We start from the raw sequence: 55,609 nt of genomic DNA on the forward strand, positions 1-55,609 counted from the left end.
AGACTTACGCAAGTGTCGACCGCTGCCTCTTCCCGTTCGCCTTTTTTTGGCACCATGCAGAAAATCCCTGGTGGATTGATGCTTGTGCCGCTGATCCTGGGTTCCCTGATCGGCACCTTTGCCCCTGATGCGCTGGCCATCGGCGGCTTCACCACCGCCCTCTTCAAGAACAGCGCCCTGCCGCTGATCGCCCTGCTGATCTTCGCGACCGGCACGCAGGTCAACGCCCGCACCGGCGGCCCCATCCTGGCCACGGCCGGCACCATCCTGCTGATGAAGACGCTGGTGCCCGCCACGCTCATCATCATCCTGGGCAGCTACGTCGGCCTGGACGGCGTGCTGGGCGTGTCGATCCTGGCCTTGCTGGCCGCGTTCGACAACAGCAACGGCGGCCTGTGGCTGGCCTACACCGGCCAGTACGGCGATGCGCGCGACCGTGGCGCCTACGTTGCCAGCGCCGTCAATGACGGCCCCTTCTTCAGCCTGCTGTTCCTGGGCGCCTCGGGCCTGGCCGACATTCCCATGATTGCCCTGGTGGCGGCGCTGGTGCCGTTCCTGCTGGGTGTCGTGGTCGGCAACCTGGACCCGAAGTGGCGCGACGTGCTCAAGCCCGTGCCCAACATCGTCATCCCGTTCTTCGCCTTTGCGCTGGGCACCGGCATCAACCTGGGCGCGGTCGTCAGCGGCGGCATCAGCGGCCTGATCCTGGGCCTGATCATCAGCCCGATTACCGGCGGCCTGGTCTACCTGGGCTATCGCTTGATCCTGCGTCGTGGCGGCAAGAGCGGCCTGGGCTTTGCCGCCGGCACCACCGCCGGCAACGCCATCGCCACGCCCGCCGTGGTGGCCGCCGCCGATCCCAACTTCCAGCAATACGTGTCCACTGCCACCGCGCAAGTGGCGGCCTGCGTGCTGATCAGTTCCATCCTGGCTCCGATCCTGGCGTCGTACTTCCTGAAGCGCGCCGGTGAACTGAAGTCCGAGGACGCGGACGCAAGCCGCGCCACGCCGACGTTGGGCGAGGCGCGCGGAGAGGCGCTTTGACCCCCACCATCGCCATCGTTGCCGATGACCTGACCGGCTCGGGCGACACCGCCGTGCAGTTCGTGCGCGCCGGCTGGAGCACGCACCTGTCCATCGGCGGCGCCGAGGAAGCGCTGTCCGGCCCGGCCACGGCCGGCGTCGAAGTGCTGGCGGTCACGACCAACAGCCGCGCCCTGCCCGCCGCCGAGGCCGCCCGCGTCATCGACCAGAACGTGCGCCAGCTGCGCGCGGCCGGCGTGTCGCGCCTGTACAAGAAGGTGGACTCCACTTTGCGCGGCGCCTTCAAGGCCGAGATCGACGCGGCCCGCCTGGCCTGGGGCCCGGACACGGTGGCGGTGATCTGCCCCGCCTTTCCCGCCACCGGCCGCACCGTTGAACAAGGCGTGCTGAGGGTGAACGGCAAGCCCGTCACCGAAACGTCGGCCGCGACGGACCCGGTCACGCCCGTCACCGAAAGCCATATCCCCACGTTGCTGGGCTGCGCCCACGTCGCGGTGCAAGACGGCGACACGCCGGAAGCGCTGGCCGCGCGCATCCGCGAAGCGGGCCACACCGTGGTGGTGGATGCCGCCACGGACGCCGACCTGGAGCGCCTGGCGCGCGCCATCGGCTTGCTGGGCGAACACGCCCTGCCCGTGGGCGCGGGCGGCCTGGCCGTGCCGCTGGCTCGCGTGTGGGCCGGTGCGGACCAGACGGCGCCCGTCGTCGTCGTGGTCACGTCGCAGCACAGCGCCGCACGCGCGCAAGCCGCTGCACTGAAGGCGTCGGGCGCCGACACCTGGACGCCCTCGCTGCAACAACTGGCCGACGACGCCGCCTGGCAGGCCTGGACGCAGCCGCTGTTGCAGGCCCACGCCAAGGCGCCGGCCGACGCCGGCACCGTACTGCTGCTGGCGCCCGAAGGGCAGCTGGACGGCCTGGATTCCGAGAAAGTCGCCGAACGGCTGGGCAGCCTGGCGGCGCAATTGATCACGGCATCCCGCGCGGCGGGCGTGGTCGCCACGGGTGGCGACGGCGCGCGCAGCGTGCTGGTGGCGCTGGCCGCGCGCGGCATCGCGCTGGTGGATGAAGTCATGGGCGGCGTGCCTCTTGGCACGCTGACCGGGGGCATGGCCGCGGGCCTGCCCGTGGTGACCAAGGCCGGCGGCTTTGGCACCGAAGACGTACTGGTTCGCGCCGTGCGCGCGATCCGCGACAGGAGATTCAAGCGATGACACAACCTCAATCGAGCAAGCTGCCGCTGTTGGCCGTCACCCTGGGCGACGTGGCCGGCATCGGGCCGGAAATCACGGCCAAGATGCTGATGGGCCATGACGAACTGCGCCAAAAGGCCCGCCTGCTGGTGGTGGGCGATGTGGACGTGATGGTCAACGCGGTGCGCGGCCTGGGCGGCGACCCCGCCATCGTGCGCAAGCTGGACCGCGCGGCCGACTGTACCAATGCCCCCGGCACCATCGAAGTGCTGCAAGCCGGCCCGTCGCTGGCCCACGTCAAGCTGGGTGAAATCAGCGCCGACGCGGGCGACGGTTCGGTGCGTTTCGTGACCACGGCCTGCGCCCTGGCGCGCGCCGGCGAGGTCGACGGCATCGTCACCGCGCCGCTGAACAAGGCCGCGATGCACGCCGCCGGCCACAAGTGGCCCGGCCACACCGAACTGCTGGCGCACGAGTTCGGCGTCAAGACGTTCTCGCTGGTGCTGTCGGCCGGCGACCTCTACATTTTCCACGCCACCACGCACGTATCGCTGCGCCAGGCCATCGACGATCTGACGCCCACGCGCATGCGCGCCGTGCTGCGTCTGGCGGGCTCGTTCGCCAAGGCGCTGGGCCGTGGCGACCAGCCGGTGGCCGTGTCGGGCCTGAACCCGCACGCCGGTGAAAACGGCATCTTCGGCAGCGAAGACGCCGACATCCTGGCCCCGGCCGTGGCCGAAGCCAACGCGGCCGGCATCCTGGCCGCCGGCCCGATCCCCGCCGACGCCCTGTTCCCGCAAGCCGTTCGCGGCAAGTGGCAATTCGTGATTGCCTGCTATCACGACCAAGGGCACGCGCCGTTCAAGGCCGTGTATGGCGATGACGGCGTCAACATCACCGTCGGCCTGCCCGTCGTGCGCGTGTCCGTGGACCACGGCACCGCGTTCGACATCGCCGGCAAGGGCATCGCGCGCGAAGACAGCCTGATCCTGGCCGCCGAGCGCGCCGCGCACCTGGCCCCGGGCTGGACGCATGTATGGGAAACTGCGCGGGCACAAACCGGAGGTTGATTTCCATGGCGCCCGCCACGCACGACGCACTGCCCGTTCTTGATCGCTCTGGCGATACCCCGCTGCACGCCCAGGTGGCGGCCTTGCTGCGGGGCTTTATCCGGACGAACAAGCTGGCGGCGGGCGCCGTGCTGCCCAGCGAAGCCGCGCTGTGCGTACGCTTTGGCGTGGCGCGCAGCGTGGTCCGCCAGGCGCTGGCCGCGCTGGCCACCGAAGGCTTGATCCAACGCGAAAGCGGGCGCCCGGCAACGGTTGCCGCGCCGCAGGAACATCGCCGGCTGGTGCAGCGGTCCACCGGGCTGTACGAACAATTCGCGCAGTCCGGCGTGGCCTTGCAGACGCGCGTGCTGGCGTTCGCGCGCGCCGAACCGCCCGCCGACGTGGCGGCGTTTTTTGGCACCACGCAATTACTGATGCTGGAACGCTTGCGTCATGTGGCCGACGCGCCGCTGGCGTATGTGCGTACGTGGCTGCCGGCCGACGCCGTGCCCGGGCTGCGCGCCGACGATCTGGCCGACGCTTCCTTGCATGGCGTGTTGACGCGGCGCTTCGGCCTGCGACCCGGCGCGGGCCGCAACCAGATCCGCGCCGTGGCCGCCGACGCCAAGCTCGCCAAACTGCTGCACACCCAGACCGGCACGCCGCTGCTGATGTTGCAGGGCCAGGGCATGGATCAGCATGATCGTCCCCTGGAGTGGTTCACCACCTGGCATCGCGCCGAGCAGCTGGTGTTCGACGTGGACGTCAGCATGGGCCACGAAAGCGTGCATCCGCGTTTGCAGGATGCGCCGGCGGAACGGACTGAACCGGCCGAAATGGCCCACTCGGCCAGCGTAGCGAACCTGGCCGACCCGGCCGAGGCGGCCGACGTCGCCTTCAGGCCCGTGCCCCGGCCCCCGCAAGACGCCACATCGCCGCACGATCCCCTGGCGCGTGCGCAGGCGCTGGTTGCCGAGCTTTCGGCCGAGCTGGCCCGGCTGCGCGGCCAGGCCTAACCTCGCCCTACAGCAACCCGCAAATCAGCGCCATGTGCGCGTCGCGCCGCGCCGCCAGATCGAAGGGCTCGTCCGCGCTTGCCAGGATCGCCATGACGATGGCGTGCACCACCGGCGATAGCAACAGCTCGGGGTGCCGCGCCGCCACGCCCCCTTCACACAAGCCGCGCTCACGCGCCAAGGCCAGCAAGCTGGCGATATCGGCCAGATGGGCGTCGGCCGTCTCTTGCCGCCAACGCCGCGCCAGATGCGGTACTCGCGCGCTTTCGGCCAGGAGCAGCCGCATGGTGACGATCATGGCCGGGTTGGCCAGGCTGGCGTAAAGATGGTCCACCAGGCGTTCCGCCAATTGCCGGACCGACGCCGAGGCCTCGACGATGGCGCGCGCGTCCAGGCGGGCCGGGGTCAGGTGACGTTCCAGCAGCGCGCGAAAGACCTGTTCCTTGCTGGAAAAATGGGCGTACAGGCCGCCCTTGGACAAACCGGCCCGCAGCGCGATGTCTTCCATGCGCGCCCCCTCGTAACCCGCCGCCGAGAATTCCTGTAGCGCGGCATCCAGAATCTGCCCCGTCCGCACCGTGGGAGGCAGACGCTGGCGTTGCGTACGCATTCGTGGCTCCTTGCGAAATGACGCGCGGCGTAGACGTCGCACGCCGTCCTGCGGCCTTATTAAAAACCGACCAGTCAGTCGCTAGCTTGATGTCGATCAAGGATTCGCCGCTACGCGCCGGGCAAAATAGACTCCGTGAAGACGCCACGGTTACCGCCGTTGGACGTAAGGCTTCCATTGACGCGATGGAGAACGACACATGACTCGCCGTCCGGTTTCGGCATGGAACGCTGCCCGCCTGGCGCCGGCCGCCCTGGCCGTGCTGCTGGCGCAGGGTTGCGTGTCCATGGCCCCGCCCTACCAACGCCCCGCCCTGCCAGTGGCCGCCACCTGGGCCACCCCGCCATCCAATGAACCGAATGCAGAGTTGAACGCCGCCCGCGTGGGCTGGCGCAGCTATTTTTCGGACCCGGTTCTGCAAGGCCTGATCGACGAAGCGCTGACCAACAACCGCGACCTGCGCCAGGCCCTGCTGCGCGTGGAAGAAGCGCGCGCGCTGTACGGCATCCAGCGGTCGGACCAGTTTCCGACCTTGGGCGTGCAGGCCACGGGCACCCGTTCGCGCACGCCGGCGGACCTGAACCTGACGGGTCGGCCCGTGGTGGCCAACCAGTACCAGGCCGGTGTCGGCATGGCCACCTGGGAGCTGGATTTCTGGGGTCGCGTGCGCAGCCTGAAAGACGCCGCGCTGGAAAACTACCTGGCGTCCGATGCCGCCGCGCGGGCCGTCACCTTGTCCCTGATTGCGCAGGTGGCGGACAGCTACCTGTCGCTACGTGAACTGGACGAACGGCTGGCGCTCACCCGCCAGACCATCGCCTCGCGCGAAGAATCCCTGCGCATCTTCCGCCGCCGCTACGAAGTCGGCGCCATCGCCAAGCTGGACCTGACCCAGGTGGAAACGCTGTGGCAGCAGGCCCGCGCGCTGGGCGCCGAACTGGAACAGGCGCGCGCCACGCAGGCGCACGCGCTGGAACTGCTGGTGGGCAAGCCGCTGAACCTGCCGCTGCCTCGCACCGGCCTGAACGATGTGGCCGTGATGCGCGACCTGCCCGCCGGGCTGCCGTCCGACCTCTTGACGCAGCGCCCCGACATTGTGGCGGCCGAACATCAGCTGCGGGCGGCCAACGCCAATATTGGCGCGGCGCGCGCCGCCTTCTTTCCCCGCATTACGTTGACCGGCGCCTTCGGCAGCGCCAGCGCCGAACTCAACGGCCTGTTCGGCGGCGGCAGTGGCGCCTGGACCTTTACGCCCAGCCTGGACCTGCCGATCTTTGACGCCGGCCGGCGCAGCGCCAACCTGGACCTGGCCGAGATACGCCGCGACCAGGCCGTCGCGAACTACGAACAAACCATCCAGAGCGCGTTCAGGGACGTGTCCGACGCGTTGGCCGCGCGCCGCTGGCTGGCCGAACAGGTGCAGGTGTTGCGCGCCACCGTGGCCGCGCAAAGCGAACGCGCCAGGCTCGCCAAGCTGCGCTACGACCATGGCGCGTCGCCCTACCTGGAAGTGCTGGACGCGCAGCGCGACCTGCTGGCCGCGCAGCAGGCGCTGGCGCAGACGCGCCGCGCCCTGCTATCGGCTCGCGTCGGCCTGTACGCCGCGCTGGGAGGCGGCACGCAGGCGGGCGTGTCGGCAGCCGGCCCTGACGGCGCGGCAACTCAAGCGCCCGCCCCGCAATAACAACAGGACAAAAACCATGAAGCTGCCCACCCGAAAACTGATACCCGTCGTGCTCGTGTTGGCCGTGGCCGTTGCCGCGTACACCGGCTGGCGCATGCTGGCCGACAACGGCCCGGGAGAAGGCTTCATCAGCGGCAACGGGCGTATCGAAGCCACGGAGATCGACGTCGCCACCAAGCTGGCCGGCCGCGTACAAGAGGTGCTGGTGGCCGAAGGAGACTTCGTCACCGCGGGCCAGGCGTTGGCGCGCATGCAGATCGATACGCTCAATGCCCAGCGCGAGGAAGCCCGTGCCCAGCATCAGCAAGCCATCAACAACGCCGCCAGCGCCAGCGCGCAGATCGCCCAGCGCGAAAGCGACAAGCTGGCCGCCGAAGCCGTGGTGGTGCAACGCGAAAGCGAGCTGGACGCGGCCCGCCGACGCTTGGCCCGATCGGAAACCTTGTCCAAGGAAGGCGCCTCGTCCATCCAGGAACTGGACGACGACCGGGCCCGCGTCCGCAGCGCCCAGGCGGCGGTGAATGCCGCGCGCGCGCAAGTGAACGCCGCGCAGGCTGCCATCCAGGCAGCGCGCGCGGCGCAGGTGGGCGCGCAGTCGGCAGTGAACGCGGCGCTGGCCACCATCGCGCGTATCGACGCCGACATCACCGACAGCGAACTGCGCGCGCCGCGCGCCGGCCGCGTCCAGTACCTGGTGGCCCAACCCGGCGAAGTACTGGGCGCTGGCGGCAAGGTGCTGAACATGGTGGACCTGGCCGACGTCTACATGACGTTCTTCCTGCCGGAGCGGGCGGCCGGCCGCGTGGCCTTGGGCCAGGACGTGCGCATCATTCTGGACGCCGCGCCGCAATACGTCATACCGGCCAAGGTATCGTTCGTGGCCAGCACCGCGCAGTTCACGCCTAAAACCGTGGAGACGGCCTCCGAGCGGCAAAAGCTGATGTTCCGCGTCAAGGCGCAGATCGATCCCAAACTGCTGCAACAGCATTTGCAGCAGGTCAAGACCGGCGTGCCCGGTGTTGCCTGGCTGAAGCTGGACGCTGATGCCGCGTGGCCCGCCAACCTGGAAGTCAAGGTGCCCTGATGGACACGCCCACGACGGCCCCCGCCGCCGAGCCCACCCGCGCGGTGGTCACGCTGGCGGACGTGAGCCTGCGCTACGGCAAGACCCTTGCACTGGACGCCATCACGCTGGACATTCCCGCCGGCCGCATGGTGGGCCTGATCGGCCCGGACGGCGTGGGCAAGTCCAGCCTGCTGGCGCTTATCGCCGGCTCGCGCGCCGTTCAGACCGGCACGGTGAACGTGCTGGGTGGCGACATGGCCAGCAAGCGTCATCGCGACGCCGTCTGCCCCCGCATCGCCTACATGCCACAGGGCCTGGGCAAGAACCTGTACCCGACGCTGTCGGTGGAAGAGAACCTGCAATTTTTTGCGCGCTTGTTCGGCCATGGCGAAGCCGAGCGCCGCCGCCGTATCGATAGCCTGACGCGCAGCACCGGCCTGGCCGCGTTCCTGTCGCGGCCGGCCGGCAAGCTGTCGGGCGGCATGAAGCAAAAGCTGGGCCTGTGCTGCGCGCTGATCCACGACCCCGACCTGCTGATCCTGGACGAACCGACGACCGGCGTCGACCCGCTGGCGCGCGCGCAGTTCTGGGACCTGATCAACGACATCCGCCGCGAACGCCGCGGCATGAGCGTCATCGTGGCAACCGCCTACATGGACGAGGCGCAGCGTTTTGACTGGCTTATCGCCATGGACGAAGGCCGCGTGCTGGCGACCGGCACGCCCGCCCAGCTGCAACAACGCACCGGCGCCGACTCGCTGGAGGCCGCCTTCATTGCCCTGTTGCCCGAAGCCAAGCGGCGCGGCCACAAGCCCGTGCAGATCACGCCACTGGCGCTGGACGACAACGCCCCCATCGCCATCGAGGCGCGCGACCTGACCATGCGCTTCGGCGATTTCGTGGCTGTGGACCATGTGAACTTTCGCATCCGCCAAGGCGAGATCTTTGGGTTCCTGGGATCGAACGGCTGCGGCAAATCCACCACCATGAAGATGCTGACGGGCCTGTTGCCGGCCAGCGAAGGCCAGGCCTGGCTGTTCGGCACCGAGGTCGACCCGCGCAACATCGATACGCGGCGCCGGGTCGGCTATATGTCGCAAGTGTTCTCGTTATACGGGGAACTGACCGTGCGCCAGAACCTGGTGCTGCACGCCCGGCTGTTCCATGTGCCCGAAGCCGATATCCCCGCCCGCATGAACGAAATGGTGGCGCGCTTCGACCTGACCGACGTGCTGGATGCGTTGCCCGAGAAGCTGCCGATGGGCGTGCGCCAGCGCCTGTCTCTGGCGGTGGCCATGGTGCACAAACCCGAGCTGCTGATTCTGGACGAGCCGACCTCGGGCGTGGACCCCGTGGCCCGCGACAATTTCTGGCGCCTTCTGATTTCGCTGGCGCGCGAGGACCGGGTCACGATCTTTATTTCCACCCACTTCATGAACGAGGCCCAGCGCTGCGATCGGATGTCGCTGATGCACGCAGGCAAGGTGCTGGTCAGTGCCTCGCCCGCCGACATCATCCGGATGCGCGGCGCCAAGACGCTGGAAGAGGCCTTCATCGCCTATCTGATCGACGCCGGTGCGGGCACGCGGCCCGCCCCGCCAGCCACCCCGCCAGCCACCGACACACCGGCGCCCGCCTGCCCGGCGCAAGACACGAGTGCATCGCCGGAAAGCACCACCACGCATCCCCAAACGCGCGCTGCCACGCAGCGTGGCTTCAACCTGCAACGGATGATCAGCTACCTGTGGCGCGAGACGCTGGAACTTCGCCGCGACCCGGTGCGCGCCACACTGGCCCTGGCCGGCTCGCTGCTGCTGATGTTCGTCATCGGCTTTGGCATCAGCCTGGACGTGGAAGACCTGCGCTATGGCGTCATGGACCGCGACCAGACCAGCCTGAGCCAGAACTACGCCTTGAACCTGTCGGGCTCGCGCTACTTCATCGAGCAGCCGCCCATTGCCAGCTACCAGGACATGGATGCCCGCATGCGCAGCGGCGAGCTGTCCCTGGCCATCGAGATCCCGCAGGGCTTCGCCCGCGATGTCGAACGCGGGCGCAACGCGCAGATCGGCGTCTGGATCGATGGCGCCATGCCGCAACGCGCCGAGACCATACGGGGATACGTGCAGGGCATGCACCAGGGCTGGCTGCAACAACAGGCGCGCGAACGGCTGGGCAGCGCGGCCGCGCCGCAGATCAGCATCGAAACGCGCTTTCGCTACAACCCGGACGTGCGCAGCCTTCCGGCCATGTTGCCGGCCGTGATCCCGCTGTTGCTGCTGATGATGCCGGCCATGCTGACGGCGCTGGCCGTCGTGCGCGAGAAAGAACTGGGGTCGATCATCAACCTGTACGTCACGCCGGTCACACGGCTGGAGTTCCTGCTGGGCAAGCAGCTGCCTTACGTGGCGCTGGCGATGCTTAACTTTCTGCTCATGACGCTGCTGGCGGTAACCGTTTTCGGCGTGCCCATCACCGGCAGTTTCACGACCTTGCTGGCCGCCGCGCTGATCTACAACGTGGTGGCGACTGCCATCGGCTTGCTGGCCTCGACCTTCACGCGCAGCCAGATCGCGGCGCTGTTCTTCACCATGATCGGCACGCTGGTGCCGGCGGTGCAGTTTGCCGGGCTGCTCAATCCGGTGTCGTCGCTGGAAGGCGTGGGCCGTTTGATCGGGCAGGTCTATCCGGCCACCCACATGCTGACCATCAGCCGTGGCGTGTTCAGCAAAGGACTGGACTTTGCCAGCTTGCAGGGCTCGTTCTGGCCGCTGCTGCTGGCGATACCCGTAATCCTGGGCGCGTCGGTGCTGCTACTGAAAAAGCAGGAGGCCTGACCATGCCGCGACATGTCGCCAATATCTACCGGCTGGGCGTGAAAGAGCTGTGGAGCCTGGCGCGCGATCCCATGATGCTGGTGCTGATCTTCATCTCGTTCACCCTGATGATCTACACGGCGGCAACCGCGGTGCCGGAATCGCTGCACAACGCGGCCATCGCCGTGGTCGATGAAGACGTCTCGCCGCTGTCCTCGCGCATCACGTCGGCGTTCTATCCCCCGCATTTCACGCCGCCGCGGATGGTCACGGCGGCCCAGGCCGACGCCGGCATGGACGACGGGCGCTACACGTTTTCGGTGAACATCCCGCCAAATTTCCAGCGCGACGTACTGGCCGGCAAGCCCGCGCAGATCCAGCTGAACGTGGATGCCACGCGGATGAGCCAGGCCTTCACCGGCAGCAACTACATCCAGCAGATCGTCAGCGACGAAATCAACGAATTTGTCAGGCGCTACCGCAAGCCCACCGAACTGCCGGTAGAGCTGGCGGTGCGGATGCGCTTTAACCCCAACCTGACGCAAGCCTGGTTCGGCAGCCTGATGGAGATCATCAACAACGTCACGATGCTGTCCATCATCCTGACCGGCGCGGCCCTCATCCGCGAGCGCGAACATGGCACGATCGAACACCTGCTGGTCATGCCGGTGACGCCGACGGAAATCATGGTGGCCAAAGTCTGGTCCATGGGGCTGGTGGTGCTGGTGGCCGCCGGCCTGTCGCTGACGTTTGTGGTGCGGGGGCTGCTGCACGTACCGATCGAAGGGTCCGTGGCGCTGTTCCTGACGGGCGTGGCGCTGCACCTGTTTGCCACCACATCCATGGGCATCTTCATGGCGACGCTGGCGCGTAGCATGCCGCAGTTCGGGATGCTGCTGGTGCTGGTGCTGCTGCCGTTGCAGATGCTGTCGGGCGGCACAACGCCGCGCGAAAGCATGCCGCAGTTGGTTCAGGACATCATGCTGGCCGCACCCACCACGCATTTCGTGGAGCTGGGCCAGGCCATCCTGTATCGCGGCGCGGGGCTAAGCGTGGTCTGGCAGCCCTTTCTGGCGTTGGCGCTGATCGGCAGTGTGTTGTTTGCCTTTTCGTTGAAGCGCTTTCGCAAGACGCTCAGCCAGATGGCGTGACGCCTTGCGCCCCGGGATCTTGCGGGCGGCCCGGTGGATGCGCCACTGGGCCGCTTGGGGTCAACGTGCTTGCAGCAGAGGGATCACGCGTGCTCGGGCTTGCGTGACACCATGCCGGCCAGCGCCTTGCGGTCCACCTTGCCCACGGCGTTCTCCGGCAGCCGCTCGACCCAGAACACGTCGCGCGGCACGTAGATCCGCCCCAGCCGAGACTGCACTTCCGCTTGCAGCGCGGCGGCTTCCTGCGCGCCCGCCGTGGCATCCGCCTGGGGTTGCGCGAAGATCACCGGCACTTCGCCCAGGTCATCGTCCGGCGCGCCCACGACGCAGCACGCGGCAACAAAGGGCAGCCCCGTCACCACGCCTTCAATCAGGGCGGGCGAAATGTTTTCGCCGCCACGAATGATGACGTCTTTGATGCGGCCCGTGATGCTGAGGTAGCCCGCGTCGTCGAAGCGCCCCAGGTCGCCCGTGCGCAACAGCGCCGGCGGGCCATCGTTGCCGTTGTCCACGCCCAGGTAGCCCAGCATCAGGCTGTCGCCCGCGATGCAGATTTCGCCTTCGCCGCCGGGCGCGGCTTCGGCGCCGTCCGGCAATCGCAGCGTGACGCTTTGGCCGGCCAGCACGGTGCCGACCGAGCCCACGCGGCGGGCGTCGGGCGGGTTCATCGTGGACGTGCAGGTGGCCTCTGACAGCCCGTAGGACACCACCAGCGGGCAGCCCAGGAATGCTTCGATGCGCCGATGCAGCGCTTCGGTGATCGGCGCCGATCCGCAGCGCGCAAAGCGCAGGCCGGCCAGGCTGGCGGCGTCGAACTCCAGTTCCAGCATGCGCGCGTACATCGTGGGCACGCCCGTGATGATCGTGGGCCGGAACGTACGCAGCAAGCCCGGCATGTCGTCGGCGCGAAAGCGGCCGGCCAACGCCACGCTGGCGCCCGCCAGCAACGGCGCGAAGATCTGGTTGTTCAAGGCGTTGGTGTGATGCAGCGGCATCACGTGCAGCAAGCGGTCGTCAGGCGTCAGGCCGGTATGCGCCAACACGCCGCGCGCATTGTTGGCCAAGCCCCGATGGCTGAGCAACACGCCCTTGGGGTGGCCGGTGCTGCCGGAGGTGAACAGCAACAGGCCGGGTGCATCGGCCAAGATCTGGTCGGCGCATCCGAGCGCCGGCGCGTAGTCCGGACGCGCGGGATGTGCCGGGCGCGCCAGACCGGCCACAGTTGCCGGGTCCGCCACGTCCGCCACAATTGCCCCGCCCGCCACGTTCGCCACGTTTGCCATGTTCGCCACGTCGGCCGCGCTCGCCACGCTCGCCACGCTCGCCACGCTCGCCGCGCTTGCCACGCTTGCCGCCTCCAGCAGCCGCGCCGGAGCCAGGCCGCTGGCCGCCGCCGTCGCGGCATTGGGCTTGTCGTGCAGCAGCCAGGTCAGGCCCACCGCCGCGACGCGGCGCGCCGTTTCCTCGGCCGACAAGCGGGGTTCCAACGGGCAGGGGCATGCCCCCGCCGCCATCACGCCCAGTAGGGTCAGCACCTGCTCCAGCGACCGCTCCATGGCGATGGCGACATAGCTGCCCGGCGCCACGCCCGCCGCGCGGATGCCATCCGCGATGCGCGCCACGCGCTGGTGCAGGTCGGCATACGTCACCGTCGTGTCGGCCGTGACGATGGCGGCGCGCGATGCCCATTGCGGCTGGCGCCAGGCACGCGCAAACGCCGCGACCAGCGTCGGTTCGGCAAAAGTCATGGCGGCCTCCCTAGCGCAGCGCAACGGCGGCGTCGCGTTCAAACTGGCCGTCGGCGTCCAGTTCGCGCAGCGCGCGAGCCTCTTGCTCGGTCGGCGGTTCAGTCGGCGCCGCGCCGCTCGCATCGAACTCAAAGCCGGTGCGCTCGCGCACTTCCGACAGGCTGGATTCCGGATGCCAGGATTGCAGCGCCAGGCGCCCGTCGCGCTTGATGAACACCGCGATGGGCGTCACCACCCCATGAAAGCCGCCCCACGATGTCATGAAGTCCAGCTTGGGCACGAAGGTGCGCCGCGAATGCTCCGTGCGCCAGGTGCAGGCGCGCTTGGCCGTGGGCAGCATCACCGCGCCCCCGCCGCCGCCCGGCAAGCGCACCTTGGGCGCGTGCCAGTCGCCGATGCAGGAGTTATTGGCGCAGCCCGCGCCGTCAATCTGGGCCGCGCCCAGGAAGGTCAGGTCCATGCGGCCGCGCGTGCACAGGTCGTAGAAATCTTCGTTCGAGAAGATCGACGCGGTGTGTTCGGCCAACACCGGGTCGGAACTGGAAATGGGAATGTGCGAGGGGCGCGGGTTCACGCCGCCCGCCACGTTGATGTAGACGAAGTCCCAGTCATAGGCGCGCTTGGCCAGCAGGCACGCCAGCATCGGCATGGTGGAATTGACGCCGCTGAAGGTGATTTCATCTGGCCGGATGAAGCGCGCCAGGTTCGTCACGATGTAGGAAAAGCCCGACCACTGTTCAGCCATGATTGCCCCCTTGTGCTTCGGGCGCGGCGGCCAGATGCGCTTGTAGATCGCTGTTCTTGTCCATGTAGGCTTCCACCGCCGGATAGTCGATGGCGTAGTCGGGCCAGCACGACCCGGGCCACGCACTGCCCGGTGCCACGGCGTAGGCCTGCACCATGAAGTACGGCACCAGCGTGGATTCGGGTTGCGCTTCGAACACGGCGCTGTCGACCCGCTTTTCCGCCACCACCAGCACGCTGCCCGCCGCGCGCGACATGATGCGGTCCCAATGCGCGGTGCCGTGCACGCGCACATTGCCCAGCGCGTCCACCTCGGACGCCTGGATCACCGCGAAGTCGGGGCGAATCGCCGGCACCACATACGTTTTCTGATCGCTGCCATAAGGGTCGTCCAGGCAGGCCCAGCCGTTCAGTTCCGGCAGGCCGCTGCCGTGCAGGCCGCCGCAGGGTTGAAACGGCACGCCGAACGCCGCCGCCCGAAGGCCCGCCGTGAGGCTGGCGCAAGCGTGTTCCTCCAGTTCGATCTGGCGCTGTTCCACCGCGCGCCGATACCAGGGCGCCAGGCCGAAATTGCCTTCCATGGCGACGATGCCCGCGCGCACGCGGCGCAGCACGCCGGCGCGGCACAGAATGTCCACGTCATACCCAGGCGATTGCTTGACCAGTTCCAGGTCGCGCTTGCCTTGCCGGATCAGTTCGCGCACGAACGCGAACGGGCCGCGATGCAGAAAGCTGCCGCCCAGCGCAATCGACGCGCCATTGGGTACCAGCGCGGCCAGCTCGGCCACCGTGCACTGCTTGTTCTTTTGGTTGAATCCCGAAGCCATCGTCTTCCTCTCCCTTGCAGGTTCCTGTGCCCTTAGCGCGCTTGCAGGTAAGCCGCCACGCGGTCCTTCAAGCCGGGCGCCGCCGCAGAACGCACCAGGCGCGCCAGGTCGGCGTCGGGCGTTTCCTGGGACAGCGCGGCATACAGCTGAATGCGGCTGGCGTCGGTCAGCGCGACCGCCGTTTCCGCCGCCTGCTGTTCAACGTCGGCCCACTCCTGGGCCACAGCCAGGCGCGTCGCAAAGCCATCGCGCAGCGCTTCTTCGGCGTTGAACGTAGCCGCCTGTTCCAACACGGTGCGGGCGCGTTCGGCGCCCACCAGCGCGGCAAAGCGGCGCGTGCCCAGCACCAGTCCGAACTTCAGGCCCGGCATACGGAAGGTGGCGTCGGGCGCGCTGATGCGCCACTTGCACGCGCCGAACAGGTCCACGCCCGCGCCAAAGTTGCGGCCGTGCGCCAGCGCCACCGTCAGGCACGGTGACGCGGCCACGCGTTGCAGCAAGGTCTCGATGCGCACGAAGCGCAGCAGCAGGTCGCCTTCGCTTTGCGTCTGCCAGTCGCCAAAGTCAAAGCCGGCGCTGAAGTTCTTGCCTTCGCCCTTGATCAAGATCAGCTTGGCGCCCCGCGCCTCGGCCTCGTCCAGCGCGGCGATCAGCGCGTCCACCAGCTCGGCGGACAACGCATTCATTTTTTCAGCGCGCGTCAGCGTCAGCACATGGCGGGCGCCCTGCTTGTCGATACGCAACACGCCGCTCATGCCGGCACCCCTTTCCCGGCCGCACGCAACGCGCCCAGCACTTCGTCGTTGTGCTCGCCCAGCGCGGGCGGACGCAGGCGCAGCGCCGTGGTCTGGCCATCAAAGCGCACGGGCAGGCCGAAGGTTCGCGTCTGCACGCCGTTGGGCAATTCCACGGGCTGCACCCAGCCCATGTGTTCCACCTGCGGGTCGGCCAGCACTTCGGAATAGGTGTTGATGGGCGCGCACGGCACGCCCGCCGCCCGAAAGCGCGTCAACCAGGTCTGTGCGTCTTCGGTGGCGAAGATGGCCTCCAGGATTTCGCGCAGGTCCGTCTGGTGGCGGGCGCGCGCGCTGGTGTCGGTAAAGCGCGGGTCGGCCAGCAGGTCGTCGCGGCCCACGGTGGCGCATACGCTTTTCCACAAGGCCTGGTTGCCGGCCGCCATGCCGAAATAACCGCCCTTGCAACGAAACGCCTGATACGGCGCGTTGCGCGGATGGGCCGAGCCCAGCTTCACGGGGTCTTTACCGCTGCCGAAAAATTCCGACGTCTGCAACGCGGCGATGCCCAACGTGGCGCCCAGCATCGGCACATCGATGTGCGTGCCCTGCCCGCTGGCCTGCGCCGCGCGCAACGCCGACGCAATCGCAAACGCGCCGTACAGCCCGGCCGAAAAGTCGGCCACCGGCACGCCGCATTTCACGGGTTCGCCGCCGGCTTCGCCCGTCACACTCATGATGCCGCTCATGGCCTGGATGGTCAGGTCGAACCCCCCTTCTTGCGAGCGCGGCCCCGATTGGCCGTAGGCCGAGATCGAGCAATACACCAGCTTGGGATTAGCCTTGCGCAACTGCGCATAGCCCAGCCCCAGGCGGTCCATCACGCCGGGCCGGTTGTTTTCGATCAGCACGTCAACGGTTTGCGCCAGTTCGCGCGCCAGTGCCAGGTCGGCGGGGTCTTTCAGGTTCAGCGTCACCGACTTTTTATTGCGGTTCAGCGACGCGAAGTTCTCGCTATAGCCGTTGGAAATGGGCGGCCAGCTGCGCAGCGTGTCGCCGCCCTCCGGGTTTTCAACCTTGATGACGTCGGCGCCCATATCCGCCAACAACATGCCGCAGAAGGGTCCCGCCGCGACGTTGCAAATTTCAAGCACGGTGATGCCGGCCAGTGCCGAACTGGGTGTCATGTCTGACCTCTCATTATGAAAATTCAATATTTGGGATGCAAAAAATAATATAAGAGCGCAGCTTTCGTCGATGGCATCATGCCTGTCGCCCGATACCAAGCGCCAGGTTTCCGCATGTTTCCTAGTGCAATCCCTAGGTGCTGCGCTTAATTGTTGACCAGCATATCACCGTGTGGAATTCTACGTAAACCATCTTTTGGAATACGAGTCCTATATTTTAGGATTTATAAAAACGAGTCGCAGCGGTGCCGGGCACGGTCGACACGGGCCGGTACACGTCTGACGGTTTGATCACACCAAGGAGAGACATTCATGAAGCAGACATGGCGCATTGCCCTGGCGGGCGCGGTACTTGCCCTGGCGGCCGCCCCGGCCCCAGCCCAGACCTGGCCGGCCAAACCGGTACGCATGGTCGTGCCCTTTCCGCCGGGCGGCGCCACCGATGCCGCGGCCCGCATCTATGCGCAGCACCTGGGAGACTTCCTGGGACAAGGCGTGGTGGTTGAAAACAAGGCGGGCGCGGGCGGTGAGATCGGCGCGGAATACGTCGCCAAGTCCGCCCCCGATGGCTACACGCTGCTGATGGGCGCGGTGGGCAGCCACGCCATCCACGCGGCCATGCCCGACAAGCCAGGCTACGACTTCGCCACCGCCTTCGTCGGCGTTTCCATGGCCACCAGCATGCCGATGGCCGTTGCCGTCAACAGCAAGGTGCCCGCCAACAACGTGCAGGAGCTGATCGCGCTGGCCAAGAGCAAGCCGGGCACCATCACGTTTGGCTCGGCCGGCCCCGGCACCTCGCAGCACATGGCGGGCGAGCTGTTCCAGGTGGTGACGGGCACGCGCTTGATGCATGTGCCGTATCGCGGCAGCGGCCCTGCCATTACCGATTTGCTGGGCGGCCAGATCGACATGGTTATCGAAACCCTGCCCGCCCTGCTGCCCCAGGTGGCCAGCGGCAAGATCCGCCTGCTGGGCGTGACCACCGCCAAGCGCGCCACCGCGCTGCCCGACCTGCCCACGTTGATGGAACAAGGCGTAAAGGATTATTCCGTGGCAACCGCCTACGCCTTGCTGGCGCCCGCCGGCACGCCGCCCGACGTGGTGGACAAGCTGTCGGCCGGCATGCAGAAAGCCGCCGCGATGCCTTCGGTGCAGCAGGCCGCGTTGAAGCTGGGCGCGGATGCGGTAGCCACTTCGCCCGCCGACACCAGCCGTGTGCTGAAGCAGGAGGTGGCGCGCTGGGGCGACGTGGTGCGCATGTCGGCCGCCAAATGAGCGACGCTCACGTGAAGCCGGGCACGGCCCAGATGGGCCTGGGCGGTGATACGCGGCTGCCGGTCGACGTCACCATCGTGGGCGGCGGCTCGGTCGCCGTTAGCTTCCTGTATCAGTTGCTGTTGTCATGGCAAGCGCAAGGCGTGCCGTGCCCGCTGGCGGCGTCGCGATCCGTATCGCTGACCGTGTCGCTATTCGAACCGCAAGCGGAGCCCGGCCCCGGCGGCGCCTATCAGGAAGACCTGCCCAGCAATCTGTTGAACATCCCCGCAGGCAATATGTCGGCGCGGGCGGATCATCGCCTGGACTTTGTCGAGTGGCTGCGCGCGCAGGACCCCGCCTGGCTGCGTGGATATGGCGTGACCGATATCCAGCCCTCGGACTTTCTTCCCCGCCCGCTGTTCGGCGCTTATCTGCGCGCGGTCTACGCGCGCTGTCGGGACCTTGCGCACGCACTGGGCATCGCGCTGGCTCATGTACCCTGCCGCGTGCGGCGCGTGTTGCCGCTGGCGGACGGCACGGTGTACGTCGAGCCCGACGGCGCGCCCCCGTGCGTGGCCCGTTATGCCGTCCTGTGCAATGGCAACTTGCCGTCGCAAGCCTTCCCCGCGCTGCACGACGCGCCGGGCTATTTCAACAGCCCCTACCCCGTCGCTGATCTGGCGGCCCGGATCGCACCCGATGCTTCCGTCTGCATCGTCGGCACCAGCCTCAGCGCGGTGGACGCGGTGGCGGCCTTGCAGCAAGCAGGCCATCGCGGCCCGCTGTTGTGCGTGTCGCGCAATGGCCGGTTGCCATCGGTGCGCAGCCCGCACAACCAGCCCCCGACGGTGCTGCGCCACCTTAGCCGTGAAGGCGCCGTGGCGCTTGCCATGCGGCACGGCGGCGCCTTATCGCTAGAGGTCATTGCGCAGGCTTTGCAAGATGAAGTGCGGGCCATGGGCGGCGCGTTGGACGCCGACGAGATCTTCGGCCTGGCCACCGACGCGGCGCGCGCCCTGGACGACGAGATACGCCGGTCGTCGCAAGCCGCGCGCCCCTGGCAGGCCGTGGCCGCCGCCACCAATGCAGCGGTGGACGAAATCTGGCGCCTGCTGCCCGACACGGAACGCCACCGCTTTCAATCGCGCTGGCGTGCGCTGTGGATGGCACGCCGCGCCACCTTCCCCATGCGCAACGCCTTAAAGCTGCAAGCGCTGTTCAAGACGGGTCAGTTGCAAGTGCGCGCGGGCTTCGTGGACAGCCGCCATGACGCAGGCACCGGTCAGTTCCATACCCGGCTGAGCACGCCGGACGGCAACGCCGAGCATCGCAGCGACGCTCTCATCAACGCCACCAGTTTTTCGGTGGACGTAGCGCGCACCGACGATGCGCTGGTGGCCGGCCTGCTACGCGACGGCCATGCGGTGGCGGACCCGTTTGGCGGACTGGCGCTGGACTTCGACACGGGCTGCGTCAGGAACGCGAAGGGTGCGGTGTGGGAACAGGTGTCGGTATTGGGCAGCCTTGCCGGCGGCACGTATTTCTGGACCACGTCCATGGATGTGAATGCGCGGCTGGCGCGCGACCAGGCCGTGCGCATCGCCACGGCGCTGTCGCCGCGCACGGATGCTACTGATCCAGATAACCTCGCCGGTAGCCCATCCCTTGCGAAATGGACTGCGCACAGGCCGACACATCCGGCGCCAGCTGCTTCATCCTGGCCGCGCTAAGGCGGTCAAGCGGGCCGGAGATGCCCACCGCCGCCACCGCCTGGTCCAGGCTGTTGAACAGCGTCACGGCCAGGCCGCCCACGCCCTCGCGCCATTCGCCGCGGTTCACGGCATAGCCGGCGCGCGCGATCTTGCGCAGTTCGTCTTTCAGCAGGGGCATGGAAACAATGGTCGACGGCGTGTGGCGCACCAATTGTTCGGCATAGCGCTCGACATAGCCTTCGGGCTGATAGGCCAGCAGCGCCTTGCCGGTGGCCACCGCATAGGCGGGCGCGCGGCCGCCCACCATGGAATATGCGCGTATCGGTTGCGGGCTGTCGATCTTGTCCACGTAGACCACATCGAATCCGTCCAGCACCGACAAATGCACCGTCTCGCCCGTCTGGTCCGCCAGCGTGCGCATGAACGGCGCGGCCAGCTTGCGTACATCCAGCTGGGCAAGCTGGCGCGCGGCCAATTCAAACAGGCGCACCGCGCCACGGTAGCCACCGCCGTCGTCGTCCTTGATGACGTAGCCGGCGTGGATCAACGTTTGCAGCGTGCGATGCGTGTTGCTGCGCGTGAGCCCGACCCGCGCGGCCAGGGCATCGATGGTGCGCGGCGGATTGTCCACGTCGGTCACCGCTTCCAATACCATCAGGCCCTTGAGCAGCGTCTTGTCCATCTTTGTATTTCCTAATATTTAGGACGCGAACATAGCACGGGCAGCGGCCGCCGGACAACGTGCGTCACACGCGCCACGCTCAGGCTTTCAACCCCGGGATGGTGGCGCGCACGGCGGCAGACCGGTCCCAAAGGTTCGGCAGGTTGGCCGAGGAATAGCCGGACACGAAAGGCTTGGGCTGCCCCGTCTGAGGATCGTAGACATGGCGCGACACCGCGCCGATGTTGCCGCCGTACAGGTGCACGCTGATCGACACCTGGTCCGCGAAGGCGTTCGACACGCGGTGGATGTCGCCCTGGGCGGGGTCCAGCCGTTCGATGTCGCCGGGCCGCAGGGTGGTGGGTTCGCTGGCGGTTTCGATGCTGCCGTCTGCGTGGCGCACGTAGCGTTGGTTGATTTCAGCGCCACGCAGCATGCCCACATAGCCCCACACTTCATGGTCGTGCACGGGCGTGGACTGGCCCGGGCCCCACACGAAGCTGACCAGCGAAAAACGTTCCAAGGGGTCGCAGTGCAGCAGATATTGCTGGTAATACTGCGGATGCGGGGCGGTACAGGCCTCGGGCAGCCAGTCATCGTGGCGCACCAGATCGGCAAACGCCTCCTGCAGGGCGGGCGTTTGCACCAGGGAGTTGGCGCCGGCCAGGCGGGTGGCAGTGGCGATAAAGCGGCGAAGCCGGTCCAGACCGGCGGCGGATTCGGGCATTGCGGGTCTCCAGTGCGGGAGGGGAAATCCCAGATGAGAAAAGCAGTATCCATCATTCGGGATGCTTGCGCACGCGCACATTACGGGTACACATTACGGGTGCACATCGCCGGGGCACATCGCGGGTGCCCATCACGGGTGCACATCACAGGGCGAGCTTGACAGGCAGGCGCCCCCGCGCGCAGCGTATCGAACTGTCCTGAAGGTTTGAAATGAAAAATACGCATCACGATATTCCGTCTGCCCTGATCGAGGCATTGCGCAACGCGCAGCGCGTCGTTGTATTCACGGGGGCCGGCGTGTCGGCGGAAAGCGGCATCGCGACGTTTCGCGATGCGTTGACCGGATTGTGGTCGCGCTTTGACGCGCAGGCGCTTGCCACGCCGCAAGCGTTTCGCGAGCATCCCGACATCGTGTGGGGCTGGTACGAGTGGCGCCGGGCGCAAGTGCTGCGCGCCGCGCCAAACGCCGCGCACTACGCCATCGCCGCGCTGCAACGCCACGTGCCCGCGCTGACGATCGTCACGCAGAACGTGGACGACCTGCACGAGCGCGCGGGGGCCACCAAAGTGGTGCATCTGCACGGCAGCCTGCACGCCCCACGCTGCCCGGCATGCGGCGCCCCACACGTTGTCGACGACGGCCCGGCAACGGTTAGCTCGGTAATCGAAACGCACGCCGAGGCCCATGCTGAGACCCATGCTGAGACCCGCGCTGGCAGCAATGCCGACACCTACGCCGACACCCACGCCGACACCTACGCCGACACCCACGCCGACACCCACGCCGCCAGCAACGCCGACGAAGGACGCCGCATTCACCCGCCTGCCTGCACACAGTGCGGCGCCCCCGTGCGGCCCGGCGTGGTGTGGTTTGGCGAGAGCTTGCCGTCGGACGCCTGGAGCACGGCGTTGCATGCCGCGCAGCAATGCGACCTGCTGTTCAGTATCGGCACGTCGGCGCTGGTGTATCCCGCCGCCGAACTGCCGCAGCGCGCACTGGCCGCCGGCGCCACGGTCGTGCAGGTCAATCCCAACGTCACGCCGCTGGACGCGCACGCGCACTGCAATCTGCATGGCGCCGCCGCCGACATCATGCCGCGCGTGCTGGCGGCCGCCTTCGATCAACGCGATGAAGGGTTAAAGGGCGATCACGCACCGTGAACATTTGTGAAGATCTTTACGTCGAAGATCGAGTAGAAACGAACTAGCCACAACAGCCGAGGGGAAACCCCAAATCTCACCGTTTTGTCACCGGGCTACAGTGGCAAAAGTGGCTTTGACCGTGGAGATCATCATCCCATTTTCCTGGAGACTTCCCGACGTATTCGTGCGTTCATCCGACGGCGCATTGCATCGTGTGGTGCGCCACGCCACGACCACGGAAACCATTGCCAAACTTGAGAGCGTTCCCAGCAATTACCACCTGGATTGCGAGTGCATGCTCGATAACGGCGAGGCAATCTCCTGGATCGGCAATGATCAGTATCGGCAAATCAACGGCGGCGCTATATTCACCGCAGAACCCGATGTCACAACGCCTCGCGGCGACCCCCGCAAAAGCGGCGCCGCCAAGCGCAATGTGCTCGACCCCAGCCCGGCAGGCCCGCACCACAGACTGGCCGTCGGACACAACCCCCTACCACTAGCTGTCGTCAACTTAAAAACCGGCAACGATTGGAGTCTGATACGCGCGTGGCGCGAGCACCTCAATATCACTACCGCTGATATGGCTGCCCGCCTTGGCGTTGATCATTCCATATACATTGAACTGGAACGGCCACGACCACGCCCACGGCAGATAGTGCTGGACCGCATCTCCGAGGCGCTGGGCGTGTCACCCGACCAGCTTGATGATTCTTTGTTTGGAGGCCGCCTTCGGTAGTGCCGCAAACGCGCCACACGCGCACGCGTCGCTACACGCAGAAGCGTCCACAAGGCTTTGCCGCCGCAACACCGACGGCCCCTGGAGGTACTGAGTATGCTCGGCACCGCAAGACGATTGACCGATGTGCTTGTCACATCTCCCGACGGCACCCTGTATCGCATCGAACGCTTCGTTGCGGACCTGGAGGCATATTCCGCGCTGGGTACCTCGCGCTTCGATCCCAAGACGCACTGCATCTGCCGCACAAGTTCCGGCGAGCAGGTCACTTGGCTGGGGGGCCAGGCGTATCGGATGATCAAAAACGGTATTTCGTTGACCGCGGTGGACCGGCGACGAGGCCGGTAAGAGGCCAGTAAGAGGCCGGCAAAACGCTGACAACAGGCGCCTTGCCTTGGGCGCCGGCCACTATCGTGTGTAGCGTTCGACCAGAAAGTCCACAAAGGTGGTCAGCTTGGGCAGCGCCTGCCTGTCCTTCTGGTACAGCAGCGTAATGGGCCGCGCGGCGGGCCAATACGGTTGCAGGATAGGCACTAGCCGGCCGGCGTGCATATCTTCGCGCAGCAGCAGTTCGGGCTGCAACACCACGCCAAAGCCCGCCAGCGCGGCCTGACGCAGCGCCTGCCCGTTGTTCGACACGAAGCGGCCGGTGGGGTAGCCGGCCTGGCTGCCGTCGTCCCCCGACAGCTGCCAGCCCGTGCGGCGGCTCCAGTACGAAAAATCCAGGCATTGATGCTGCATCAGGTCGTCAGGCGTGGTGGGCGTGCCATAGCGTTCAAGGTACGCGGGCGCGGCGCAGATCACCATTTGGTAGCGGCCGATTGTGCGCGCGATCAATCCGGAATCGGCCGGCTCGCCGATACGTACGGCCACGTCGTAGCGGGCGGCCACAATGTCTTCCACCATGTCGCTGAGCACCAGCTCGACGCTCACGTCGGGATAGACGGACAGATAGTCGGCAATGGCCGGCGTCAACGCCAGCGAACCGAAGGTCACCGTGGACGTAATGCGCAGATGCCCACGCGGCGTCAGCCGCAAGGCCTCGGCGCCCTGCTCCGCGTCGCGGATGTCTTCCAGAATGGTCTTGCTGCGCGCGTAATAGGCTTGGCCCGCTTCGGTCAGGCTTTGTCGGCGCGTGGTGCGGTTCAACAGGCGCAGGCCCAATCGCGATTCCAGCGCCTTGACGTGCTTGGCCGCCATGGCCGCCGACATCTCGTGCCGCGCCGCCGCCGCGGTCAGGCTGCCCAACTCAACGACCGCCACGAAGACTTCCATGCTGAGCAAGCGATCCATGAATTACGCACCCGGAGTGTGAAGTGTTTGCACCATGTGCGGATTTTTCCACGGATAGCGAAAAGCGAGAATGCCTCTATGCACTGGCGCGGCGCCAGCGCTTCGCAAATGCTAACCAAACAACGGGCACGGCCCGGAGGCTTCCATGAAAATAATCCTGATCGGCGCAACCGGCACCATCGGCCGCGCGGTTGCCGAAGAACTCGGCCAACGCCACGACATCATCGCCGTGGGCAACACCAGCGGCCAGTACCAAGTGGACATCACGCGCAGCGACAGCATCCGCAACCTGTTCGAACGCGTGGGCAAGGTCGACGCCATTGTCTCGACCACCGGCGCGATGCACTTCGGCCCGCTGGCCGAGATGACGGCCGAACAGTTCAAGATCGGGCTGCACAACAAGCTGCTGGGTCAGGTGGATGTGGCGCTGATCGGGCAACACTACCTGAACGCGGGCGGGTCCATCACGCTGACCAGCGGCATCGTCAGTGACGAACCGATCCGGTATGGCGCGAACGCATCGGCGGTGAACTCGGCCATCGACGGCTTCGTGCGCGGCGCGGCGGTAGAGCTGCAAGGGTTGCGGATCAACGCGGTCAGCCCGACGGTGTTGCAGGAATCCATGCAGGCCTACGGGCCGTATTTTCCGGGCTTTGAAGCGGCGCCCGCATCGCGGGTGGCCCTGGCCTATCGCCGCAGCGTGGAAGGCGCGCAGACGGGCCGGGTGATACGGGTATGGTGATGCGGCTCTGGTGATGCGGCTCTGGTGATGCGGGTCTGGTGATGCGGGTCTGACGATCCGCCCCGGACAAAACAAAAGCGGCTTGATGGATGACCATCAAGCCGCTTCGTTTTCTTGCAAGGCCTACGCGCTGTTGCGCTTTGGCGGAACCGCGATTGCGTTGCTTATCGCATTGCCATCACGTGTTCGATATAAGTTGGTGCGCCCGGCAGGATTCGAACCTACGACCCCCTGGTTCGTAGCCAGGTACTCTATCCAGCTGAGCTACGGGCGCCCCGAAAGAGGCGTGTTTATAACATGGAAAAACCACATCGTGCAAATCGGTGCGGGAAAATGCACTTGGTGTCAGGCACGGCTGCGCCCTTGTCGGCTTCATCACCTTTGCTTCATCACCTTTGCTTCATCACGTTTGCTTCATCACGTTTGCTTCATGCCCTGGGCTTCATCATCGTTTGCTTCAAGTCAAGGAACGCGGTGCGGGCCGCGCAGTACGCTGAAATTTCAGCCGCCTGCCATGGCAGGCCGCGAGCATCTGCGCGACAGCGATTTCCTGATGAGGCACAGCATGGCCAAGAAATTTCCGATGCATCCCAAGCGCCCCGAACGGGTCTGCTGGGGCTGCGATCAATACTGCGCATCCGACGCCATGAAATGCGGCAACGGTTCCAACCGCACGATGCACCCGGCCGAACTGCTGGGCGACGATTGGGCAAGCGTTGGGAACTGGGGCTTTGAAGACGAAAGCAAAGAAGCGTCCGCGCAAAACAAAAAGGCCTTCGATCAATGATCAAAGGCCTTTCCATTTTCTTTGTTCGGCGTTTCAGTGTGACGTGAAACTTGGTGCGCCCGGCAGGATTCGAACCTACGACCCCCTGGTTCGTAGCCAGGTACTCTATCCAGCTGAGCTACGGGCGCTCCGACAAAGAGGCAAAATTATATCAGAACAATTTCACCATTTTTACTGCTTTTGCTTTTTTTCTAAGTTTTTTGAGTTTTTTTTGAAGTTTTTTCGCAAGTTCTTTTGCCGAATTTCGCGAAACGAATCCGCTACGTTCTACAAACCACCCTACAAAAAAAACCACTCTAGAAAACTTGGTGCGCCCGGCAGGATTCGAACCTACGACCCCCTGGTTCGTAGCCAGGTACTCTATCCAGCTGAGCTACGGGCGCGTCAAAAAGCAAGCCTTGAATAATAGCGTTGTTTCAGAAAACGTGCAAGTCAGGGCGTTGGAATATCGCATGGCAGCGCGGGTCGGATACGGCAGCCATTGCCATCGCAATCGTGAACCCACGCCGCCAGAAAGCACTATCCTAGTGGCCGCTTCCATTGCCCCCTTATCTCTTGGCCGTCATCGTGAAACACCTGCTGGTAAGTCTGGACAAGCTGCACGATTTCGATGAAATCATCGACGTACGCTCGCCGCTTGAATACGCCGACGATCACATCCCGGGCGCTATCAACGCGCCCGTGCTCAGTAATGAAGAACGCGTACAGGTCGGCACGCTGTACCGCCAGGCGTCGCCGTTCGAAGCGTCTCGACTGGGCGCCGCGCTGGTCGCCCGCAACATCGCCCAGCATCTGGAAACGCGCTTCGCCGACCGGCCGCAAGGCTGGCGCCCGCTGATCTATTGCTGGCGCGGCGGCAAGCGGTCCGGCTCCATGACGCTGATGTTCAACATGATCGGCTGGCGCGCGCGGCAGCTGGACGGCGGCTATAAAAGCTATCGCAGTGCCACGCTGCAAGCGCTGGCGACCTTGCCCGCGGCCTTGCACTGCGTGGTGCTGGTCGGCCCCACCGGCAGCGGCAAGACGCGCTTGCTGAACGCGCTGGCGCAAGCCGGCGCGCAGACGCTGGACCTGGAACAACTGGCCTCGCACCGGGGCTCGTTGCTGGGCGCCCTGCCCGGCGTGGCGCAGCCTTCGCAAAAGCACTTCGACACGCTGCTTGCCGCACGCCTTCGCGCGCTGGACGCATCACAACCCGTGTTCGTTGAAGCCGAGAGCCGCAAGATAGGCGCCGTCGAGTTGCCGCCCGCCTTGCTGCAAGCCATGCATGAAGGCGTATGCGTCAACGTGGCATCCACGCGCGAAGACCGCGCCGCGTTCCTTCAACAGGACTACGCGCAGCTATTCGAAGACCCGGAATGGTTGAAAGCCCAGCTGCAACGCATGCTGGGCCTGCATAGCCGCGAAGTGATCCAGGGCTGGCAGCAGATGGTGGACGACGGCCGCCGCATCGATCTGGCGCGCGAGCTCATCGACCGCCATTACGACCCCGCCTACGCCCGCAGCAGCCACGCGCAATACCAGCGCCTGTCGCAAGCGTTGCCGATGCCGTTCAGGCCGAACGATGCGGATGTCGTGGAGCAGGCGCACGGTTTGCTATCCGCGCTGGAATGCAAAACGCGCTGATGAAAAAAACGCTGATGAAAAAAACGCTGATGAAAAAAGCGCTGCCGACGAATACCCCGACGAACAACACGCGCCAATGAAAAAAACCCGCAATCGATTTCGCGATTGCGGGTTTTTTAATTCAGCGCTGGTTGTTTAGCACCAGCGCCGAAGATTTGGCGGAGACGGTGGGATTCGAACCCACGATGCAGTTTTTAGCCACATACTCCCTTAGCAGGGGAGCCCCTTCAGCCTCTCGGGCACGTCTCCGAAAAGAGAACGAGATTCTAGCACGAATTTTTTGGTGCTTGCCCGCAAACGGGGCCATCAATCAAAAAAAACGTGCCGATCCGCTGCCTTTATTCCTTGGCGGCGGGCGCCTGGTCCAGGCCAAAGGCCTTGTGCAGCGCGCGCACACCCAATTCCATGTACTTGTCGTCGATGATGACCGACGTCTTGATTTCGCTGGTGCTGATCATCTGGATGTTGATGCCTTCTTGCGAAAGCGTCTGGAACATCAGGCTGGCCACGCCCACGTGCGAACGCATGCCGATGCCGACGATGGAGACCTTGGCGACCTTCTCGTCGGTGGACAGTTCACGCGCGCCCACGGCGGGGATGACTTCGCGCTTGAGCAGGTCGACGGCACGCGCGAATTCGTTGCGATTCACGGTGAACGAGAAGTCGGTCGTGCCAGCCACGGACTGGTTCTGCACGATCATGTCGACATCGATGTTGGCGGCGGCGACCGGGCCCAGGATGGAGAAAGCGATACCCGGTTTGTCGGGCACCGCCAGCAAGGTGATTTTGGCTTCGTCGCGGCTGAAGGCGATGCCGGAGACAACGGCGGCTTCCATTTTTTCGTCTTCCTCAAAAGTAATCAGCGTGCCCGAGACCATTTCTTCGTCGAGCGGAATGAGCGGGTCGGTCAGCGAGGACAGGACCCGGACCGGAACACGGTATTTGCCGGCGAATTCCACCGAGCGGATTTGCAGCACCTTGGAGCCCAGCGAGGCCATTTCCAGCATTTCCTCGAAGGAAACGACGGCCATACGGCGCGCTTCGGGCACCACGCGCGGATCGGTCGTGTAGACGCCGTCCACGTCGGTGTAGATCAGGCATTCGTCGGCCTTGATGGCGGCGGCCACGGCCACGGCCGAGGTATCCGAACCACCACGGCCGAGCGTCGTGATGTGGCCTTCGGGGTCGATGCCCTGGAAGCCGGTCACGATCACCACGCGGCCTGCGTCGAGGTCGCCGCGGATGCGGGCGTCGTCGATCGAGCTGATGCGCGCCTTGGTGAAGGACGAATCCGTGCGCACGGGCACTTGCCAACCCGCATAGCTGCGCGCCGGCACGCCTTCGGCCTGCAACGCAATGGCCAGCAAACCGCTGCTGGCCTGCTCGCCGGTGGCGGCGATCATATCGAGTTCGCGGCTATCGGGCTGCGGCGAAATTTCGCGCGCCAGACCCAGCAGGCGATTCGTTTCGCCCGCCATTGCCGACGGCACTACAACAACCTGGTGGCCGGCGGCGTGCCACTTCGCGACGCGACGCGCCACGTTCCGAATGCGCTCGACCGAGCCCATCGAAGTACCGCCATATTTATGAACGATCAGGGACATCTCGTACTCTGGCTGGAAACCCGCCGCAAAGTGGTGACGGGCAAAACCATATATTCTAGCGCGGCGGTAAAAATTTGCTCAGTTTGAGGAAATTTATGTTCATTGCGCGGCTATTTTTCCGTGGATTCTTTCCAGAAACCGGGATTTATTCCTGCGCTTCGATCCACACGCGCCCTCGATGGCAGCGCACGACGTGGCCGGGTTGCCGCACCCGCAGTTGCCGGTCATGCCCCAGGCTGTGCAGTTCACGTAGTTGGCGCAGCAGGTCGCGCAGGCGCGCGTCCGTGGGCATGCGCGCACCGTTTTGTTGCAACCAGAAGCGCAGCACCTGCGACTGGCGCGGCGGGGAAAATTCGCGCCACGCCTTCAGTGAAAAGCTGGCGCCGTCGGGGCCGGGGTCCAGACGGGCAAAATCTTCGCGCGCGACTTCATCCAGGATCTGCGCCGCTTCGGCCATGTGCGTGGCATGCCGCGCGACGATGGCACGCCAGCCGGGCCAGCGCTTGTCCAGCACGGGCGCCAGCAGTTCGCGCACGGCGGCGCGGGTGTAGCGGGGATCGGCGTTGGTGGGGTCTTGTACGGGTTGCCAGCCGCACGCTTGCCGCACGGCGTCGGCGGCCAGCAGGATCGTCGCGCGGTCCTGCGCAAGCCAGGGGCGCACATAGGCGATGCCGTCGCGTTGCGAGACCGGCGACATCGCGGCCATGCCCAGCAGGCCGGTGCCGCGCAGCAGCCGCAGCAAAACGGTTTCCGCCTGATCGTTGCGGTGATGCGCCAGCAATACGTGGGTCGCGCCTTCTGCCTGTGCCAGCCGCGCCAGCGCGGCATAGCGGGCATCGCGCGCGGCGGCCTCGATGCCCTTGCCCGCCGCTTGCTCGACCTGCACGCGCGCTTCCTGCACCGGCAGGCCCAGCAATGCGCCCAGCGCATGGACTTGCCTGCCCCATTCATCGGCCGCGTCCTGCAAGCCGTGATGCACGTGCAATAGCGACAGGCCGATGCCAAGATCATGCGCAACGGCCGCCGCGTGCACGGCGAGCATGGCCGAGTCGGCGCCCCCGCTCAACGCGACAGCAAGCCGTGCGGGACGGGCGGGCAGCGCGTGCAAGGCGTCTCGCAACGCCACGGTCAGCGCGGGCGATGTCGGCAGCACAACCGTTGACGCCGGTCGCCCTGCGGCCAACACCGACGCCGTGGCCGGCAACACCGTCTGCCCGGCTGTCGACACCGAAGGCGCGGCAGATGGCACCGCCCCCTTTTCCGTCGACACCGACGGCGCTGCGGACGCGCAATGCGACACGCCCGACTCGGCCTGGTCGGGCGTGTCGGGCGTGGGGTGCGCATTCATGATTTGGAGCGCGGGCAGCGCGGCCGTGGCGCCGGCGTACCAGCCGGCGCCTTTGCCAGGGCTACGCGCGCACTTCCGTATAAGCGCCGTAGGACAGCAGGCGTTGCACACGCTGCTCTACGAGCTGTTCGGGCGTCATACCTTGCAGTTGGCGCAGGGCGTCGGCCAGAGCGCGGCGCAGCAAGCGCGCCATGACGCGCGGGTCGCGATGGGCGCCGCCCACGGGTTCGTTGACGACGCGGTCAACCAGACCCAGGTCTTTCAGGCGCGGCGCGATGATGGCCAGCGCTTCGGCGGCATCGGGCGCCTTGTCGGCGCTGCGCCACAGGATCGACGCGCAACCTTCGGGCGAAATCACGGCGTAGGTGGCGTATTGCAGCATCAGCACGGCATTGCCCACGGCAATGGCCAGCGCGCCGCCGGAACCGCCTTCGCCGATGATCGTGCAGATCACGGGCACTTTCAGTTCGGCCATGGCGTACAGGTTGTGGCCGATGGCTTCGGACTGGCCGCGTTCTTCGGCGCCGATGCCCGGGTATGCGCCGGGGGTGTCCACGAAGGTGAACACGGGAACGCCGAACTTTTCAGCCAGGCGCATCAGGCGCAGGGCCTTGCGATAGCCTTCCGGACGCGGCATGCCGAAGTTGCGGGCGGCGCGTTCTTTGGTGTCGCGGCCCTTTTGATGGCCGATGACCATGCAGGGCGTGCCATTGAAGCGCGCCAGGCCGCCGATGATGGACTGGTCGTCGGCGTACATGCGGTCGCCGTGCAGTTCATGGAAGTCGGTGAACATTTCGCGCACGTAGTCCAGCGTGTAGGGACGCTGGGGGTGGCGGGCGACAAGCGCCGTCTGCCACGGCGTGAGCTTGGCGTAGATCTCCTTGGCCAAGGTCTGGCTTTTTTGCTGAAGACGCCCGATCTCGTCGGAGATGTCTACCGCAGAATCGGCCTGCACATAGCGCAGCTGCTCGATCTTGTTTTCAAGTTCGGCCAGCGGCTGTTCAAATTCCAGAAATGTATTGCGCATGTAGTGTGGTTCCGTAGATGGGCTGCCTGGTGTGCATCAGTATTGAACCGGTGTCGGTTCCAGACTGCGCCATAGATACCAGGTCGCCACGGTACGCCAGGGCTGCCACGCCAGCGAGACTTCGCGAGCCTCGAAGCGCGAGACAGGCTCGCCACTGAAATAGTGAAGCGAGATTGCCTTGAGCAACCCTGGATCATCCAGCGGCAGGACGTCAGGCCGCTGTAGATTGAAAATCAAAAACATCTCCGCCGTCCAGCGCCCAATGCCCCGGATGGCGACCAATTCAGAAATAACCGCTTCGTCGTCCATGGCCGCCCACTTTTCAGGGTGGACGCGGCGTTCGCCGAAGTGCACGGCAAGGTCCAGCACGTACTCGGCCTTGCGCTGGGACAAGCCGGCGCGGCGCAGGCCATCGACGCCTACGCGCAGCACGGCCACGGGCGTGGGGCGCTTGCCGACGGCTTCGATGAATTTGGTCCAGGCGGCGTCGGCCGCCTTGGTGGACACCTGCTGCCCGATGATGGCGCGCGCCAGCGTCACGAACGGCGTGCCGCGCGACGTGAGCCACACTTCGGGATGCTGCGGGATGACTTTTTTCAGGATGCGGTCGCGCCGCATCAGATGGGCGACGGCCGCTTCCCAATAGTCAGGCTTGGGAATGTCGAGATCGGCGGTGGACATATCAGGCGTATCCACTGGGCTCAGGCCCGCCGCCATTGCGTCAAGCCACCCGGCTTGTCGTCAAGTTCGATACCGGCCTCGCGCAGCTCGGCCCGGATGCGGTCGGCCTCGGCGAAATTACGGGCGGCCTTGGCGGCGGCGCGCGCATCGATCAGCGATTGGATAGCGGCCGCGTCCAGCGTGGCGCGCGGGCCCTGTTCGATGGCGGCGGCCGAATAGCGCGTGGGCGACTGGAAGTACGTTGCCGGGTCCTGCTGCAACAACCCCAGCAACGACGCCAGCGCCTTCAACTGGCCGGCGCTGCGCGCGTTTTTGTCGCGGTTGGCCTCGGTGGCCAGTTCAAACAGGGCCGCCACGGCGCCCGAGCTGTTGAAGTCATCGTCCATGGCCGCCTTGAAGGCCTGGGCCTGCGGCTCGTTCCAGTCGATGCCCTGGTCGTCGGCCGGCACGTTCTGCAAGGCCTGGTACAGGCGGTCCAGTGCGTTTTGCGCGTCGATCAGGTTGTCGGGGGTGTAGTTCTGCGAGCTGCGATAGTGGTTGCGCACAATGAAGAAGCGCACCATTTCGGCTTCGCGCGGGTTGACGCGGTAGTCGGCGTCGTCCGCCGCCGGGTCGCCCAACGCCACGGTCTGGCGGATGGTGCGGAAGTTGCCCAACGATTTGGACATCTTGTCAGAATCCACCATCAGCGGGCCGCAGTGCATCCAGATGTTGGCCAGCGTGCCGCCGAACGCGCCTTCGGTCTGCGCGATTTCGTTTTCGTGATGCGGGAATTTCAGGTCGGGACCGCCGCCGTGGATATCCAGCGGCAGGCCCAGCAAGGATTGGCTCATGGCCGAGCATTCGATGTGCCAGCCGGGGCGGCCCATGCCGTAGGGCGATTCCCATTTGGTGTCGGCGGGTTCGTCGGCCTTGGCCGACTTCCACAGCACGAAGTCCAGGGGGTCGCGCTTGGCCGAGCCCACCGCCACGCGTTCGCCGGCGCGCAGGTCGTCCAGCGTCTTGCCGGACAGCTTGCCGTAACCGGCAAAGCCACGCACGGCGTAGTTGACGTCGCCGTCGTCGGCCTGGTAGGCCAGGCCGTTCTGCTCCAGCTTGCCGATGATGTCCAGCATGTCGCCCACGTATTGCGTGGCGCGCGGCTCGCGGTCGGGCGATTGAACACCCAGCGCGCGCTCGTCGGCATGCATGGCGGCAATATAGAACTCGGTCACCTCGCCGATACGGCGGCCGGTTTCCACGGCGCGACGGATGATCTTGTCATCGATGTCGGTGATATTGCGCACGTAGTTCACGGCCAGGCCGCTGGCGCGCAGCCAGCGCTGCACGACGTCAAACGACACCAGCATGCGGGCATGGCCCAGATGGCAGAAGTCGTACACGGTCATGCCACACACGTACATGCGCACCTGACCAGCCTGGGCCGGTTTGAACGGTTCTTTGGTACGCGATAACGTGTTGTAGATTTGCAGCATGGCGCTTATGTATTGGTCTGATTGCTTTCCGCGGCGAAATCGGAAAAAGTTGCTGGGGCGGGACGATACGCCGGTATCACCGGTATCACCGATACCGCCGATACCCCCGGTACCGCCGATACCCTCGATACCCCCCGGTATCGCTGATACCCCCGGTACCGTGCGTCCTGCCGGGGGGCTCCAGCTCGACATCTCTGTTCCAGCTCAAGCTCTTGCCGAAACAAAAACGCAACCGGGGCTAAAATGGCGGTCGTCAAGTATAGCAAGCGGCCCGGTCGCACGCGTAAGTGCTGCCCGGCCACGACTTTTAACGGATACCCACGTGACTATCAAGCCGCGTTTTTGTGTCGCCCTGCTCGCGCTGGCCTTTGCCGGCGCGCCGGCCGGTAGCGCCCTTGCCCAGTCGATGGCCGGCGGCGGTGGGGCCAGCCCCAACGCCACGCGCACCACCCTGGACCCCATCCCCCCCGAAGGCGGCTGGGACAGTCTGGCCAAACTGCTGGAAGCGGCCAAGCCCGGTGTCGACACGCGCTTGACGCCGTCGCCCTCACAGATCACCAACCGCATCGAAATGCTGCTGAACCGCGGCGATAACGAAGAAGCGTTGGCGATGATCGAAAAGCGCGAGGCCGAAATCAAGGACCAACGCGGCACCGATGTGCAGTTGATGTTCCAGCACGCGCGCGCACTGGCCGCCCTGAACCGCACGGGCGAAGCCATCGACATCTACACCGACATGACCACGCGTTTCCCCGAGCTGCCGGAACCTTGGAACAACCTGGCCGCTCTATATGCCAGCCGCGGTGAACTTGAAAAAGCGCAAGACGCCCTCCAGATGGCACTACGCGCTGACCCCGGCTACGCCGCCGCCCGAGCCAACCTGGGCGATCTGCAACTTCTACAGGCCCTGCGCACTTACAAGAAGGCCGCCAGCGATGGCGTGCCCGGCATGCAGGAGAAGGCCCGTGAAGTCGAAACCATGCTGAAGGATAAACAAGGCAAATGATGTCCCGTTACTCACCCTTCCACCTGCTGCGCCTGACGGCGTGCTCGTTCGCGCTGGCCGCATTTGCCCCAGCGCTTGTCAGCGCCGCCCCAGCGGCCTCCTCCACCACCACTACTTCTGAAGGCACAAAAGCCATGAGCACCAACCCGCGCGTCAAGCTTGTTACGAACCAAGGCGATATGGTCATCACCCTGGATGCCGCCAAGGCGCCCAAGACCGTCGAAAATTTCCTGACCTACGTCAAGGAAGGCTTCTACAACGGCACGGTGTTTCACCGCGTGATCGACGGTTTCATGATCCAGGGCGGCGGCTTCGAACCCGGCATGAAGCAAAAGCAAACGCATGCCCCGATCGAAAACGAAGCCAACAACGGTTTGAAGAACGACAAGTACACCCTGGCGATGGCCCGCACCAGCGACCCGCACTCGGCCACCGCGCAGTTCTTCATCAACGTGTCCAACAATGATTTCCTGAACTTCACGTCGCCCACGCCGAACGGCTGGGGCTACGCCGTGTTCGGCACCATCACCGAAGGCACCGACGTGGTCGAAAAGATCAAGGGCGTGAAGACCGGCAACAAGGGCTTCCACCAGAACGTGCCCAACGAAGACGTGATCATCGAGAAGGCCGAGATTCTTGAATAAGATTGCCCTGCCCGGCCCGATCTGGCTGGCGTCCGACCTGCACTTGGGGCCGGCCACGCCGGCCACCTCCGAGGCATTCCTGGCGTTTCTGGAGGCCGCGCGGCAGGAAGCTGCCGCGTTGCTGCTGCCGGGCGACATCTTTGACGCCTGGATCGGCGATGACGTGATCCGCGCCGCACCGCCGTGGCTTGCCACGGTGCTGACGGCGCTGCGCGACACCAGCGCACGCATCCCGGTATGGCTGGGGCGCGGCAACCGCGACTTCCTCATCGGGGAAGAATTGGCTACGGCGGTGGGCGCCAAGCTCTTGCCCGAGCCCGCCCTGCTGCAAACGGATGCCGGCCCGGTGCTGCTGACGCACGGCGACGAGTTCTGTACGGACGACGCCGCGTATCAGCAGTTCCGCAAGATGGTCCGCAATCCGCAGTGGCAGGCCGAGTTCCTGGCCAAGACCATCCCCGAACGCCTGGCGATGGCGCAGCAGGCTCGCGGCGAAAGCCAGGCAGCCAACCAGACGAAGTCCATGGAAATCATGGACGTCAATGCCGCCGCCATCGAGGCGATCTTCCGCGACAGCGGCGTGCCCGTACTGGTCCATGGCCACACGCATCGCCCGGCGCGTCACGTGCTGGACGTGGACGGCAAGAAGCGTGAACGCTGGGTGCTGCCCGACTGGGATTGCGACCACGTGTCGCCCCCGCGCGGTGGCTGGCTGATCATCGATAGCGATGGGCTGACGTTCTACGACCTGGAAACGGAATCGTAAGAGTAAGACTCAGGACAAAGCCGAACGCTGTGCAACGCCGGCAACGGCCGCACCATGAAAATGGCCTCGCAACCGCGAGGCCATTTTTTATGCGCGACTGAAAGGGACTAGCGCGTGAAGATCCACGCGGCGACCACCGCGCCGAACACGATGCGATACCAGGCAAACACGCGGTACGTGTGGTTGGCCACAAAGCGCAGCACCGCGCGCACCACCACCATCGCGCTCAGGAACGCCGCGATGAAGCCCACCGCGATGCCGGACAGGTCGTGCTGGGTCAGCAGGCCGAAGTTCTTGTACATATCGAAAACGGCCGCGCCCAGCATGGTGGGCATGGCCAGGAAGAACGAGAATTCCGTGGCCGTCTTGCGCTGGATGCCGGCGATCATGCCGCCGATGATGGTGGCGCCCGACCGCGACGTGCCCGGGATCATGGCAAAGCACTGCGCCACGCCCACGCCCAGCGCCTGCTTCCAGGTGATCTGTTCCAGCGTGTGCGCCGATGCCCGTTCGTCGGACGCCGTGTCGTCGGCGGCGCCCGGCGCGTCGCCCGGCGTGTGATGCGTCCGGCGTTCCACGTACAGCATGATCAGGCCGCCCACCACCAGCGTCACCACCACCACGCCGGGGTGATAGAACACCGACTTGATGGTCTTGATGAAGATGGCGCCGATGACCGCGGCGGGCAGAAACGCGATGATCAGGTTGCGGGTGAAAGCCACCTCGCTGGCCACGCCGGTCAAGGTGCCCCGGATCAGCTGCATCAGCCGCGCGCGGAACACCCACATCACCGCCAGGATCGAGCCCAGCTGGATGACCACTTCGAACACCTTGCCATCGCCGGACTGAAAGTTGATCCAGTCGCCCACCAGGATCAGGTGGCCGGTGCTGGACACGGGGATGAACTCGGTCAGGCCTTCAAGAATGCCAAGAATGAAGGCCTTGATCAGATAGAGCGCGTTGTCAGTCACGATAGGTAGGGGTTCCGGTTAATCGTTGGCCAGCGGGGCTTCGTCCGACAGCATTTCCTGTGGCCGCTTTTCAACGCGCACCAGCGCGATCCGGCGGCCGTCCATTTCCAGCACCTCGAAGCGGAAGCGCTGGTGATGGGCTTCGTGTTCGCAGACATCGCCGGGCTTGGGCAGGTGGCCAAAGCGTGACAGCAGGTAGCCTGCAAGGGTGGAAAAGTCTTGGGCCTCGTCGACCAGCCCTTCGGTTTCCAGCACCTGTTCGACGTGGTGCAGGTCGGCCGCTCCGTCGATCTTCCAGGTGTTGTCGCCGTCGGCCACGATGTCTGGCAGTTCGTCTTCGTCGGGGAATTCACCGGCGATGGCCTCGAACACGTCGATGGGGGTAACCAGCCCTTCGATGGCGCCGAATTCATCGGCCACCAGCACCAGCTGCCCGCGCGAACGCTTCAGCGTGTCCATCAACCGCAGGATTCCGATCGACTCGTGCACGATGATGGGATCGCGCAGCCGGTTGCGGCGCACGCGGCCTTCGGTGATCAGGTCGGCGACCAGGTCCTTGGCCCGCGCGATGCCCAGCACTTCGTCCAGCGACCCCCGGCACACCGGGAAAAAGCTGTGCGGCGCCTCGGTCAACTGGCGGCGGATCAGTTCCGGGTCGTCGTCGATATTGACCCAGGACACATCCGTGCGCGGCGTCATGATCGACCGGATGGAACGTTCGGCCAGCGTCAGCACGCCGCTGACCATGTTGCGTTCTTCCACGCCGAACGCCGGGATGGCCGGGCCGTCGGCATTGGGCAGGTCGGCTTCGTCGCTGGTGGGCGGGCGCTTGCCCAGCATGCGCAGCACGGCCGACGCGGTACGTTCGCGCATCGGGCGGCGGGCGTCCAGCTTGAGCAGGTTGCGGCGCGCCACCTGGTTCAGCGCTTCGATGGCTACCGAGAAACCAATGGCCGCGTACAGGTAGCCCTTGGGCACCTTGAAGCCAAAGGCTTCGGCCAGCAGCGAAAAGCCGATCATCAGCAAGAAGCCCAGGCACAGGACCACCACGGTCGGGTGCGCGTTGACGAAGCGCGTCAGCGGCTTGGAGGCCAGCAGCATGATGCCGATGGCAATGACCACGGCGATCATCATGATGGCAAGGTGATCCACCATGCCCACGGCCGTGATGACCGAGTCCAGCGAGAACACCGCGTCCAGCACCACGATCTGCGTAACGATCACCCAGAAGCTGGCGTACACGCGCGGCCCGGAGGACCCCGCGTGCTGGCCGCCTTCCAGGCGCTCGTGCAGTTCCATCGTGCCTTTGAATAGCAGGAACAGGCCGCCCACCATCAGGATCAGGTCGCGCCCCGAAGGCGACACCGGACCGACTGTGAACAAGGGGGTGGTCAAGGTGACCAGCCACGACATGACGGACAGCAGGCCAAGCCGCATGATCAGGGCCAGGCTCAACCCCATGATGCGCGCGCGGTCGCGTTGCGCAGGGGGCAGCTTGTCCGCCAGGATGGCGATGAAAATCAGGTTATCAATGCCCAGGACGATCTCAAGGACGACCAGGGTAAGCAAGCCGACCCACGCTGCGGGGTCTAGCAGCCACTCCATCAGGAGCTCCAGAAGTTACACGACCGGTAATCGTACATGGAAAATTCGTGACATGCCGGTGACACGCGGCCCTCCGTTTGCCTGATGGCCAATGGTTTTCAGCCATGTGCATGGCTTGTGTTCGCCGTGCGAGGGCCATAAAAAAACCGGCCCGAAGGCCGGTCTGTCGCAGGCCGCATCGGCCCGCGCGATCAGGCGGCGGACGGCGGGTTCAGCGACGTCAGCAACTGCGTGAAGATCTTGGGCGTGGCGGCCAGGACGTTGCCGCTGTCCATCCAGCCTTGTTCGCCGTCGAAATCGGCGATCAGGCCACCGGCTTCCAGCACCATCAGGCTGCCGGCGGCCAGATCCCAGGGCTTCAGGCCCACGCCGCAGAAGCCGTCCAGGCGGCCGCTGGCCACGTAGGCCAGGTCCAGCACGGTGGAACCCATGCGGCGCACGCCCGTGACGCTTTCGGCCATATGGCGGAAACGCTGCGAACCCTGTTCGGGATCGCCGGCGTTGGGCCAGTGCGCGCCCAACAGGGCTTCGTGGTAGCGGGTGCGGCCCGAGACGCGCACGCGGCGGTCGTTCAGGAAGGTGCCGCTGCCACGGCTGGCCGTGAACAGTTCGTTGCGCGAGGGGTCATAGATGACCGCTTGCGTGACCTGGCCGCGCTGGGTCAGCGCGATCGACACGGCGTAGTTGGGCAGGCCGTGGATGAAGTTGGTGGTGCCGTCCAGGGGATCGATGATCCATTGGAATTCAGCCTGGTCGGGACCTTGCAGCCCGAATTCCTCGCCCAGCACGGCATGGTCCGGGTAAGCGGCATGCAGTGTCTCGACGATGGACTCCTCGGCGGCGCGATCGACTTCCGTGACATAATCGCGCGGCCCCTTGCGAGCCACGCTGAGTCGTTCCAAATCCATGCTGGCACGGTTGATAATGGTGCCGGCACGCCGGGCCGCCTTGATGGCGATGTTGAGCATCGGGTGCATAAAATTCCGTACGTATGCGGTGGGTTCGCGTGATGATAGGCCACTTGCCGCCCCCCCGAATCGTCGTCGCCCCAACGGGGAAATCGACCCAAAAAACCAGGAAGGCGTGAAGCCAAACGCGCCATTTTAAATGACTCAAGCATTTTCACGTGTTCGCTTCATTATGGTGAACCCCAGCCACCCCGGAAACGTGGGTTCGGCGGCCCGCGCCATCAAGACAATGGGCTTCTCCGAATTGGTCTTGGTAGAGCCTAAATTTCCAGATGTAACCAGCCAGCCCGAAGCCGTGGCTTTGGCCAGCGGCGCGCTGGACGTGCTGGAAAACGCGCGCATCTATCCGTCGCTGGAAGAAGCGCTGGCGCCCGTGACCATGGCATTTGCCCTGACCGCGCGCGTGCGCGACCTGGGTCCTCCGCCCTGCGACATCCGTCAGGCGGCCGACCTGGCCCGCGCGCATCTGGCCGGCACAGCCGAAGGCGTGGCCGCCGTGGTGCTGGGCACCGAACGCGCCGGGCTGACCAACGCGCAAATCGCGCTGTGCCATCGCATTTGCCACATTCCCGCCAACCCGGAATACAGCTCGCTGAACGTGGCCCAGGCCTTGCAGCTGGCCGCCTGGGAGCTGCGCTACGCCCTGCTGGTGGAACAAGGCGCGGCGCTGTTGCCGGCGTCGACCGCGCAAGAGCCGTCGCGCGGCGCCGAGCCCGCTTCGGGCGAGGCCGTGCAGGCGTTCCTGGCGCATTGGGAAGAAGCGCTGATCGGCGTCCAGTTCCTGGACCCGGCGCATCCCAAAAAGTTGATGCCGCGCATGCGCCACCTGTTTTCGCGGCCGGCGTTGACGCGCGACGAAGTGGACATGATGCGCGGCGTCTGCACCGCCATGCTGGCCACCGCGCGGCGCAACGGCGGCGCAAAAAAATAGGGACGGGCGCAAGGCCCGTCCCTTTGGGATCACATCCCCGGCAACAACTGGTGCTGGCCGGGGTGCGTCCCGCTATCAGTCCACCTTGGCGCCCGAGGCCTTGACCACCGGGGCCCAGCCTTCGACTTCCGACTTGATGAACGCGCCGAATTCAGCCGGCGTGGTCTTCACGCCCACGGCGCCGAGCTTTTCATAGCTGGTCTGCACGGAAGGCTTGTCCAGCGCTTTCTGCATGGCGGCGTTCAGCGTGTTGATCACTTCCGGCGGCGTGCCGGCCGGGGCCAGCAGGCCGAACCAGGAGGACACGTCAAAATCGGTAAAGCCCGATTCCTTCATGGTGGGCAGGTCCGGCGCGCTCTTGGAGCGGTCGCTGGTGGTGACGGCCAGGGCGCGCAGCTTGCCCGATTGGGCGTGCGGCCATGCCGACGGCATGTTGTCGAACATGAATTGCACCTGGCCGCCGATCAGGTCGGTCATGGCCGGCGCGCTGCCCTTGTAGGGCACGTGCAGCACGTCAATGCCCGCCTTCATCTTGAACAGCTCGCCCGCCATGTGGATGGAGGTGCCGCTGCCCGACGAGGCAAAAGCCAGCTTGCCCGGATTCTTCTTGGCGTAATCGACCAGTTCCTTGACCGACTTGACCGGCACTTCCGGGTTCACGACCAGGATGTTGGGCACTTTGGCGCCCAGGGCGACCGGGGCGAAGTCCTTGGTCAGATCGAACGTGACGTTCTTGTACAGCGTCTGGTTGATGGCGCTGGTGACGGCCACGAACAGCAGCGTGTAGCCATCCGGGGCGGCGCGCTGCACCTGGTCGGTGGCGATGTTGCTGCCGGCGCCCGGTTTGTTTTCAACCACGAACGACTGGCCCAGGGCCTCGGTCAGTTCCTTGGCCATGATGCGGGCGATCACGTCGGTGGTACCACCGGCGGAAAATCCGACCACGATGCGGACGGGTTTGTCAGGGTATGCGGCATGGGCGGAACCCATTGCGAACGCGCTTGCGGCGGTAGCCAGAAGGGTGGCGGCAAAACGCCGCAGGCCAGGCTTTTGACCTGTAGTCATAGTGTCTCCGTGCAGGTACTGTCCATTAGATGGACGATTCGAATTATTTGATGACGCATTTTGAGCTATACACGACGGTTGCATCAAGGTAGAGTCCACGCTACGGACAATGGTTTTCCCTTGACCGTTCCGCAATAACCCTAAGTTTTCAGAGATTTGCATGCAAGACAGTGATGCCGCGGCCGCAGGCCCACGTACGTTGCGGCGCGGACTTGCCGTGCTGGCCGCCCTGCGCGACCAAGGGCCCGACGGCCTCAGCGTGACCGATATCGCCCGCTTGACGGGCATACAGCGCCCCACCATCTACCGCCTGTTGGCCGCCCTGCTGGACGCCGGCTTGGTGCTGCCCGTGACGGGCACCAAGAAATATCGCGCCCAGCTGGCCGTGGACCCGGACACCCGCTCGCGCGATCCGCGCGTGCGTCAGCTGCTGCCCGTGCTGCGCCGCCTGGCGGACCGCACGGGCGACGCCGTGTTCCTGGTGGTGCGCGACGATGATGATTCCATCAGCCTGCATCGCGAGATCGGCAGCTATCCGGTGCAGATCCTGGCCACCTACGCCGGCAAGCGCCAGCCGCTGGGCGTGGGCTCAGGCGGCATGGCGCTGCTGGCCGCGCTGCCGGACGACATCGCACGCGGCATCGTCGACCGCAATTCGGGTCGGCTGGACGAATACGGCGGCATGACGCCGCAGGAAATGTACCGGCTGATCGACAACACCCGCGCGCGCGGCTATTCCGTGGTGGGCAACCATGCGGTACGTGGCGCGCTGGGCGTGGGTTGCGCGCTGCTGGATTCGCACGGTTCGCCGCTGCTGGCCGTCAGTGTCACGGCCATCATCGACCGCATGCCGGCCCAGCGTCAGCGCGAGATCGCGGGCTGGATCAAATCGGAACTGGCGCGGCTGGCGATGCAGGCTTGATGGCGAACCAGAGGGCGGACCAGATGGCGGACGCCTTCTTGGCCGCATGAAACAACGGGCGCCCGAAGGCGCCCGTTTGCATGCTCGACAAGCCGGCGACCATCAGGTGGCCGCGTCAGCCTTGCCGGCAGTCTTGGGGTTCTGGATTTCGCGCAGCGGAATCGGCGGCTGAAAGCCGGCCGCTTCCAGCGAGGTGCGGATTTCCTGGTACAGGCCCCAGCGCAGATCCCAATACTTGCTGGATTCCGCCCACACGCGCACGTTCACGATGACGCCGCTTTCCTTGTACTCAAACACCTTGATCTGCGGCTCCGGATCCATCAGCGCATCCGGGCGCGCGGCCACGATTTCCTTAAGCTTGTTCATCACCTGATCCAGGTCGTCGCCATAGCGCACCGGCACCGGGATATCCAGGCGGCGCGTTTTGTTGCGGCTGTAGTTGGTGATGGTGGCGTTCCAGACGGTGCTGTTGGGCAGCGTCAGGTGGATGCCGTCGCCTTGCACCAGCCGGGTCAGGAACAAGCCCACTTCGGCCACCGTGCCGTCAGCGCCGGAGCTCAGGGCGATGTATTCGCCCGCGCGGATGGGGCGCAAGATCAGCAGCATGATGCCGGCCGCGATGTTTTGCAGCGTGCCTTGCAGCGCCAGGCCCACAGCCAGACCGGCGGCGCCCAACACGGCGATCAAGCTGGCCGTTTGTACGCCGAATCGCGCCAGCACGGCGATGACGGTAAAGATGCGCACGGCCCACACGACCGTGCTGTAGAACATCGGCACGATGGTCGGGTCGATCTTGGTGGAACGCGTGGACGCGCGCCGCACCCAGCTGCCCAGCAGCGACGACACCCACCACCCGATGATCAGGATCAGCAGGGCCACCGACAGATTGATGCCCATATCAACCAGCCTGGGGGCCCAGGCGTGGAATTCGTTCAAGGCGTCTTCCATGGAATTTTCCACAAAAAATAACAACCGAAAACTGTATCAGATGACGCCGACGCAAAGGGGCGCGGCGCGGGCTTGCTATGTCAAGCTTTGTAAGTGCCGTGCGCAGTGTCAGGCTTTGACGACGCGGAAGTGGTTGTCCCAGGACAGCTCGCGCGAAGGCGGCAGCACCGGTGCCTGGTAACCCGTGGCATCGGCGCGCAGCATGGCGCCCAGGCCGCTGCTGATCAGAAACCCGGTTTCGGGCGCGGGCGCCACGCCGCACCCGTCGGCCAATGGCGTCGTGCCCAGGCAGCGGCCGCTGGCCGCGTCCCAATACATCACCTGCCCGCCCACCGGGCTGGACGTGGCGATGACGCCGCCCGCCGCATCGACCGTGACCGACCCGACGTAGTTGCGCATATTGCGCAGCGTCTCGGCCGGCCCCTCGAACAGTTCCAGCTGCGCGCCGCGCCGATGCCGCCCGACCAGCGCGGGCCGATCCGATGCCGGTCCCATGTACTGGCAGCCGAACCACACGCAGCCGTCGGCCGCCAGCGCCAGATGCCGGATCGACAAGCGATGCAGCGCGGGCGGCAACTCCACCTTTTCAAGCAACCGGCCACTGGCCGCGTCGATATAGGCCAGCGATGGCCGCATCGTGTCCAGGTTCAGTTCCAGCTTGCCGTAATCGGGATGCGTCAGGATGCCGCCGTTGGCGACGCACAGCGTCTTGCCGTCCGGCATCAATACGACTTCGTGCGGACCGATTCCGGCCGAATCGAATTCGCCGATTCGGCGCCACGCGCCGCCCGGCGAGGCATCGTAGATGCCCAGCACACCGCGCCCGCCTTCGAAGTCGTTTTCCGTGGCGGCCAACAGGCGCCCGCCATCAATAAACGCGCCATGTCCGAAAAAATGGCGTTCGTCCGGCACAGGCAAGGCCTGTGGCTGGCCCTTGTCACGCAACGAAAACGCCACGGCAAAAAAGCCCGGCTGGCGGCCGAACACCACCGCGCGCTGGCGCGCGGCGTCGATGGCAAAGCTATGGCCGCGCGCGGGCATCGGCACCACCAGACGGTCCTGCCCGGCCTCGTCCAGCAACACGGCTTCGTCGCGGCCGCCGCGCTTGCGCGCGCTGAGATACAACGCGCCGCCATCGGCGGGCAGCACCGCCCGCGCGGCGTTGGGCGACAAGCCCAGCGCCGTGGCCAGCATCAGGAAGCGGCGGCGGTCAATCACCATCAAGCGCATTGAACCCGATGGTGACACCCAGCGCCGGGGCCAGATCCTGGTCGACGATGGCCTTGGCGTTCTGGATGGTCAGCGAGGCCAACAGCAACAAGCGTCGCCCTTCTTCGTCTTGCAGCGCGGCGTCCAGCGGGGCGGACACGGCTTGCAAGGTCTGGGCGGCGGACTGCAATTCGCCGCGCACGGACACATCCATCCAGTCGCTGCCGGCGGGCAAGGCATAGGCGCCCGCCTGATAGAACGCCCTCAAGCCATCCAGATTCGCCGCCAGCAAGCGCGTGGACATGCCGCTGCGCCAGAACGCGGCGCGCTTGGGCCGCGCGGCGTCGGGAGACTCGCCCAACACCGGCAGGATCTTCACGTCGCGGGCAAACTGCAAACCGGTCGACAAGGCCTTCATGGCTTCGGCGGCAATTTCCTGGGGGTCGCGGTACAGGTCGTTGCCGGCTTGCGGCTTGGCGAACTGGCGGCCGAACTCGCCTTGCGGGCTCCAGGCCTGGGCCACATCGCGCGATATCGTCGTAACGTTGGCGGCCACCGCGCGGGCATAGCCGCAGGCGTAGGCAAAGGTCGGCGCGCCGGTCTGCTTGAGCAGCGCGGGGTCGCCGTACAGCACGTATTCCAGCGCGGGCAGTCCCTGCACCGCCACGCTGCGGCCGGCCAGCGCGCCGGGCGCGAGCAAGGCGGCGTCTTGCGCGGCGATCAACTGCTGCACCTGGCGCGGCATGACGCCGCGCGTGTCGGGCCAGAACGCCAGCCGTTCAAAGCGGTTGGCTTGCACCAGCGGGCCAAAACGCAGAATCTCGACGCCGGACCACGCCAGCGCCAACTGTGTATAGGCGTCGGCCACGCGCGTGGCACCGGCGGCATCCGGCTTGGCGCACCAGCCGCCCAGCGCGCCATCCAGCGCGGCGGCGGCATCCACCATCTTGCTGACGGCCGGGCGGGCGTAGTCGCGCGCCAGCCGCTCGCCCAGGTCCGGCGAAAGTTGCGCCTGCACGGCCAGCGGCACGGCCAGCAGCGCGGCGGCCAGGCTGGCCTTCGATGCCAAGGATTTCAATGCAAAGGCGTTCAGCGCGGTGGGCTTCAATGCAGGGGGCTTCAATGCAGGGGCCTTCAAAGCGGTGACCTTCACTGCGAGAGTGTTCAGCGCCGTGACCTTCAGCGCGGTGACCTTCAGCGCGGTGGGCTTCAATGCGGTGGACTTCAATGCGGCGCTCTTCGTCACCGGAGCATTCCACGCAATCGCCCTGCCCCGCGCAGCCTTAACCCCCGCTTGCGTCATAGATGCCATCACAACGACTCCAGGAAACGAATCAGATCAGCGCGTTCGTCAGGCGTCATCGCCACGACGCGATCGCGCGCGGGTTTGCCCGCGCCGCCATGCCACAGCACCGCTTCCAGCAGCGTCCGGGCGCGCCCGTCGTGCAGCCACGTCGCCGTGGGATTCACGGTCTTGGTCAGGCCGATACCCCACAGCGGCGGCGTGCGCCACTCGCGGCCGGTGGCCTGGCCGTCGGACACGCCATCGGCCAGGTCATCGCCCATGTCGTGCACCAGCATGTCGGTGTACGGCCAGATCAGCTGGAACCGGTGTTCCGGCTGCTTGGCGTTGCGGCTGGTCACGTACTTGGGCACGTGACACGCCACGCAGTTGGCTTCGTAGAACAGCTTCTTGCCGGCCAGCACGCGCGCGTCGTCGGCGTCGCGGCGCTGCGGCACCGCCAGGTTGGTGGAATAGATGGTCACGAAGTCCATCAGTTTGGCCGGCACCTCTTCCGGACCAAAGCGCGGCTGCGCGCCATGCGGCATATCCAGGCACTGCTTTTGCGCTGGCGTGCAGTCGCCCGAATGCTTCGGGAACAGCGGCGTGGACAGGCCCATGTCGTTGGAGAACGCGGCGGCGCTCTGCTGTTCGACGGTGGGCTGGCCCGCCTTCAGATTGAAGCGGCCCAGCACGCGCTTGCCGCTGCGCGCGTCGGTCACCCAATTCGGCTTGCCCACGATGCCGTCGCGCTTGTCCGCGCCCACGTTGGCCAGGATGTCGGCTTCGTGTATGGATTCCAGCAAGCCCAATCCGATCATGGGCGGCGCCAGGCGCGGCGAAATCTGCGTGTCGGCGCGCCGGGGGCCATAACCCGGGTTTTCGATGCGATACGTGGGCTTCATCAACGTGGCCGTCTCGCCGCCGTTCAATGCCACCGCGATGGGCGCGTATTCGATTTCCATGCGGCCTTCGGCCGGCAGCCCCGCCACCGCGAAGTTCTGCAATTGCACGCCGTAGACGGGTTCGGGCAACTCGGCCAATTCGCCCGGCGCCAGCGTCGGATGACCACGGTCCGGGCCGCGCGGCACCGCAAGGCGCAACAGCAGCGCCACGGCGTCGGTGCGTTCCAGGGGGTCGAAGCCTGGCACGGTGCCACGCCCGTCCTTGGTGTGACAGGCCTGGCACGAGCGCGCGTTAAACAGCGGCCCCAGGCCGTCGGAGGCCTGCGTCGATGCCGGCGCCGACACCCAGTCCTTGCGGAACAGGCCGTTGCCCACCTGAAATTCCTGGCGGCCCTCGAAGCTCATGTTGGCCGAGGGCTGGGAAAAGATATCGGCGTTGATCAGTTTATTGGTGGTGGCCGCCCCAGCCTGCATGGTCTCGAAGGTTTCAACCTTGGAGAAATCGCGCGTGGGCGCGGTGATGGCGGTGACGCGTTTTTGGTCTTCGGGCGTTAAGTCGTCACGCCCGGCAGTAACTTCGGTGGCAGCGGCGGCGCCGGCGCAGGCCGACGCCGCCAGTACGGCGGCTAGAACGAGTTTCACTTGAATACGGCGTCAGGTTTATCCAGGCTGTCGGAACCTTCGATGGCTACCTTGCCAAGCTCAAGCAACGTGATCACGCGTTCCAGGCTGCGGGTCTGCTCCACCAAGCCGTCGATGGCGGCCTGCACCACGGCGTTGCCTTCCTTATTGCCGTCCGCGATCATCTGGTCGTAGGTTTCGACCGTTTCGGCGCGCGTCTTCATGGCCTGCATGGCCGCCACAGTGGCGTCCAGCTTGGCGCGCACTTCGGCGTCCAGCTTGGGATCGCGCGCCTTGACCAGTTCAGACAGGCTGGCGCCCGTGACCTGCTTGCCGTCGATGCGGGTGTAGGTGCCCAGGTAGACGTTACGGATACCGATCTGGTCGTAGTAGTGCGAATTGTGGGTGTTGTCCGAGAAGCAATCGTGCTCTTCTTCGGGGTCGTGCAGCATCAGGCCCAGCTTCATGCGTTCGCCGGCCAATTCGCCGTACGACAAGCTGCCCAGGCCCGTCAGCATGGCGATCAGGCCCGCCTTGGGATCTTCTTCCACGGCCTTGCGCGCCGCGCCGTCCTTCTTCCAGTTGCCGACCATTTCTTCCAGGTCGGTCACCAGCAGGTCGGTCACGGCCTTCAGGAATTGCACGCGGCGTTCGCAGTGGCCGCCCGTGCATTGCTTGGTGTCGAAGTCGGTATGCGGGCGGTTGCCCGAATGGCGTTCTTGCGGCGTGCCCTTGCGGTCCGCCGGCGCCGGGCCGGTACCGTTCAGGTCCTGGCCCCACAGCAGGAATTCGATGGCGTGATAGCCGGTGGCCACGTTGGCTTCGTTGCCGTCGGCTTCGTGCAGCACTTCGGACAACAGCTGCGGCGTGATCTTGCTGACGTCCACCGTCTTGCCGCCGACCGAAATCTTTGAATTGGCGATGACGTTGACGGCGTAGTAGGCGTTTTCGTCGTTGTCGGTGCCGTACGAGGCATCCACATAGTCGATCAGGCCTTCGTCCAGCGGCCAGGCATTCACGCGGCCTTCCCAGTCATCGACGATGGGGTTGCCGAAGCGATACGCCTCGGTCTGCTGGTAGGGCACGCGCGCGGCCAGCCAGGCTTCGCGGGCGGCCTTCAGCGTGTCGGGGCTGGGCTTGGCGATCAGCGCGTTGATGGCAGAGCGCAGCGTCTTGGCGGCGGCCAGCGAATCTTCATAGCCCGCCAGCGCCAGATCCGAATAGGTGGCGACGACAGCACGGGGTTCCGCCGCCGCGTGGGCCGTTCCCCCGAATACCGCTGCGGCCAACACCGCCCCCAACAACAACTTGCGCATCGACTTTCTCCCGTGACTCGAACGGTGTCCGCCCCCGCGGCGGGCCGTTCCGACTTCAATTTTGTGGATGCGAGTGTAAACAATTTTCGTTTGATGTTCAGCGCCAAGTCAGATACCTGACATTTTTTTGAACGACATCCGCGCAAAAAAATGCGCGCCACCAAAGCGTGCCGCTACTATCCCGCTATTACCGTCCCCGTTTTGAAGACCATGGAACTGCGTCAACTCCGCTACTTCGTGCGCGTGGCCGAACTTGGCAGCATCGGCCGGGCAGCGCGCGATCTGGGCGTGGTGGCCTCGGCGCTAAGCCAGCAGATCAGCCGCCTGGAAAGCGAATTGGCGACGCGCTTGCTGATGCGCACGCACACCGGCGTGGTGCCCACCGCCGCCGGCACCGCGTTCCTGCGCCAGGCCCGGCTGACACTGCGGCACGCGGAACACGCCGTGGCCGCCGCGCGCGAGGCCCGGCTGTCGGGCATGGTCAGCGTGGGCTTTGCGCCCACCACGGCGTCCATGTTGGCCCGGCCGTTTTACGCGGCCATGGCCGAACGCTATCCCAACGTGCGGCTGCATCTGGTCGAAGGCTTGTCCGGCAACCTGGGCGACCAGCTGAACAACCGGCGCCTGGATCTGGCGGTGCTGTTCCAGAATGACAGCAGCCAGGGCCGCAGCGCCATCCCGGTGCTGGACGAAAAATTGTTCCTGCTGGCCCAGCGCGGCGTGTTCGCCTTGCCCGACGGCGAACCCGCCACCATCGACCAGTTGGCGGGCCTGCCCCTGGCCGTGACCAGCAAGGCCCATGGCCTGCGCGCCTGGGTAGAAGCCGCCTTCGAACGCGTCGGCATCGAGCCCTGGGTGGCGGTGGAAGTGGACGGGCTGACGACCTTGATGGACCTGGTGCAGGCCAACCCCATCGCCACCATCCAGCCGGGCGCCGCCGTGGCGCGGGCCGAGGCCGGGCTGCTGAACATGCACCCCATCGACGACCCCTTCCTGTACCGCCGCAACGCCGTCTACTGCATCAACGACGAAGAACTGTCACCCGCCGCGCTGGCCGCGCGCGTGGTGCTGGTGGACGTGATGCGTGCGCAGGTGCGCCACGGCGGCTGGCCCGGTGCCACCCTTCTGGATTCGTGATGCCCCCATGCCGGGCGCAGGGCTAGGCCGCGCCAGGTCACACGCATACATTGCATTGGTGAACGCCGTGGCATGGTGCCGCGGCAACGGACCTCTGCAAAGCTGATGACCACTGACTCCCGACGCCCGGGCACGCTTCCCATTGCTTCCATGCGGCCGCACTGTTCCGACCAGGAATGGCAGGCCCGTGTCGATCTGGCCGCCTGTTACCGGCTGGTCGAGCTTTACGGCATGGCCGACATGATGGCCAACCACATCTCGGCCCGCGTGCCTGGCGAAGACAACGCGTTCCTCATCAACCCCTACGGGATGATGTACGAAGAGATCACGGCGTCCAGCCTGATCAAGGTGGACCTGGACGGCACCATCCTGGCCAAGCCGGACTTTGGCGACATGCACTACGGCATCAACAAGGCCGGCTACGTGATCCACAGCGCGGTGCACGCCGCGCGCCATGACGTGGACTGCGTGATCCACACGCACAGCTGGGCGTCGATGGCTGTGGCCTCGCTGGACTGCGGGCTGCTGCCGTTGACGCAGACGGCCATGCGCTTTTTGAAGATTGGCTATCACGACTACCAGGGCGTGGTGCTGGACCTGCAAGAGCAGCAATCCCTGTTGCAGGACCTGGGTCAGGGCGAAGCGCTGATCCTGCGCAACCATGGCGCGCTGACGGTGGGCCGCACGGTGGGCGAGGCCTTTAACTGGATGCATCGGCTGGAGCTGGCCTGCCGCGCCCAATTGGCGGCCATGGCCACGGGTTCGCCGCTGCGCCAGGTCAGCCCCGCCGTGCTGGAAGAAACCTGGAACAACTATCAGCCCGGCACGCGGCGCCCTTACGGCGTCATGGAATGGCCGGCCCTGCTGCGCAAGCTGGACCGCATCGACCCCGGCTTTCGGGATTGACCCCGGCGTCCTGAGCGACGACGGATTCCTGCATTGGAGTCCTGCATTGGAGTCCTGCATTCGATCTTGCATTTCAATGGCGCCGGCCGACGTGGCGGCACGGCGCCGACCTATCCAAACGACAACCACGGACGGAGACAACGATGAATACTGCCCGAGCCCTGCTCGCCGCCGCAGCGGCGGCCTGCGCCTGTACCGCGCCGCCCGCCATGGCCGCCGACTACCCCGACAAGCCTGTGAAAGTGATCGTGGCGTTCACCGCCGGCGGCACCACCGACACGCTGACGCGCAGCATGTCCAACGCGCTGTCCAAGAAGCTGGAGCAACCGTTCGTGGTGGAAAACAAACCGGGCGCGGGCGGCAACATCGGTACCGAGTTCGTGGTGCGCGCCGCGCCCGACGGGCACACGCTGATCGTCAATTCCGTGGGCCCCATCGCGGTGAATGCGTCGCTGGCCAAACTGTCGTTCGACCCCTTGACCGACCTGGTGCCGATGGTGCAGATCGCCACCGTGCCCAACGTGCTGGTCGTGCCGCCGTCCTCGCCCGCCAAGGACGTCAAGAGCTTTCTGGCTTACGTCAAAAAGGCGCAGCACTTGAACTACAGCTCTACCGGCGTGGGCACGTCGTCGCACTTGTCCAGCTATATGTTGATGGACCAACTGGGGGTGCAGGCGACGCACGTGCCGTACAAGGGCGCCGACGCGGTCAACGACCTGCTGGCCGGACGCATCGACTTCATGTTCGCCACCATTCCGTCGGTGATCGGGCAGATACGCGCGGGCAAGCTGCGCCCGCTGGCCGTCAGCACGCTGCAACGGTCGGCGACCCTGCCTGAGTTGCCCACTATTGCCGAGTCCGGCTATCCGGGCTTTGATGCCGGCTCATGGTTTGGCTTCTTCGGCCCGAAAGGCACGCCGCCCGAGGTGGTCACCGTGATCAACCGCGAAGTCAACGCCGCCCTGCCCTCGCTGAAGGCGCAGATGCTGCATGAAGGCGCCGAGCCCGTGGGTGGAACGCCCGCGCAGTTCTCCACGTTCATCCGCGCGGAACACGACAAATGGGCCGCGCTGGTGCGCAAGTTCCAACCGGCCGCCAACTAAGCAGCATGCCTGAGCAGCACGCCTACGCAGCACACCTAAGCAGCTACATCCCTAAGCAGCCGCCCTTAAGCACTCGCCCCTGAGCACTCGCCCCTAAGCAGCCGCCCCCCTCAGCCGCCGCCCACTGCGTCACCACCGAGCCATCCATGCCGCACGACGAGATCCGCATCCTTTGTTCGCCCGCCGAGGCGGGCGCGCTGCGCCAGGGGCTGGCAAGCGTTGATGCACCGCGCATCGCGCTCTGCCACCCGCAGCCCGGCGAGCCGTGCCCCGCGCACGTCGCGTTTATTTCGCGCGACATCACGGGCGCGTCCACCAAGTTCCAGATCACGCCCGACACGGCGCGTTACTACGACGCGCTGCTGTCCGCCCCTGAGCTGCAATGGGTCCATGTGCACTCGGCCGGCGCGGACCGCGACATCTATCAGCAACTGCACGCGCGCGGCGTCGCCATCACCACGTCACAAGGAGCGACCGACGCCGTGGTTGCGCAAACCGCCATCGCCGGCGTGCTGGCCTTGGCGCGCCGCCTGCCCCTGCTGGCCGCCGATCAGCGCGAACGCGCGTGGCGGCCTCTATTGGGCGATCGCACGCCACGCGATCTGGCTGGGCAACACGCCGTGGTGGTGGGCTGGGGCGGCATCGGCCAACGCATTGGCGCGCTGCTGGGCGCGCTGGGGCTGACGCTGTCGGTGGTGCGCCATTCCGCCATGCCCGTGCCACAAGCGCGCCACACCGTCACCTATGCCGACCTGCGCAGCCTGCTGCCACCGGCCGACTGGCTGGTGCTGGCCTGCCCGCTGACGCCGGCCACGCGTGGGCTGATCGACCAGCAGGCGTTGGCCGCCCTGCCCGCGCACGCGTCGGTCGTCAACGTGGCGCGCGGCCACGTCGTTGATGAAGCGGCCTTGATCGACGCCTTGTCGGCGCGCCGACTGGGCGGCGCGTTCCTGGACGTGTTCCAGCAAGAACCGCTGCCGCCGGAGTCCCCGCTATGGGGTTTGGACAACGTCATCGTGACGCCGCACAGCGCGGGTTTCTCGAACGGCAATCGCGCACGCGTGCGCAGCCTGTTTGTAGACAACCTGCGCCGTTGGACGCGCGCAGAACCGCTGGCCAACCGCCTGGTGGGCTGACGCCGCCGCGTCCGCCGGCCTTCTGACGCCCCGCCCGGCGTTCGAACTGTCCCCTTCAGTGGTGCGTCATGCACCAAAATGGTTCACGCGTGGCACCAGCGCGAGGCCGCCGCGCGCGCCGCCCAGGGCTAACCCCACCCCGGCAAACCTGGCACGGGTTTTGCTTGATGACTGGTATGCAAGCTTGTCTACAAGGCAAGCGTCGCAACACCTTTCACAGCAAGCCCTCCAGGAGCCTTCATGATCAACCGCAATGCGCCTTTCGCCTTCAACGCCACCCGCCGCCGCCTGATCCAGGGCGCTGCCCTGGGCGCCGCGACGCTGGCCGCGCCCGCGCTGGTGCGCGCCCAGTCGGGCCCGGTGATCCGCATCGGTTTCTGGCCGGTGGCCGCCGGCCTGCCGTTCTACGCGGCCGTCGAAAAAGGCTACTTCAAGGAAGCGGGCCTGAACGTCGAGCCGCTGAAGTTCGCAGGCGCGCAGCAGGTCATGGAAGCCATGCTGGCCGGTCGCGCGGACGGCAGCGCCAACGGCACCGGCTCGGCCAACCTGGCCATCGGCGAAATCGCCTCGCCCGGCTTGTTCAAGATTTTTGCGTCCAACCCCAGCAACGCCAAGAACGTGCTGGATGAGTTCATCGTCGCGAAAGATAGTCCCATCAAATCCATAGCAGACCTCAAGGGGAAAAAGGTCGGATCTGGACCCGGCATCCAGAACGCCACGCTGGCCAAAGCAGTACTGGAGCGCGCCGGCGCAACCGGAGCAACCGTGGTCGAGTTGGCAATCAGCCAGCACGTGGCCGCGGTTGCCGCCGGCCAGTTGGATGCGTGCTACACGCTGGAACCCACGGGCACGGTGGGCCGCTTGAACGGCACCACGCGCGTGCTGGAAACAGGCGTGATCGCCAAGTACGTGTTGGGCGATCCGATGGCGCCGTGGTTTGGCGGGTCGGCCTCGCTGACCACCGCGTTCCTGAAAAAGCATCCGGAAGAAAGCAAGAAATTCATCGCGGCCTACGCGCGCGGCATCGAACTGATCCGCACCAAGCCGGCCGAGGCGCGCCCCTTCTTGAAGGGCTACACCGCCATCGAAGGCCCCATGACCGAAGAAGTGCCGCTGGCCGCCTACACGCTCTACAACGAGTTCACGCCCAGCGACATCCAGTACTTCCAGAAGTTCTTCGACCTGTTCACCGAGAAGGGCATCTTCGCGCAAAAGGTCGACGTGTCGACCATGCTTTACAAGGGCTGACCCATGACAGCCACGACAGCGACTTCCGCAACCTCAACCGTGCCCGCAAGCGCGACCACGACCGCGACCGCGACAAAGGCACCGACCGCCATGACCGCCCCCTCCGCCCCCACCAGGCGGCCGCCGCGCAAGTTCAACGGCGCACGCTTTCTGCCGCTGATCGGCCCCCTGGTGCTTTTCGTGATCTGGGACCTGGTGGTGCGACTGCAACTGGTCAGCCCCGTGCTGCTGCCCACGCCCAGCGCCACCATCGTGGCCTTGGTCAAGGGCCTGGCCGGCGGGCCGCTGCTGTGGGACTTCCTGTCGTCGCTGAACCGCACGCTGCAAGCCTTCGTGATCGCCGGCGTCATCGGCGTGCCGCTGGGTGTGCTGCTGGGCAGCAATGAAAAGGCGTATCGCAGCGTGGAGTTCCTGGTGGACTTCTTTCGGTCGACGCCGTCGTCCGCGCTGATCCCGCTGTTCCTGATGATCTTTGGCGTCACCGACATGAACAAGATCGCCATCGCCGCGTTCGCCGCCGTGCTGGTGATTCTGTTCAACAGTGCCTATGGCGTCATCAACGCACGCAAGCAGCGCGTGATGGCGGCCCGCGTGATGGGCGCATCGCGCTGGCAGATCTTCAAGGACGTGCTGATCTGGGAAAGCCTGCAACCCACGTTCGTCGGCCTGCGCAGCGGCGTGTCGATGGCGCTGGTGATCGTGATCGTGGCGGAAATGTTCATCGGGTCCGACAGCGGCCTGGGCAATCGCATCATCAACGCGCAGCAGGTGCTGAACGTGCGCGAGATGTACGCGGCCATCTTGGCGGCCGGCGCGTTGGGCTATGTGCTGAACATTATTTTTCTTGTGCTGGAAAAGCGCGTGGTCCATTGGAGCGGCCGATAAATGTCCACCGTCATCAACCCCATCATCGCCCCCGCCCCCGCCGCCGCGCCGTTCGCGCCCGGCCCCTTGGGCACGCACATCACCATCCGTGGCCTGACCAAGTACTTCGCGGGCTGGCCGCTGTACGAAGACTTCAACCTGGACATCCCCAAGGGCAAGATCGTGTCGGTCTTCGGCCCCAACGGCTGCGGCAAGTCCACGCTGATCAACATGATCGCGGGCCTCATCCCCATCGATTCAGGCGAGATCCTGTTCGACGGAAAGTCCCTGGCGCAAACCAAGATCGGCTACGTGTTCCAGAACTACCGCGAAGCCATGTTCCCGTGGCTGCGCACCATT

General features: G+C 65.8%; 51 protein-coding genes and 4 tRNA genes (1 of these 55 cut by a window edge). 28 read left to right on the forward strand and 27 right to left on the reverse strand.

Features of this window, described 5'->3' with window-relative positions; genetic code table 11:
* The first annotated feature begins 78 nt into the window (after positions 1-78).
* Genes AC0Z35_RS26360 through AC0Z35_RS26375 form a run of 4 tightly spaced genes read left to right on the forward strand, consistent with a single transcriptional unit; the run spans position 79 to position 4,302 of the window.
* On the forward strand, positions 79-1,044 hold the full coding sequence (locus tag AC0Z35_RS26360) for a 2-keto-3-deoxygluconate permease (RefSeq protein WP_240433919.1): 966 nt from the start codon (positions 79-81) through the stop codon (positions 1,042-1,044).
* Entirely contained in the window at positions 1,041-2,258 is a 1,218-nt protein-coding gene (gene dtnK / locus AC0Z35_RS26365; RefSeq protein WP_104144248.1) for a D-threonate kinase, read from the forward strand. The genes AC0Z35_RS26360 and dtnK overlap by 4 nt, the downstream gene beginning before the upstream one ends.
* Positions 2,255-3,307, forward strand: coding sequence for a 4-hydroxythreonine-4-phosphate dehydrogenase PdxA (pdxA, locus tag AC0Z35_RS26370; RefSeq protein ID WP_485133196.1), 1,053 nt, complete (start codon positions 2,255-2,257; stop codon positions 3,305-3,307). The genes dtnK and pdxA overlap by 4 nt, the downstream gene beginning before the upstream one ends.
* 5 nt (positions 3,308-3,312) lie before the next feature.
* The gene (locus tag AC0Z35_RS26375) at positions 3,313-4,302 is read left to right on the forward strand and encodes a GntR family transcriptional regulator (RefSeq protein WP_485133195.1); all 990 of its coding nucleotides are present in this window, start codon (positions 3,313-3,315) and stop codon (positions 4,300-4,302) included.
* Positions 4,303-4,309: 7 nt separating this feature from the next.
* On the opposite strand, the gene AC0Z35_RS26380 is transcribed toward AC0Z35_RS26375, so the two are convergent.
* The gene (locus tag AC0Z35_RS26380; protein WP_120156387.1) at positions 4,310-4,912 is read right to left on the reverse strand and encodes a TetR/AcrR family transcriptional regulator; all 603 of its coding nucleotides are present in this window, start codon (positions 4,910-4,912) and stop codon (positions 4,310-4,312) included.
* 199 nt (positions 4,913-5,111) lie between these two features.
* On the opposite strand from AC0Z35_RS26380, the gene AC0Z35_RS26385 reads away from it, so the two are divergent.
* The 4 genes from AC0Z35_RS26385 to AC0Z35_RS26400 are packed head-to-tail and all read left to right on the forward strand — an operon-like array spanning position 5,112 to position 11,629.
* Positions 5,112-6,596: an efflux transporter outer membrane subunit gene (locus tag AC0Z35_RS26385; protein WP_120156388.1), complete on the forward strand. Its 1,485-nt coding sequence runs from the start codon at positions 5,112-5,114 to the stop codon at positions 6,594-6,596.
* Positions 6,597-6,612: 16 nt separating this feature from the next.
* Positions 6,613-7,680, forward strand: a complete 1,068-nt coding sequence (locus tag AC0Z35_RS26390) for an HlyD family secretion protein (RefSeq protein ID WP_046804142.1) — start codon at positions 6,613-6,615, stop codon at positions 7,678-7,680.
* Entirely contained in the window at positions 7,680-10,499 is a 2,820-nt protein-coding gene (gene rbbA / locus AC0Z35_RS26395; RefSeq protein WP_485133194.1) for a ribosome-associated ATPase/putative transporter RbbA, read from the forward strand. The genes AC0Z35_RS26390 and rbbA overlap by 1 nt, the downstream gene beginning before the upstream one ends.
* Positions 10,500-10,501: 2 nt before the next feature.
* Positions 10,502-11,629: an ABC transporter permease gene (locus AC0Z35_RS26400; protein WP_046804143.1), complete on the forward strand. Its 1,128-nt coding sequence runs from the start codon at positions 10,502-10,504 to the stop codon at positions 11,627-11,629.
* Between the two features lie 83 nt (positions 11,630-11,712).
* Here AC0Z35_RS26400 and AC0Z35_RS26405 read toward each other — a convergent pair whose 3' ends face one another.
* Genes AC0Z35_RS26405 through AC0Z35_RS26425 form a run of 5 tightly spaced genes read right to left on the reverse strand, consistent with a single transcriptional unit; the run spans position 11,713 to position 16,869 of the window.
* Entirely contained in the window at positions 11,713-13,377 is a 1,665-nt protein-coding gene (locus AC0Z35_RS26405; RefSeq protein ID WP_485133193.1) for a class I adenylate-forming enzyme family protein, read from the reverse strand.
* Positions 13,378-13,387: 10 nt separating this feature from the next.
* The gene (locus AC0Z35_RS26410) at positions 13,388-14,122 is read right to left on the reverse strand and encodes a CoA-transferase subunit beta (protein WP_104144243.1); all 735 of its coding nucleotides are present in this window, start codon (positions 14,120-14,122) and stop codon (positions 13,388-13,390) included.
* Complete coding sequence (locus AC0Z35_RS26415; protein ID WP_104144242.1) at positions 14,115-14,948, reverse strand: CoA transferase subunit A; 834 nt, start codon at positions 14,946-14,948, stop codon at positions 14,115-14,117. Before AC0Z35_RS26415 ends, AC0Z35_RS26410 begins: the two co-directional genes overlap by 8 nt.
* A gap of 32 nt (positions 14,949-14,980) precedes the next feature.
* Complete coding sequence (locus AC0Z35_RS26420; protein ID WP_485133192.1) at positions 14,981-15,703, reverse strand: enoyl-CoA hydratase/isomerase family protein; 723 nt, start codon at positions 15,701-15,703, stop codon at positions 14,981-14,983.
* A complete protein-coding gene (locus tag AC0Z35_RS26425) occupies positions 15,700-16,869 on the reverse strand; it encodes a CaiB/BaiF CoA transferase family protein (RefSeq protein WP_485133191.1) in 1,170 nt (389 codons plus the stop codon). Before AC0Z35_RS26425 ends, AC0Z35_RS26420 begins: the two co-directional genes overlap by 4 nt.
* Positions 16,870-17,181: 312 nt before the next feature.
* Between AC0Z35_RS26425 and AC0Z35_RS26430 the strand changes: the two genes are divergently transcribed.
* Positions 17,182-18,147 carry a tripartite tricarboxylate transporter substrate binding protein gene (locus tag AC0Z35_RS26430; protein ID WP_046804149.1) on the forward strand — a complete coding sequence of 322 codons (966 nt, stop codon included), beginning with the start codon at positions 17,182-17,184 and terminating at the stop codon, positions 18,145-18,147.
* Positions 18,144-19,859 carry an FAD/NAD(P)-binding protein gene (locus AC0Z35_RS26435; protein WP_485133190.1) on the forward strand — a complete coding sequence of 572 codons (1,716 nt, stop codon included), beginning with the start codon at positions 18,144-18,146 and terminating at the stop codon, positions 19,857-19,859. The genes AC0Z35_RS26430 and AC0Z35_RS26435 overlap by 4 nt, the downstream gene beginning before the upstream one ends.
* On the opposite strand, the gene AC0Z35_RS26440 is transcribed toward AC0Z35_RS26435, so the two are convergent.
* On the reverse strand, positions 19,759-20,523 hold the full coding sequence (locus tag AC0Z35_RS26440) for an IclR family transcriptional regulator (RefSeq protein ID WP_120156392.1): 765 nt from the start codon (positions 20,521-20,523) through the stop codon (positions 19,759-19,761). The genes AC0Z35_RS26435 and AC0Z35_RS26440 overlap by 101 nt on opposite strands.
* Before the next feature lie 79 nt (positions 20,524-20,602).
* Entirely contained in the window at positions 20,603-21,229 is a 627-nt protein-coding gene (locus AC0Z35_RS26445; RefSeq protein WP_485133189.1) for a cysteine dioxygenase family protein, read from the reverse strand.
* A gap of 212 nt (positions 21,230-21,441) precedes the next feature.
* On the opposite strand from AC0Z35_RS26445, the gene AC0Z35_RS26450 reads away from it, so the two are divergent.
* From AC0Z35_RS26450 to AC0Z35_RS26460, 3 genes are all read left to right on the forward strand, one after another.
* Positions 21,442-22,392: an SIR2 family NAD-dependent protein deacylase gene (locus AC0Z35_RS26450; protein ID WP_485133188.1), complete on the forward strand. Its 951-nt coding sequence runs from the start codon at positions 21,442-21,444 to the stop codon at positions 22,390-22,392.
* 121 nt (positions 22,393-22,513) lie between these two features.
* Positions 22,514-23,113: a helix-turn-helix domain-containing protein gene (locus AC0Z35_RS26455; protein WP_485133187.1), complete on the forward strand. Its 600-nt coding sequence runs from the start codon at positions 22,514-22,516 to the stop codon at positions 23,111-23,113.
* Positions 23,114-23,209: 96 nt separating this feature from the next.
* Positions 23,210-23,461, forward strand: coding sequence for a hypothetical protein (locus AC0Z35_RS26460; protein ID WP_185975366.1), 252 nt, complete (start codon positions 23,210-23,212; stop codon positions 23,459-23,461).
* Between the two features lie 60 nt (positions 23,462-23,521).
* Here AC0Z35_RS26460 and AC0Z35_RS26465 read toward each other — a convergent pair whose 3' ends face one another.
* Positions 23,522-24,406: a LysR family transcriptional regulator gene (locus tag AC0Z35_RS26465; protein WP_104144237.1), complete on the reverse strand. Its 885-nt coding sequence runs from the start codon at positions 24,404-24,406 to the stop codon at positions 23,522-23,524.
* Between the two features lie 145 nt (positions 24,407-24,551).
* Between AC0Z35_RS26465 and AC0Z35_RS26470 the strand changes: the two genes are divergently transcribed.
* Positions 24,552-25,148 carry a short chain dehydrogenase gene (locus tag AC0Z35_RS26470; protein WP_104144236.1) on the forward strand — a complete coding sequence of 199 codons (597 nt, stop codon included), beginning with the start codon at positions 24,552-24,554 and terminating at the stop codon, positions 25,146-25,148.
* A gap of 197 nt (positions 25,149-25,345) precedes the next feature.
* On the opposite strand, the gene AC0Z35_RS26475 is transcribed toward AC0Z35_RS26470, so the two are convergent.
* Positions 25,346-25,422, reverse strand: a tRNA-Arg gene (locus tag AC0Z35_RS26475).
* A gap of 39 nt (positions 25,423-25,461) precedes the next feature.
* Here AC0Z35_RS26475 and AC0Z35_RS26480 point away from each other — a divergent pair.
* Positions 25,462-25,935, forward strand: coding sequence for a DUF3079 domain-containing protein (locus AC0Z35_RS26480; protein WP_485133186.1), 474 nt, complete (start codon positions 25,462-25,464; stop codon positions 25,933-25,935).
* 51 nt (positions 25,936-25,986) lie between these two features.
* Here the strand turns inward: AC0Z35_RS26480 and AC0Z35_RS26485 are convergent.
* Positions 25,987-26,063: transfer RNA gene (locus AC0Z35_RS26485), tRNA-Arg, on the reverse strand.
* Positions 26,064-26,241: 178 nt separating this feature from the next.
* A tRNA-Arg gene (locus AC0Z35_RS26490) sits at positions 26,242-26,318 on the reverse strand.
* A gap of 184 nt (positions 26,319-26,502) precedes the next feature.
* Here AC0Z35_RS26490 and mnmH point away from each other — a divergent pair.
* On the forward strand, positions 26,503-27,561 hold the full coding sequence (gene mnmH, locus AC0Z35_RS26495) for a tRNA 2-selenouridine(34) synthase MnmH (protein ID WP_485133185.1): 1,059 nt from the start codon (positions 26,503-26,505) through the stop codon (positions 27,559-27,561).
* A 156-nt stretch (positions 27,562-27,717) separates the two neighbouring features.
* On the opposite strand, the gene AC0Z35_RS26500 is transcribed toward mnmH, so the two are convergent.
* From AC0Z35_RS26500 to cysS, 6 genes are all read right to left on the reverse strand, one after another.
* Positions 27,718-27,810: transfer RNA gene (locus AC0Z35_RS26500), tRNA-Ser, on the reverse strand.
* Positions 27,811-27,899: 89 nt separating this feature from the next.
* Positions 27,900-29,165, reverse strand: coding sequence for an aspartate kinase (locus AC0Z35_RS26505; RefSeq protein ID WP_104144234.1), 1,266 nt, complete (start codon positions 29,163-29,165; stop codon positions 27,900-27,902).
* 145 nt (positions 29,166-29,310) lie between these two features.
* Positions 29,311-30,513, reverse strand: a complete 1,203-nt coding sequence (gene tilS / locus AC0Z35_RS26510) for a tRNA lysidine(34) synthetase TilS (RefSeq protein ID WP_485133184.1) — start codon at positions 30,511-30,513, stop codon at positions 29,311-29,313.
* Between the two features lie 61 nt (positions 30,514-30,574).
* Positions 30,575-31,540 (reverse strand): acetyl-CoA carboxylase carboxyltransferase subunit alpha, encoded by a 966-nt coding sequence (locus AC0Z35_RS26515; protein WP_046804158.1) that lies wholly within the window; start codon positions 31,538-31,540, stop codon positions 30,575-30,577.
* Between the two features lie 36 nt (positions 31,541-31,576).
* Positions 31,577-32,221, reverse strand: a complete 645-nt coding sequence (locus AC0Z35_RS26520) for a DNA-3-methyladenine glycosylase family protein (protein ID WP_104144233.1) — start codon at positions 32,219-32,221, stop codon at positions 31,577-31,579.
* Between the two features lie 20 nt (positions 32,222-32,241).
* On the reverse strand, positions 32,242-33,696 hold the full coding sequence (gene cysS, locus AC0Z35_RS26525) for a cysteine--tRNA ligase (protein WP_104144232.1): 1,455 nt from the start codon (positions 33,694-33,696) through the stop codon (positions 32,242-32,244).
* Positions 33,697-34,018: 322 nt separating this feature from the next.
* Between cysS and AC0Z35_RS26530 the strand changes: the two genes are divergently transcribed.
* The 3 genes from AC0Z35_RS26530 to AC0Z35_RS26540 all read left to right on the forward strand — a co-directional run bounded on the left by AC0Z35_RS26530 (position 34,019) and on the right by AC0Z35_RS26540 (position 36,112).
* Complete coding sequence (locus tag AC0Z35_RS26530) at positions 34,019-34,702, forward strand: tetratricopeptide repeat protein (RefSeq protein ID WP_046804161.1); 684 nt, start codon at positions 34,019-34,021, stop codon at positions 34,700-34,702.
* Positions 34,703-34,836: 134 nt separating this feature from the next.
* Positions 34,837-35,346 carry a peptidylprolyl isomerase gene (locus tag AC0Z35_RS26535; protein ID WP_006225507.1) on the forward strand — a complete coding sequence of 170 codons (510 nt, stop codon included), beginning with the start codon at positions 34,837-34,839 and terminating at the stop codon, positions 35,344-35,346.
* Positions 35,339-36,112 (forward strand): UDP-2,3-diacylglucosamine diphosphatase, encoded by a 774-nt coding sequence (locus tag AC0Z35_RS26540; protein ID WP_219990600.1) that lies wholly within the window; start codon positions 35,339-35,341, stop codon positions 36,110-36,112. Before AC0Z35_RS26535 ends, AC0Z35_RS26540 begins: the two co-directional genes overlap by 8 nt.
* Before the next feature lie 107 nt (positions 36,113-36,219).
* On the opposite strand, the gene AC0Z35_RS26545 is transcribed toward AC0Z35_RS26540, so the two are convergent.
* From AC0Z35_RS26545 to AC0Z35_RS26555, 3 genes are all read right to left on the reverse strand, one after another.
* The gene (locus AC0Z35_RS26545) at positions 36,220-37,083 is read right to left on the reverse strand and encodes an undecaprenyl-diphosphate phosphatase (RefSeq protein ID WP_046804164.1); all 864 of its coding nucleotides are present in this window, start codon (positions 37,081-37,083) and stop codon (positions 36,220-36,222) included.
* Positions 37,084-37,101: 18 nt separating this feature from the next.
* The gene (locus AC0Z35_RS26550) at positions 37,102-38,688 is read right to left on the reverse strand and encodes a TerC family protein (protein ID WP_046804165.1); all 1,587 of its coding nucleotides are present in this window, start codon (positions 38,686-38,688) and stop codon (positions 37,102-37,104) included.
* Positions 38,689-38,879: 191 nt separating this feature from the next.
* Positions 38,880-39,665 carry an inositol monophosphatase family protein gene (locus AC0Z35_RS26555; RefSeq protein ID WP_046804166.1) on the reverse strand — a complete coding sequence of 262 codons (786 nt, stop codon included), beginning with the start codon at positions 39,663-39,665 and terminating at the stop codon, positions 38,880-38,882.
* Positions 39,666-39,795: 130 nt separating this feature from the next.
* Between AC0Z35_RS26555 and AC0Z35_RS26560 the strand changes: the two genes are divergently transcribed.
* A complete protein-coding gene (locus tag AC0Z35_RS26560; protein WP_120156397.1) occupies positions 39,796-40,587 on the forward strand; it encodes an RNA methyltransferase in 792 nt (263 codons plus the stop codon).
* 75 nt (positions 40,588-40,662) lie between these two features.
* Here AC0Z35_RS26560 and AC0Z35_RS26565 read toward each other — a convergent pair whose 3' ends face one another.
* Positions 40,663-41,652, reverse strand: a complete 990-nt coding sequence (locus AC0Z35_RS26565) for a Bug family tripartite tricarboxylate transporter substrate binding protein (protein WP_046804168.1) — start codon at positions 41,650-41,652, stop codon at positions 40,663-40,665.
* Positions 41,653-41,812: 160 nt separating this feature from the next.
* On the opposite strand from AC0Z35_RS26565, the gene AC0Z35_RS26570 reads away from it, so the two are divergent.
* Entirely contained in the window at positions 41,813-42,574 is a 762-nt protein-coding gene (locus AC0Z35_RS26570; protein ID WP_046804169.1) for an IclR family transcriptional regulator, read from the forward strand.
* Between the two features lie 102 nt (positions 42,575-42,676).
* Here AC0Z35_RS26570 and AC0Z35_RS26575 read toward each other — a convergent pair whose 3' ends face one another.
* From AC0Z35_RS26575 to AC0Z35_RS26595, 5 genes are all read right to left on the reverse strand, one after another.
* On the reverse strand, positions 42,677-43,522 hold the full coding sequence (locus AC0Z35_RS26575) for a mechanosensitive ion channel family protein (protein WP_104144228.1): 846 nt from the start codon (positions 43,520-43,522) through the stop codon (positions 42,677-42,679).
* A gap of 108 nt (positions 43,523-43,630) precedes the next feature.
* A complete protein-coding gene (locus tag AC0Z35_RS26580) occupies positions 43,631-44,743 on the reverse strand; it encodes a DUF1513 domain-containing protein (RefSeq protein ID WP_485133183.1) in 1,113 nt (370 codons plus the stop codon).
* Positions 44,733-45,677, reverse strand: a complete 945-nt coding sequence (locus AC0Z35_RS26585; protein ID WP_485133291.1) for an imelysin family protein — start codon at positions 45,675-45,677, stop codon at positions 44,733-44,735. Before AC0Z35_RS26585 ends, AC0Z35_RS26580 begins: the two co-directional genes overlap by 11 nt.
* Before the next feature lie 365 nt (positions 45,678-46,042).
* Entirely contained in the window at positions 46,043-47,560 is a 1,518-nt protein-coding gene (locus AC0Z35_RS26590) for a di-heme oxidoreductase family protein (protein WP_485133182.1), read from the reverse strand.
* On the reverse strand, positions 47,557-48,855 hold the full coding sequence (locus AC0Z35_RS26595; RefSeq protein WP_485133181.1) for an imelysin family protein: 1,299 nt from the start codon (positions 48,853-48,855) through the stop codon (positions 47,557-47,559). Before AC0Z35_RS26595 ends, AC0Z35_RS26590 begins: the two co-directional genes overlap by 4 nt.
* A gap of 210 nt (positions 48,856-49,065) precedes the next feature.
* On the opposite strand from AC0Z35_RS26595, the gene AC0Z35_RS26600 reads away from it, so the two are divergent.
* From AC0Z35_RS26600 to AC0Z35_RS26630, 7 genes are all read left to right on the forward strand, one after another.
* Positions 49,066-49,992 (forward strand): LysR family transcriptional regulator, encoded by a 927-nt coding sequence (locus tag AC0Z35_RS26600; RefSeq protein WP_046804208.1) that lies wholly within the window; start codon positions 49,066-49,068, stop codon positions 49,990-49,992.
* 105 nt (positions 49,993-50,097) lie between these two features.
* Entirely contained in the window at positions 50,098-50,898 is an 801-nt protein-coding gene (locus tag AC0Z35_RS26605; protein ID WP_104144226.1) for a class II aldolase/adducin family protein, read from the forward strand.
* A 143-nt stretch (positions 50,899-51,041) separates the two neighbouring features.
* Complete coding sequence (locus AC0Z35_RS26610) at positions 51,042-52,001, forward strand: Bug family tripartite tricarboxylate transporter substrate binding protein (RefSeq protein ID WP_104144225.1); 960 nt, start codon at positions 51,042-51,044, stop codon at positions 51,999-52,001.
* A gap of 146 nt (positions 52,002-52,147) precedes the next feature.
* Complete coding sequence (locus AC0Z35_RS26615; protein ID WP_485133180.1) at positions 52,148-53,137, forward strand: NAD(P)-dependent oxidoreductase; 990 nt, start codon at positions 52,148-52,150, stop codon at positions 53,135-53,137.
* Between the two features lie 240 nt (positions 53,138-53,377).
* Positions 53,378-54,385 (forward strand): ABC transporter substrate-binding protein, encoded by a 1,008-nt coding sequence (locus AC0Z35_RS26620; RefSeq protein WP_485133179.1) that lies wholly within the window; start codon positions 53,378-53,380, stop codon positions 54,383-54,385.
* Between the two features lie 90 nt (positions 54,386-54,475).
* On the forward strand, positions 54,476-55,270 hold the full coding sequence (locus tag AC0Z35_RS26625; protein WP_485133178.1) for an ABC transporter permease: 795 nt from the start codon (positions 54,476-54,478) through the stop codon (positions 55,268-55,270).
* Positions 55,271-55,609, forward strand: the beginning of a protein-coding gene (locus AC0Z35_RS26630) for an ABC transporter ATP-binding protein (protein WP_046804178.1). The gene runs 483 nt beyond the window's last position; only the first 339 of its 822 coding nucleotides appear in the window; it begins with the start codon at positions 55,271-55,273; its stop codon lies beyond the right edge, outside the window.

The sequence above is a fragment of the Achromobacter sp. 1L-A-4-B-C2 genome (assembly GCF_057291955.1).

Excerpts from the sequence above, each read along its gene's own strand:
- AC0Z35_RS26360 (WP_240433919.1), top strand. The coding sequence starts at position 79 with ATGCTTGTGCCGCTGATCCTGGGTTCCCTGATCGGCACCTTTGCCCCT.
- pdxA (WP_485133196.1), top strand. The coding sequence starts at position 2,255 with ATGACACAACCTCAATCGAGCAAGCTGCCGCTGTTGGCCGTCACCCTG.
- AC0Z35_RS26375 (WP_485133195.1), top strand. The coding sequence starts at position 3,313 with ATGGCGCCCGCCACGCACGACGCACTGCCCGTTCTTGATCGCTCTGGC.
- AC0Z35_RS26380 (WP_120156387.1), bottom strand. The coding sequence starts at position 4,912 with ATGCGTACGCAACGCCAGCGTCTGCCTCCCACGGTGCGGACGGGGCAG.
- AC0Z35_RS26385 (WP_120156388.1), top strand. The coding sequence starts at position 5,112 with ATGACTCGCCGTCCGGTTTCGGCATGGAACGCTGCCCGCCTGGCGCCG.
- AC0Z35_RS26390 (WP_046804142.1), top strand. The coding sequence starts at position 6,613 with ATGAAGCTGCCCACCCGAAAACTGATACCCGTCGTGCTCGTGTTGGCC.
- rbbA (WP_485133194.1), top strand. The coding sequence starts at position 7,680 with ATGGACACGCCCACGACGGCCCCCGCCGCCGAGCCCACCCGCGCGGTG.
- AC0Z35_RS26400 (WP_046804143.1), top strand. The coding sequence starts at position 10,502 with ATGCCGCGACATGTCGCCAATATCTACCGGCTGGGCGTGAAAGAGCTG.
- AC0Z35_RS26405 (WP_485133193.1), bottom strand. The coding sequence starts at position 13,377 with ATGACTTTTGCCGAACCGACGCTGGTCGCGGCGTTTGCGCGTGCCTGG.
- AC0Z35_RS26410 (WP_104144243.1), bottom strand. The coding sequence starts at position 14,122 with ATGGCTGAACAGTGGTCGGGCTTTTCCTACATCGTGACGAACCTGGCG.
- AC0Z35_RS26415 (WP_104144242.1), bottom strand. The coding sequence starts at position 14,948 with ATGGCTTCGGGATTCAACCAAAAGAACAAGCAGTGCACGGTGGCCGAG.
- AC0Z35_RS26420 (WP_485133192.1), bottom strand. The coding sequence starts at position 15,703 with ATGAGCGGCGTGTTGCGTATCGACAAGCAGGGCGCCCGCCATGTGCTG.
- AC0Z35_RS26425 (WP_485133191.1), bottom strand. The coding sequence starts at position 16,869 with ATGACACCCAGTTCGGCACTGGCCGGCATCACCGTGCTTGAAATTTGC.
- AC0Z35_RS26430 (WP_046804149.1), top strand. The coding sequence starts at position 17,182 with ATGAAGCAGACATGGCGCATTGCCCTGGCGGGCGCGGTACTTGCCCTG.
- AC0Z35_RS26435 (WP_485133190.1), top strand. The coding sequence starts at position 18,144 with ATGAGCGACGCTCACGTGAAGCCGGGCACGGCCCAGATGGGCCTGGGC.
- AC0Z35_RS26440 (WP_120156392.1), bottom strand. The coding sequence starts at position 20,523 with ATGGACAAGACGCTGCTCAAGGGCCTGATGGTATTGGAAGCGGTGACC.
- AC0Z35_RS26445 (WP_485133189.1), bottom strand. The coding sequence starts at position 21,229 with ATGCCCGAATCCGCCGCCGGTCTGGACCGGCTTCGCCGCTTTATCGCC.
- AC0Z35_RS26450 (WP_485133188.1), top strand. The coding sequence starts at position 21,442 with ATGAAAAATACGCATCACGATATTCCGTCTGCCCTGATCGAGGCATTG.
- AC0Z35_RS26460 (WP_185975366.1), top strand. The coding sequence starts at position 23,210 with ATGCTCGGCACCGCAAGACGATTGACCGATGTGCTTGTCACATCTCCC.
- AC0Z35_RS26465 (WP_104144237.1), bottom strand. The coding sequence starts at position 24,406 with ATGGATCGCTTGCTCAGCATGGAAGTCTTCGTGGCGGTCGTTGAGTTG.
- AC0Z35_RS26470 (WP_104144236.1), top strand. The coding sequence starts at position 24,552 with ATGAAAATAATCCTGATCGGCGCAACCGGCACCATCGGCCGCGCGGTT.
- AC0Z35_RS26505 (WP_104144234.1), bottom strand. The coding sequence starts at position 29,165 with ATGTCCCTGATCGTTCATAAATATGGCGGTACTTCGATGGGCTCGGTC.
- tilS (WP_485133184.1), bottom strand. The coding sequence starts at position 30,513 with ATGAATGCGCACCCCACGCCCGACACGCCCGACCAGGCCGAGTCGGGC.
- AC0Z35_RS26515 (WP_046804158.1), bottom strand. The coding sequence starts at position 31,540 with ATGCGCAATACATTTCTGGAATTTGAACAGCCGCTGGCCGAACTTGAA.
- AC0Z35_RS26520 (WP_104144233.1), bottom strand. The coding sequence starts at position 32,221 with ATGTCCACCGCCGATCTCGACATTCCCAAGCCTGACTATTGGGAAGCG.
- cysS (WP_104144232.1), bottom strand. The coding sequence starts at position 33,696 with ATGCTGCAAATCTACAACACGTTATCGCGTACCAAAGAACCGTTCAAA.
- AC0Z35_RS26535 (WP_006225507.1), top strand. The coding sequence starts at position 34,837 with ATGAGCACCAACCCGCGCGTCAAGCTTGTTACGAACCAAGGCGATATG.
- AC0Z35_RS26550 (WP_046804165.1), bottom strand. The coding sequence starts at position 38,688 with ATGGAGTGGCTGCTAGACCCCGCAGCGTGGGTCGGCTTGCTTACCCTG.
- AC0Z35_RS26555 (WP_046804166.1), bottom strand. The coding sequence starts at position 39,665 with ATGCACCCGATGCTCAACATCGCCATCAAGGCGGCCCGGCGTGCCGGC.
- AC0Z35_RS26560 (WP_120156397.1), top strand. The coding sequence starts at position 39,796 with ATGACTCAAGCATTTTCACGTGTTCGCTTCATTATGGTGAACCCCAGC.
- AC0Z35_RS26565 (WP_046804168.1), bottom strand. The coding sequence starts at position 41,652 with ATGACTACAGGTCAAAAGCCTGGCCTGCGGCGTTTTGCCGCCACCCTT.
- AC0Z35_RS26570 (WP_046804169.1), top strand. The coding sequence starts at position 41,813 with ATGCAAGACAGTGATGCCGCGGCCGCAGGCCCACGTACGTTGCGGCGC.
- AC0Z35_RS26575 (WP_104144228.1), bottom strand. The coding sequence starts at position 43,522 with ATGGAAGACGCCTTGAACGAATTCCACGCCTGGGCCCCCAGGCTGGTT.
- AC0Z35_RS26580 (WP_485133183.1), bottom strand. The coding sequence starts at position 44,743 with ATGGTGATTGACCGCCGCCGCTTCCTGATGCTGGCCACGGCGCTGGGC.
- AC0Z35_RS26585 (WP_485133291.1), bottom strand. The coding sequence starts at position 45,677 with ATGGTGGATGCCGCCGCCGCGCTGGATGGCGCGCTGGGCGGCTGGTGC.
- AC0Z35_RS26595 (WP_485133181.1), bottom strand. The coding sequence starts at position 48,855 with ATGCGCAAGTTGTTGTTGGGGGCGGTGTTGGCCGCAGCGGTATTCGGG.
- AC0Z35_RS26600 (WP_046804208.1), top strand. The coding sequence starts at position 49,066 with ATGGAACTGCGTCAACTCCGCTACTTCGTGCGCGTGGCCGAACTTGGC.
- AC0Z35_RS26605 (WP_104144226.1), top strand. The coding sequence starts at position 50,098 with ATGACCACTGACTCCCGACGCCCGGGCACGCTTCCCATTGCTTCCATG.
- AC0Z35_RS26610 (WP_104144225.1), top strand. The coding sequence starts at position 51,042 with ATGAATACTGCCCGAGCCCTGCTCGCCGCCGCAGCGGCGGCCTGCGCC.
- AC0Z35_RS26615 (WP_485133180.1), top strand. The coding sequence starts at position 52,148 with ATGCCGCACGACGAGATCCGCATCCTTTGTTCGCCCGCCGAGGCGGGC.
- AC0Z35_RS26620 (WP_485133179.1), top strand. The coding sequence starts at position 53,378 with ATGATCAACCGCAATGCGCCTTTCGCCTTCAACGCCACCCGCCGCCGC.
- AC0Z35_RS26625 (WP_485133178.1), top strand. The coding sequence starts at position 54,476 with ATGACCGCCCCCTCCGCCCCCACCAGGCGGCCGCCGCGCAAGTTCAAC.